Source organism: Pseudoalteromonas sp. HM-SA03 (assembly GCF_002289345.1).
In the GTDB taxonomy this organism is placed as follows: Bacteria; Pseudomonadota; Gammaproteobacteria; order Enterobacterales; family Alteromonadaceae; genus Pseudoalteromonas.
Genome location: NZ_NSDG01000039.1, coordinates 1 through 57,671, shown reverse-complemented (window position 1 = coordinate 57,671; position 57,671 = coordinate 1). Strand labels below are relative to the sequence as shown.

Annotated in this window: 52 protein-coding genes and 1 riboswitch (1 of these 53 running past the window's edge); of the genes, 24 read left to right on the top strand and 28 right to left on the bottom strand. The window is 42.9% G+C overall.

Annotated features, from left to right (window positions below; translation table 11 throughout):
* The 3 genes from CKO50_RS07560 to CKO50_RS07545 form a co-directional block, all read right to left on the bottom strand.
* Positions 1–126 carry the 5' end (the start) of an HAD family hydrolase gene (locus tag CKO50_RS07560; protein ID WP_095727656.1) on the bottom strand. The gene continues 492 nt to the left of window position 1, outside the view, so 126 of the gene's 618 nt are visible here — the first part of the coding sequence; it begins with the start codon at positions 124–126; its stop codon lies off the left edge, out of view.
* A gap of 160 nt (positions 127–286) precedes the next feature.
* Positions 287–2,788, bottom strand: a complete 2,502-nt coding sequence (locus CKO50_RS07550) for an ABC transporter permease (protein WP_095727654.1) — start codon at positions 2,786–2,788, stop codon at positions 287–289.
* Positions 2,778–3,491, bottom strand: coding sequence for an ABC transporter ATP-binding protein (locus tag CKO50_RS07545; protein ID WP_095727653.1), 714 nt, complete (start codon positions 3,489–3,491; stop codon positions 2,778–2,780). The genes CKO50_RS07550 and CKO50_RS07545 overlap by 11 nt, the downstream gene beginning before the upstream one ends.
* Between CKO50_RS07545 and CKO50_RS07540 the strand changes: the two genes are divergently transcribed.
* A complete protein-coding gene (locus CKO50_RS07540; RefSeq protein WP_095727652.1) occupies positions 3,490–4,110 on the top strand; it encodes an arylesterase in 621 nt (206 codons plus the stop codon). The genes CKO50_RS07545 and CKO50_RS07540 overlap by 2 nt on opposite strands.
* A gap of 76 nt (positions 4,111–4,186) precedes the next feature.
* Here the strand turns inward: CKO50_RS07540 and CKO50_RS07535 are convergent, their stop codons facing one another.
* The 6 genes from CKO50_RS07535 to CKO50_RS07510 all read right to left on the bottom strand — a co-directional run bounded on the left by CKO50_RS07535 (position 4,187) and on the right by CKO50_RS07510 (position 11,000).
* A complete protein-coding gene (locus CKO50_RS07535) occupies positions 4,187–4,927 on the bottom strand; it encodes a reprolysin-like metallopeptidase (protein WP_095727651.1) in 741 nt (246 codons plus the stop codon).
* Positions 4,928–4,942: 15 nt separating this feature from the next.
* Positions 4,943–5,644: a hypothetical protein gene (locus CKO50_RS07530; protein ID WP_095727650.1), complete on the bottom strand. Its 702-nt coding sequence runs from the start codon at positions 5,642–5,644 to the stop codon at positions 4,943–4,945.
* Positions 5,645–5,977: 333 nt separating this feature from the next.
* Positions 5,978–6,571 (bottom strand): 1-acyl-sn-glycerol-3-phosphate acyltransferase, encoded by a 594-nt coding sequence (locus tag CKO50_RS07525; protein WP_095727649.1) that lies wholly within the window; start codon positions 6,569–6,571, stop codon positions 5,978–5,980.
* A gap of 532 nt (positions 6,572–7,103) precedes the next feature.
* Positions 7,104–7,991 (bottom strand): hypothetical protein, encoded by an 888-nt coding sequence (locus CKO50_RS07520; protein ID WP_095727648.1) that lies wholly within the window; start codon positions 7,989–7,991, stop codon positions 7,104–7,106.
* Positions 7,992–8,088: 97 nt separating this feature from the next.
* Positions 8,089–8,577 carry a DUF6702 family protein gene (locus tag CKO50_RS07515; RefSeq protein WP_095727647.1) on the bottom strand — a complete coding sequence of 163 codons (489 nt, stop codon included), beginning with the start codon at positions 8,575–8,577 and terminating at the stop codon, positions 8,089–8,091.
* Positions 8,577–11,000: a M1 family metallopeptidase gene (locus CKO50_RS07510; protein ID WP_095727646.1), complete on the bottom strand. Its 2,424-nt coding sequence runs from the start codon at positions 10,998–11,000 to the stop codon at positions 8,577–8,579. Before CKO50_RS07510 ends, CKO50_RS07515 begins: the two co-directional genes overlap by 1 nt.
* A 459-nt stretch (positions 11,001–11,459) precedes the next feature.
* On the opposite strand from CKO50_RS07510, the gene CKO50_RS07505 reads away from it, so the two are divergent.
* The 4 genes from CKO50_RS07505 (at position 11,460) to CKO50_RS07490 (ending at position 17,317) form a co-directional block, all read left to right on the top strand.
* A complete protein-coding gene (locus CKO50_RS07505) occupies positions 11,460–11,699 on the top strand; it encodes a hypothetical protein (RefSeq protein ID WP_088532724.1) in 240 nt (79 codons plus the stop codon).
* A gap of 81 nt (positions 11,700–11,780) precedes the next feature.
* Positions 11,781–12,980, top strand: coding sequence for an exonuclease subunit SbcD (locus tag CKO50_RS07500; protein ID WP_095727645.1), 1,200 nt, complete (start codon positions 11,781–11,783; stop codon positions 12,978–12,980).
* Between the two features lie 4 nt (positions 12,981–12,984).
* Complete coding sequence (locus CKO50_RS07495) at positions 12,985–16,644, top strand: SbcC/MukB-like Walker B domain-containing protein (protein WP_095727644.1); 3,660 nt, start codon at positions 12,985–12,987, stop codon at positions 16,642–16,644.
* 10 nt (positions 16,645–16,654) lie between these two features.
* The gene (locus tag CKO50_RS07490; protein WP_095727643.1) at positions 16,655–17,317 is read left to right on the top strand and encodes a class I SAM-dependent methyltransferase; all 663 of its coding nucleotides are present in this window, start codon (positions 16,655–16,657) and stop codon (positions 17,315–17,317) included.
* Between the two features lie 284 nt (positions 17,318–17,601).
* Here CKO50_RS07490 and CKO50_RS07485 read toward each other — a convergent pair whose 3' ends face one another.
* Positions 17,602–18,144: a hypothetical protein gene (locus tag CKO50_RS07485; RefSeq protein WP_095727642.1), complete on the bottom strand. Its 543-nt coding sequence runs from the start codon at positions 18,142–18,144 to the stop codon at positions 17,602–17,604.
* Between the two features lie 162 nt (positions 18,145–18,306).
* Between CKO50_RS07485 and CKO50_RS07480 the strand changes: the two genes are divergently transcribed.
* The 3 genes from CKO50_RS07480 (at position 18,307) to CKO50_RS07470 (ending at position 22,680) form a co-directional block, all read left to right on the top strand.
* Entirely contained in the window at positions 18,307–18,843 is a 537-nt protein-coding gene (locus tag CKO50_RS07480) for a lipocalin family protein (RefSeq protein WP_095727641.1), read from the top strand.
* Positions 18,844–19,039: 196 nt separating this feature from the next.
* Positions 19,040–20,959 carry an alkaline phosphatase PhoX gene (locus CKO50_RS07475; RefSeq protein ID WP_095727640.1) on the top strand — a complete coding sequence of 640 codons (1,920 nt, stop codon included), beginning with the start codon at positions 19,040–19,042 and terminating at the stop codon, positions 20,957–20,959.
* 65 nt (positions 20,960–21,024) lie between these two features.
* Complete coding sequence (locus CKO50_RS07470; RefSeq protein WP_095727639.1) at positions 21,025–22,680, top strand: hypothetical protein; 1,656 nt, start codon at positions 21,025–21,027, stop codon at positions 22,678–22,680.
* A gap of 496 nt (positions 22,681–23,176) precedes the next feature.
* Here the strand turns inward: CKO50_RS07470 and CKO50_RS07465 are convergent, their stop codons facing one another.
* From CKO50_RS07465 to CKO50_RS07455, 3 genes are read right to left on the bottom strand one after another with little or no spacing between them, the layout of a single operon-like run.
* Positions 23,177–23,509 carry a DUF3325 domain-containing protein gene (locus CKO50_RS07465; RefSeq protein WP_095727638.1) on the bottom strand — a complete coding sequence of 111 codons (333 nt, stop codon included), beginning with the start codon at positions 23,507–23,509 and terminating at the stop codon, positions 23,177–23,179.
* A complete protein-coding gene (locus tag CKO50_RS07460; protein ID WP_095727637.1) occupies positions 23,509–25,092 on the bottom strand; it encodes a PepSY domain-containing protein in 1,584 nt (527 codons plus the stop codon). Before CKO50_RS07460 ends, CKO50_RS07465 begins: the two co-directional genes overlap by 1 nt.
* The gene (locus CKO50_RS07455) at positions 25,089–25,394 is read right to left on the bottom strand and encodes a hypothetical protein (RefSeq protein WP_010605602.1); all 306 of its coding nucleotides are present in this window, start codon (positions 25,392–25,394) and stop codon (positions 25,089–25,091) included. Before CKO50_RS07455 ends, CKO50_RS07460 begins: the two co-directional genes overlap by 4 nt.
* Before the next feature lie 201 nt (positions 25,395–25,595).
* Between CKO50_RS07455 and CKO50_RS07450 the strand changes: the two genes are divergently transcribed.
* On the top strand, positions 25,596–26,162 hold the full coding sequence (locus CKO50_RS07450) for a uracil-DNA glycosylase family protein (RefSeq protein WP_095727636.1): 567 nt from the start codon (positions 25,596–25,598) through the stop codon (positions 26,160–26,162).
* Positions 26,163–26,360: 198 nt separating this feature from the next.
* Positions 26,361–26,717: a hypothetical protein gene (locus CKO50_RS07445; protein ID WP_095727635.1), complete on the top strand. Its 357-nt coding sequence runs from the start codon at positions 26,361–26,363 to the stop codon at positions 26,715–26,717.
* Between the two features lie 52 nt (positions 26,718–26,769).
* On the opposite strand, the gene CKO50_RS07440 is transcribed toward CKO50_RS07445, so the two are convergent.
* Positions 26,770–27,615 carry an NmrA family NAD(P)-binding protein gene (locus tag CKO50_RS07440; protein ID WP_095727634.1) on the bottom strand — a complete coding sequence of 282 codons (846 nt, stop codon included), beginning with the start codon at positions 27,613–27,615 and terminating at the stop codon, positions 26,770–26,772.
* Between the two features lie 103 nt (positions 27,616–27,718).
* On the opposite strand from CKO50_RS07440, the gene CKO50_RS07435 reads away from it, so the two are divergent.
* Together CKO50_RS07435 and CKO50_RS07430 are read left to right on the top strand one after the other, a co-directional pair.
* On the top strand, positions 27,719–28,615 hold the full coding sequence (locus CKO50_RS07435) for a LysR family transcriptional regulator (protein ID WP_095727633.1): 897 nt from the start codon (positions 27,719–27,721) through the stop codon (positions 28,613–28,615).
* A 127-nt stretch (positions 28,616–28,742) separates the two neighbouring features.
* Positions 28,743–29,126, top strand: a complete 384-nt coding sequence (locus tag CKO50_RS07430) for a DoxX family protein (protein WP_095727632.1) — start codon at positions 28,743–28,745, stop codon at positions 29,124–29,126.
* A 51-nt stretch (positions 29,127–29,177) separates the two neighbouring features.
* Here the strand turns inward: CKO50_RS07430 and CKO50_RS07425 are convergent, their stop codons facing one another.
* The 4 genes from CKO50_RS07425 to CKO50_RS07410 all read right to left on the bottom strand — a co-directional run bounded on the left by CKO50_RS07425 (position 29,178) and on the right by CKO50_RS07410 (position 32,092).
* Positions 29,178–29,903, bottom strand: a complete 726-nt coding sequence (locus tag CKO50_RS07425) for an ABC transporter permease (protein WP_095727631.1) — start codon at positions 29,901–29,903, stop codon at positions 29,178–29,180.
* 2 nt (positions 29,904–29,905) lie between these two features.
* The gene (locus tag CKO50_RS07420; protein WP_095727630.1) at positions 29,906–30,793 is read right to left on the bottom strand and encodes an ABC transporter ATP-binding protein; all 888 of its coding nucleotides are present in this window, start codon (positions 30,791–30,793) and stop codon (positions 29,906–29,908) included.
* Positions 30,794–30,941: 148 nt separating this feature from the next.
* Positions 30,942–31,451 (bottom strand): DUF2141 domain-containing protein, encoded by a 510-nt coding sequence (locus CKO50_RS07415; RefSeq protein ID WP_095727629.1) that lies wholly within the window; start codon positions 31,449–31,451, stop codon positions 30,942–30,944.
* Positions 31,452–31,777: 326 nt separating this feature from the next.
* The gene (locus tag CKO50_RS07410) at positions 31,778–32,092 is read right to left on the bottom strand and encodes a hypothetical protein (RefSeq protein ID WP_141240129.1); all 315 of its coding nucleotides are present in this window, start codon (positions 32,090–32,092) and stop codon (positions 31,778–31,780) included.
* Between the two features lie 183 nt (positions 32,093–32,275).
* Between CKO50_RS07410 and CKO50_RS07405 the strand changes: the two genes are divergently transcribed.
* Together CKO50_RS07405 and CKO50_RS25070 are read left to right on the top strand one after the other, a co-directional pair.
* Complete coding sequence (locus CKO50_RS07405) at positions 32,276–32,464, top strand: hypothetical protein (protein ID WP_095727627.1); 189 nt, start codon at positions 32,276–32,278, stop codon at positions 32,462–32,464.
* The gene (locus CKO50_RS25070; RefSeq protein ID WP_095727626.1) at positions 32,461–32,616 is read left to right on the top strand and encodes a sigma factor-like helix-turn-helix DNA-binding protein; all 156 of its coding nucleotides are present in this window, start codon (positions 32,461–32,463) and stop codon (positions 32,614–32,616) included. The genes CKO50_RS07405 and CKO50_RS25070 overlap by 4 nt, the downstream gene beginning before the upstream one ends.
* 69 nt (positions 32,617–32,685) lie before the next feature.
* Here CKO50_RS25070 and CKO50_RS07395 read toward each other — a convergent pair whose 3' ends face one another.
* Positions 32,686–33,858 carry a hypothetical protein gene (locus tag CKO50_RS07395; protein WP_095727625.1) on the bottom strand — a complete coding sequence of 391 codons (1,173 nt, stop codon included), beginning with the start codon at positions 33,856–33,858 and terminating at the stop codon, positions 32,686–32,688.
* 397 nt (positions 33,859–34,255) lie between these two features.
* On the opposite strand from CKO50_RS07395, the gene CKO50_RS07390 reads away from it, so the two are divergent.
* The 5 genes from CKO50_RS07390 (at position 34,256) to CKO50_RS07370 (ending at position 41,075) form a co-directional block, all read left to right on the top strand.
* Entirely contained in the window at positions 34,256–35,065 is an 810-nt protein-coding gene (locus tag CKO50_RS07390) for a hypothetical protein (RefSeq protein WP_095727624.1), read from the top strand.
* A 47-nt stretch (positions 35,066–35,112) separates the two neighbouring features.
* Positions 35,113–35,895 (top strand): hypothetical protein, encoded by a 783-nt coding sequence (locus tag CKO50_RS07385; protein ID WP_095727623.1) that lies wholly within the window; start codon positions 35,113–35,115, stop codon positions 35,893–35,895.
* 377 nt (positions 35,896–36,272) lie between these two features.
* Positions 36,273–36,518 (top strand): pirin-like C-terminal cupin domain-containing protein, encoded by a 246-nt coding sequence (locus tag CKO50_RS07380; protein ID WP_176474625.1) that lies wholly within the window; start codon positions 36,273–36,275, stop codon positions 36,516–36,518.
* Positions 36,519–36,527: 9 nt separating this feature from the next.
* A complete protein-coding gene (locus CKO50_RS07375; RefSeq protein ID WP_095727622.1) occupies positions 36,528–37,511 on the top strand; it encodes a glutathione S-transferase family protein in 984 nt (327 codons plus the stop codon).
* A gap of 165 nt (positions 37,512–37,676) precedes the next feature.
* Positions 37,677–41,075, top strand: coding sequence for an ATP-binding protein (locus CKO50_RS07370; RefSeq protein WP_095727621.1), 3,399 nt, complete (start codon positions 37,677–37,679; stop codon positions 41,073–41,075).
* A gap of 47 nt (positions 41,076–41,122) precedes the next feature.
* Here the strand turns inward: CKO50_RS07370 and CKO50_RS07365 are convergent, their stop codons facing one another.
* Entirely contained in the window at positions 41,123–41,698 is a 576-nt protein-coding gene (locus CKO50_RS07365) for a DJ-1/PfpI family protein (protein ID WP_095727620.1), read from the bottom strand.
* 238 nt (positions 41,699–41,936) lie between these two features.
* Here CKO50_RS07365 and CKO50_RS07360 point away from each other — a divergent pair, with 238 nt between their 5' ends.
* Positions 41,937–44,102 carry a M3 family metallopeptidase gene (locus CKO50_RS07360; RefSeq protein WP_095727619.1) on the top strand — a complete coding sequence of 722 codons (2,166 nt, stop codon included), beginning with the start codon at positions 41,937–41,939 and terminating at the stop codon, positions 44,100–44,102.
* A 69-nt stretch (positions 44,103–44,171) separates the two neighbouring features.
* Here the strand turns inward: CKO50_RS07360 and CKO50_RS07355 are convergent, their stop codons facing one another.
* From CKO50_RS07355 to CKO50_RS07340, 4 genes are all read right to left on the bottom strand, one after another.
* Positions 44,172–44,849, bottom strand: coding sequence for a LiaF domain-containing protein (locus CKO50_RS07355; protein WP_095727618.1), 678 nt, complete (start codon positions 44,847–44,849; stop codon positions 44,172–44,174).
* 444 nt (positions 44,850–45,293) lie between these two features.
* Positions 45,294–45,857 (bottom strand): manganese efflux pump MntP family protein, encoded by a 564-nt coding sequence (locus CKO50_RS07350; protein WP_095727617.1) that lies wholly within the window; start codon positions 45,855–45,857, stop codon positions 45,294–45,296.
* Between the two features lie 43 nt (positions 45,858–45,900).
* Positions 45,901–46,034: riboswitch (yybP-ykoY riboswitch) on the bottom strand.
* 93 nt (positions 46,035–46,127) lie between these two features.
* Positions 46,128–47,429, bottom strand: coding sequence for a PAS domain-containing sensor histidine kinase (locus tag CKO50_RS07345; protein WP_255229457.1), 1,302 nt, complete (start codon positions 47,427–47,429; stop codon positions 46,128–46,130).
* The gene (locus CKO50_RS07340) at positions 47,416–48,792 is read right to left on the bottom strand and encodes a sigma-54 dependent transcriptional regulator (protein ID WP_095727615.1); all 1,377 of its coding nucleotides are present in this window, start codon (positions 48,790–48,792) and stop codon (positions 47,416–47,418) included. Before CKO50_RS07340 ends, CKO50_RS07345 begins: the two co-directional genes overlap by 14 nt.
* A gap of 175 nt (positions 48,793–48,967) precedes the next feature.
* Between CKO50_RS07340 and CKO50_RS07335 the strand changes: the two genes are divergently transcribed.
* Genes CKO50_RS07335 through CKO50_RS07325 form a run of 3 tightly spaced genes read left to right on the top strand, consistent with a single transcriptional unit; the run spans position 48,968 to position 53,346 of the window.
* Complete coding sequence (locus CKO50_RS07335) at positions 48,968–50,215, top strand: efflux RND transporter periplasmic adaptor subunit (RefSeq protein WP_095727614.1); 1,248 nt, start codon at positions 48,968–48,970, stop codon at positions 50,213–50,215.
* A 22-nt stretch (positions 50,216–50,237) separates the two neighbouring features.
* Entirely contained in the window at positions 50,238–50,927 is a 690-nt protein-coding gene (locus tag CKO50_RS07330; RefSeq protein ID WP_095727613.1) for an ABC transporter ATP-binding protein, read from the top strand.
* Complete coding sequence (locus CKO50_RS07325) at positions 50,920–53,346, top strand: ABC transporter permease (protein WP_095727612.1); 2,427 nt, start codon at positions 50,920–50,922, stop codon at positions 53,344–53,346. Before CKO50_RS07330 ends, CKO50_RS07325 begins: the two co-directional genes overlap by 8 nt.
* Positions 53,347–53,390: 44 nt before the next feature.
* Here CKO50_RS07325 and CKO50_RS07320 read toward each other — a convergent pair whose 3' ends face one another.
* A complete protein-coding gene (locus CKO50_RS07320; protein WP_095727611.1) occupies positions 53,391–54,851 on the bottom strand; it encodes a dihydrolipoyl dehydrogenase in 1,461 nt (486 codons plus the stop codon).
* 288 nt (positions 54,852–55,139) lie between these two features.
* Complete coding sequence (locus tag CKO50_RS07315; protein ID WP_095727610.1) at positions 55,140–55,868, bottom strand: glutathione peroxidase; 729 nt, start codon at positions 55,866–55,868, stop codon at positions 55,140–55,142.
* A gap of 186 nt (positions 55,869–56,054) precedes the next feature.
* Here CKO50_RS07315 and CKO50_RS07310 point away from each other — a divergent pair, with 186 nt between their 5' ends.
* Positions 56,055–56,588 carry a DinB family protein gene (locus tag CKO50_RS07310; RefSeq protein ID WP_095727609.1) on the top strand — a complete coding sequence of 178 codons (534 nt, stop codon included), beginning with the start codon at positions 56,055–56,057 and terminating at the stop codon, positions 56,586–56,588.
* A gap of 141 nt (positions 56,589–56,729) precedes the next feature.
* Here the strand turns inward: CKO50_RS07310 and CKO50_RS07305 are convergent, their stop codons facing one another.
* Both CKO50_RS07305 and CKO50_RS07300 read right to left on the bottom strand, forming a co-directional pair.
* Positions 56,730–56,993 (bottom strand): hypothetical protein, encoded by a 264-nt coding sequence (locus CKO50_RS07305; RefSeq protein WP_095727608.1) that lies wholly within the window; start codon positions 56,991–56,993, stop codon positions 56,730–56,732.
* Between the two features lie 7 nt (positions 56,994–57,000).
* Positions 57,001–57,555: a hypothetical protein gene (locus CKO50_RS07300; protein WP_141240128.1), complete on the bottom strand. Its 555-nt coding sequence runs from the start codon at positions 57,553–57,555 to the stop codon at positions 57,001–57,003.
* Positions 57,556–57,671: the final 116 nt, after the last annotated feature.

Here is a 57,671-nt window from a genome sequence, read left to right as displayed (position 1 = left end):
AAAACTGAGTAAGTCTTGCCCTACCGGACAGCCAATCTGTGCCCGAATAAGTGAGAAATCGAGTTCAGATGTCACTAACGTGCCATCTAAGTCAAAAATGATGCCTTTAACCGGTATCCTATCCATTTTTAATATCCTTTGGTTTCGCATGTGTACTGCGTAGCCCTACTTAAAGGTAGGTACGTAATTGAAGTTTGTAAAGATCAAGACGATAGAGTTTTACTTTTGTGGGACGAGTGGCTCATCAAAGGGAGCAGTGAGCCACTGTTTTGGCTTTTCGAGTACTTTATGCGAGTTTGCGTAGTAGCCCTTGCGTGTTTTGTTTCATGGTGTTCGCCACCATAAAGTAACCAATCACGGCAACGAACGTTGCGCCAGTTGCAGGCCCTAATAGCCAAATATAGGGGTGCAAGCGGCCATCCACATCGAATGTTTGAACTTGGATCACCAACAGTGCAATGTCACTGACCACGGCAGCTACCAGTCCTGCTAATCCGCCAAGTAATAAAAATTCATAAAGCGTGGCGAGTTTTATCAAACGACCTTTGGCACCGAGTGTGCGCAAGATAACGATTTCTTGCATACGTTCGGCAAGGCTCGCCTGAACCTGAGAAATGAGCACTAAAGAACCGCTGATAAGTACGATACTCAGTACAAAGCTAATCGCCAGTGAAACTTGAGAGATCATCGACTGTGCCTGTTTGAGCTGGCTCTGAATGTCGATCATGCTAATTGTCGGATACGCTTTTAAAAACTGACTAATAACCTTAGTGTCAGCTATTTCAAGCTTGGCGGCAGTAAAGTAAGTCACTGGGAATTGGCCGGCGATTTTATCGTTAAATATCATCACAAAGTTAGGTTTCAGCGAGCCCCAATTGACACTACGCAAACTCGTCACTTTGGCTTCAATTGTTTGACTATTGATTAGGAAGCTAAGCGTGTCCCCCACTTTTATCCCTACCCGCTCGGCAAGCCCTTGAGCAACGGAAACTTGAAGCGCATCAGAGTCATCAAACCACTCGCCATCGACTACTTCATTACCCGCTGGCAATTCATCTAACCAAGTAAGATTGAGCTCTCGCCCTACCCCATCACGTGCATCTTCGTCTTTTTCTTCACCCTCTTGCAGTGAGACTCGGCGTGCAAACTCTTCGCCATTTAGCGCATTTACACGGCCCAAAAATACAGGATAAAAATGTTCATGCTTGATACCACTTTCATCGAGTTTGCTTTGCATTGGCTGAATTTCTTGCTCCATGATATTGATAAAAAACGCATTGGGTGCGTCTTCTGGAACCTGCATCTGCCAATCTGAGATCATGTCATTTTTCAGCACCACTAAAAACAACATTAGTTTGATGGCAAGGGCAAAGCTAATAAGCTGTACCGCATTTGCATTGGCACGTTTTTGCAGTGTGGCAATGGCAAGAGACCAACTTGATCCCGGACTCAACCCCAGTTTTCTACCTGCTGAAAATAATAATCGTGAGATCGCGTATAGCACGGCCATCAGTAGCAAGGTTGCACCGAATAAAGTCGCGGTGATCTTAATGTCGCGACTAAATAGCCACATTAACCCAAAAATAGTTAATACAGAAAGCGCCATATGAATTCGACTAATCGCGATGGTGTCTCCAAGGTTACGTCTTAGGACGCGCAGCGGCGGGATATCAAATAAATCTAATAGTGGCTTTAAAGAAAACATCATGGCGCACACCACACCCACGGCAATGCTCAACAGCCAAGGCCTAAATCCTGCCTCAGGCAGGGCTGTATCCATAAAGTTAATTAGGTAAGCGGCCCCTATACTTTGCAGTCCATAACCAATTGCAAGACCAACCACAACGGAAAAAAAGGTCACTAAAGAAAGGTGTAAAAGATAAATACGGCGAATGGTTTTGCGACTACCTCCGAGAGTTTTCATCATGGCGACGGGATCATATTGACGTTCACAATAGCGCTTTGCAGATACCGCCATCGCCACAGCAGCGAGCATGATCCCAAATAGTCCAGCAAGGAGCAAAAAACTCTCCGAGCGAGCTAAGTTTTCACCTAAAGGTGATTGCCTGTCTTTTATTCCCTGCCAAGATTGATTGCTTTTGAGTTGTGGCTTGAGCCAAGTGTAGTACTCTCCCAGCTGCTGCTCTGAGCCCGAAAATAATAGTCGGTAGAATACTCGGCTCCCAGGTTGAATGGCTTTAGTCACTGCAATATCATCATGATTAATAAGGACGCGTTTGTTCCCCGCCAGCGAGAAAAAAGGGGCATCAGGCTCGCTAATAAGCACCTTACTCACGGTAAACTGCCCTGCCCCTATTTCTACCTTGTCGCCAATTTTAAGGCCAAGGGAATAAAACAAGCCTTCGCTGAGCCATACATTGCCCTTTTTCGGGGCGGCTTGAACTTGGTAATTCTCGCCATTAAGGCTATCTCTTAAAGTAAGCTCGCCTCTTAGTGGATATGTTTCTGTCACGGCTTTTAGCGCGCCAAGTATTAACTCATCGTTGGCAAATAACATCGAGTCAAAATACACTTGTTTGGCGGTATTTAAGCCAAACTCTCGTGCTGTGGTCAGTACTCGGTCGTCGAAATCATGATTGCTCGAAAGCCGCCTGTCAGCAGCGATAAAATCTGCGGATTTTTGTTCTAAATTCAAACGGATCCGCTCAGTAATGGAAGACAAGCTAAACACCGTCAATACTGCAAGTGCAATTGCAGCTAGAATGATGGTGAGCTCGCCTCGTCTAAATTCCCTAGAGAATAAAGTAAGCGCTAACTTAAACCACATTGACGGCCGCTCCTAGTTTTATTACTTCTAGTTTCCCAGCTTCAATATGAATGATGCGGTCACACTGTTGGGCGAGTTGCTCATCATGGGTAACAAGCACTAAAGTGGTACCATTCTCTTTGTTTAGGTCAAATAATAAACGCTCAATAAGATGACCATTTTTACTGTCTAAATTGGCTGATGGTTCGTCCGCGAATAGGATTTTGGGTTTGCCAACAAAGGCTCTGGCGATGGCCACTCGTTGCTGTTCGCCACCCGAAAGTTGTGAAGGATAATGCGTTAGACGATGAGACAAGCCAACTTTTTCTAATAACTCTGTCGCTTGATTTTTTGCACCTTTGTCCCCAGCTAATTCAGCAGGAAGCATCACATTTTCAAGTGCTGTTAAGCTTTGCACTAACATAAATGACTGAAATACGAAGCCGACTTTTTCTGCTCGCAGTTGAGCTCGAGCTTCTTCATCCATTTTTTGTAATGATTCACCATCTAAATGAACTTCTCCTTTGGATGCGATATCTAATCCGGCAAGCAAACTAAGTAAGGTTGACTTACCTGAGCCTGAAGCGCCAACGATAGCCACGGACTCACCTGACTTGACAGTGAAATCGATATCACTAAGGATAGTGAGATTACCTTCGACGGTAGAGACCTGTTTAGTAAGGCCTTTTACTTGGATCATATTTAACTGAGAAAGCACTGACATGAAGTACTATTTCCTAAAGTTGTTGTTCATACTTGTTATTGTAATGACGCCGTTAAGCGCAAATGCCAAGCAAAAACTCATGATAGTTGGTGATAGCTTAAGCGCCGCTTATGGCCTGAAACAAGATGATGGTTGGGTTAAATTGTTACAAAATAAATACGAAACAGAACAAAATCCGATCGAAATTATCAATGTTAGCGTTAGCGGTCAAACAACAGGTAATGCTATGGCAAAAATAAATCAGCAATTGAAAACGATTTCGCCTACTCATGTATTAATCGAATTGGGTGGTAATGATGGCTTACGCGGCTTCCCTGTAAAAAGGCTAAAGGCAAATCTCACGCAGCTGGTGCAATCTAGCCAACAAGCAGGCGCCAGCGTTGCCGTAATGGAAATCCAAATACCTCCCAACTTGGGTCCGCGTTATACCAGTATGTTTACCGAGAGCTACCAACAAGTGACAGAGCAAACCAGTAGCTATCTAATGCCCTACTTTATGTTAGAAGTGGCCGATAAACCGGAGTTAATGCAAAACGATAACTTACACCCAAACAAAGAAGCGCAATCTCTTATTCGCGACTTTATGTATCAAGAAATAAATCAATGGCTGGCAAAATAAGCATACAAAGCACAAAAAAACCCGCTAAAAGCGCGGGTTTGGGTGTGTTTTAGTTTGAAACTTGAACGTATAGCGATTACTTGAAGTTTGCGATGCTTGTTTTAGTCGCATCTACTGTTTTCCAAGCATATGATTGACCAACTACACCGTAAGGCACACCGCCAAGAGACCAATTTGGGTTAGCGAAGTAGTCGTATTGTGTCGCATTACCAAAAACATGTGGATAAGCCATGATACTAGCGAAGTTGTCTTGTACACCGTGGCCCATGCCATCAACGTATACACCACCGCTGGTGTCACCTTGTTTGCGTGAATGCGCTAGACCTTGGTTGTGACCAAGCTCATGAACAAATGTTGTGGCACCACAATCGATACCTGTAATGCTGAACATACGGTTGCTCATGCTTGAATATAGGTTGCCATTGCTACCTTGACCTACCCAAGCTAGACCACATGTGATGTAGTTACCATTACGCTCACCTGTACCAAGTACCGCAACCATATCTGCACGCCAAGTATTACGAAGGTTAGCTACATAGCTACTGTTAGTCACAGAATCTAACCAAGCACTCGTTGGTGTGATGTTGTAGTTACCTAAGTTTTGTGTACCTGCAAGACGTAGTTGCAGATCGATACCATTTTGGCTGTAAACTTGGTTTGTAAACGCAATCAGCTGATTGATTTTAGTATTAATGTTTGACGTAGCAGCCGCAGATTGATCGGTATAAAGAATGCCGATATCGACGGTGACTGCTGATGCGCTTGCAGATAGAGCGAGTGCCGTTGCCAGCGATGCTACCTTTACTGTTGTATTCATTGTTTTTCCTTTCTTTTAGTTAACGTTACTTTTGGGTTGAAAAATATCTTCCTTCACAGAAACTGAGTGATGTTCTGTTTCGTCATGACTATCATGCGGATGCAGTTCTTCTTCTTTGTGAGAGCGATATAAGTCTCGCTTTGCTGCGATCCAGCCAAATCGGTCTTTTGATTCGAATACATAGTTGCCGCTTGGCGCGGTGAGTTGACCATATACGGCGTCTTTGCCTACCGTCAAAACAGTGGTATGGAAACGACCATCAGCACCAGTGACCTTGCCAAAAACACTCTTATCGCCGTTTTCTGCCAAGGATATGCCTGTCACTTCTGCTATAAACGACTCTTGTGTTTGCGGAATAAGTAATTCAAAGTTATCGCCGCCTTCTAATTTTCTGAGTGTCGGTAAGTCAAACTCAATATAAGCTTCATTGTTTAAGTCTTGTGGTAAAACCTTTGCGGCTGACAGCACGGCTTTTGCTTTACTCGACACCTTATTGACCGCATAGAAGTCGCCGCTTTTTTGTATTGGTGCTGCTGTGGTGATAGCTTGTATAGGACCTCGTTTAAGCGTTTCAAGTTTTGGGGTCGTCTTAGACTCATCTTCTGAGTTGTTTGAAACTTGAATTGCATTTACATGTGAGGGCTGAGCTTCTGGCATCATTTTCCAAAAAGCAATTCCAATAAAACCAACAAGTAATGCAACAATGAGCAATCGCATAATCCACCACGAATACGTTAATAAGTGGTGAAATACTATTCATTTTGAGGGTTCATGATCAACTTTTAATTTACCAGTTGTTTTCATTCTGGTTCATTAATATTAAATATCCTCATGATATATATGTATAAATTCCATTAACAAATCTTTACAATGTGCTGTGGTTAAATATGTTATGCAGTGGAGTTGTCAAACTAATGTAACTAAAGCGTGTTTTTGAAAGTGATTGATTAGATAGGCTTTATTTTTTCAATTCGTGGCATTATTTATCTGTTATTCGTTATCTATTTGATTTATATATTGAAAGTTTACTGCTTTAGTTGATGCATTTATTCATAGCCCTGATGCGTGCTCAGGGTATTTTGCCATTTGTTTTGAAAACAGCTGTTTGACTTGATGAAGTAACTGCTCTGGAGTGAGCTCCATAGTATTGTGAATCGCTGGCATAACAACAAAAGTCTTACTGCGGTAGTCTATTGCCATAGGCACTATGGGGACTTCGGCGGATTGTGCGATGTAGATAAAGCCTTTTTTCCATTCCGAGGTGTATTTACGAGTTCCTTCTGGGGCTAAGCCCAAAATCAATTTGTCGTTGGCATTGAAAATATCGCGAACCTGCGTGACCATACCATGAGGTGTATCTCGCCTAACCGGAATACCGCCCCATTTGCGTAATAGCCAACCAAATGGTGGGATAAAAATAGTGTGCTTGCCTAGAAAACGAATTTCAATATCAAGCGCAAGCTTGACTGCAATGCCAATAAAGAAGTCCCAATTTGACGTATGTGGTGCGACGGCAGCTACAAATTTTTCTTCACTTGGGAAGGTGCCTGCTATCTTCCATCCCATCACCTTAAGCATCAAGCTACCAAGCTTTCGACCAATCGGGCTGTTCGAGCGTGGGATATTGAGTGGTATATTGATCAAGGTAATGGCCTTCTTTGTTTTTGTTATTTATTGGTAGTGAATGTATTTAAGTTGACAGCTCTAGGGCTTGTTGACCTTTGCTGCAAAAACCAACTTGAAAGATAAACAGGCCCTATGTACCAAACGCAGGTATGCAGTACCATCGTATAAAATGAACTACTGATTAACCTGAGGTTTGGATAAGGAATGTTCCAACTCATTGTTGCTAAAGCACAACTTAGCTTTTTTCCTTGTCTAGCCAGTGAGTTTTAGGGAAAACACCGCTTCCGCGTCCTGCTCTCGCTAAGGTACCTACATCCTGTAGGCAAGGCGAATTTACGCACCAATAGCTGGCTATTGGAAGTGAATTCAACGCAGTTAGCGCTAAAACTGGCTGCTAGAAAGGCATTAATTATCCGCAGATCAGGTTGATTAGGCAGAGAAGTCTACAAAAGCACGATTGAACTATTATGCTACCTCCACATCCCAGTCCCAGATTAATTAACCAAAGCTGATAATTCAAGTAGCAATAACTTGTCACGCTGAGCAGGGCCTAGTTGGGTGATATGCACTGGTGAATAGGTTGCCAAGTATATTTGGGGTTAAACAGGATATCCCTTGTGTGGCCACTCAAGTTTGGGTTTTGAAGTTTTAATGCTGTCCTATCCTCAAATTTAGCTTTTGTAATGGCTTCGCGGGTAATTGGATGATTGAAAAACAGTTTATCAAACGAGCCGTCTTCTATTGCTTTGTTGAGGCCATAGGCGAGGCGCTCCTTGAGTCGACTATTATTTTTATTGACGAAAAAGTACATAGCAGTGGGATAACAAAACGCGAACCTAGACTCTACTACTGTGCTATCTATGCTTTGTAACTCCGTCCATGGTTCGTGAAGTGCGCGAGGGAAGAGCTCAAAGCGTTTTTCTTCTAACATCTTTGGTAGCAAAGAAGCCATGCTAGTGACTACAACAAAGCCATTTTTTTCGTAGATTGAAGTATCGGGCCAGTCGATACCACTGCCAAGCGTGAAACTCATTAATTGGGCGGGAGAGTGAAGCAGAGAGAGTCTTTCTTCGGTATCTTTGTGGATGAGAAATAAACGTGCGCCCATCATCCCTTTTAGTAACGGCACATATACCGTCGCTAAACTCTTTTCTCTTTTGATGGATGTCATACTCCAGTGAACATCTAAAAGCTTCCCTTGCTCCAAAATTTCTAAGGTGCGCCCTTGAGGGGTGTGATCGAAAGAGTTTTCACTGAGTTGGTAAGCGCCATATTTATCGCGGCTCTTATTTAGAGCCAGTCTTAATAACGCGATGTAGTAGTCTTGTTTCGGATCGGCAAATTCTTTAGATATGTTATAGCGCACCAGATCGCTTGCACAGATGCTATATGACGTCAGTAATATGAATACAAAGAACAGCTTAATTGAGGTTGTCATTCCTTTTCCTCATCGCGCATTAACAAGTATTCTTTAACTTTAGCGCAGAACGTGAGTTGATAAAGTAAAAAAGACACCGAAGCGCCTTTTTTACAACCTAAAAAGTGACGCTTAGCCAATCGTCATTACCATCAAAGTGCAACGACCTGACTTTTCCTTTGCCTTCAAAGTTCACTAAATTGACTTGTTCTGACCACACATCTCTGAGTGCATTATGGCGCATTTTAAGCTCATTTATTGGTGAGAACAGCGGGGTTTCTTGATATACCCAAAAAAATTGGCCATCTATTTCCGCACCAACCAAATTTAAGGACAGCACTTTACCTGCGCCTGTTTTTAATTCAACGCGCTTACTGACATAATTCGCAAAGCTTACTCTATCAGCAACATTGTTAAATATATCGGCATTGTGACTAAATAGGCTCTCTACCGCATGCTCAGTATCATGGAGATAGAATCTGTGCATGATTTCGATATTACCACTGCGTTCGTTAAATAACACCGTGGTGACCGCTGCTTTTAATTGGTGCGCTTGACAAAGCGGTGAAATCAGCACAAATAAACAGGCTAAGCGCCAGGTTTTCATTAGTTATCCTTTTTCTCTTCAAGTGATTTTAGCTCGGCTTTAACGTCTTGCATGATATCGCGATACACTTTACCTTCACGTTCTTTCTTTTTATAGAGCTCTAGGCGAGATTCTATAATGCGTCTTGGGTAATGGTTATTCTCAATATCAACGTCAGCAGTTTCCCACCGCGGGTCAACGGTCACGGACGCAAGCGGTTTATCTTTATCTGTAATAATTAGCTTGCTGACGTTACGGGCATTGCGACGCCAAATTTCGGCAGGGATAGTCCGCTCTTCTTTGCTACCATCTTGGTACGTGAGCTCAAGTAAGATTGGCATCACGAGTCCACCGACATTACTAAACTTAAGCACATAATAGTTTTTGTCTTCTTTTACCGCGCGCTTAAGAGTACGTTTTTCCCAAGGTTTAAGCTCAGATAAAAACTCACGATACTCATTTCGTTCTTCATTGGTTACCGTAAACTGGTCATTACTATCGTAAAAGTCTGTTATATCTTGGTTTTTATCAATCCAAAGTGCGCGCCCTTGTTCTTGATTGCGTTTGACGAATAGCGACATTGGCTTGTTCTTTTCAAACTCACGTAGGCGGCCAAAGTCGATGTCTGGGTTTTTGGTGTCTAACCGCAATTGATAGATTTTATCTAATGAGATATCGACATGATCTGTGCTGTAAAACCAGCCACGCCAGAACCAATCTAAATCGACCCCAGAAGCTTCCTCCATCGTTCTAAAGAAGTCCGCAGGCGTTGGCCGCTTATATTTCCAGCGTAGGGCATATTCTTTAAATGCAAAATCGAATAGCTCCCGACCTAAAATCACCTCGCGCAGAATGTTAAGCGCCGCAGCAGGTTTCGTGTAGGCATTTGGGCCTAGGTGCAATACGCTGTCTGATTGCGTCATGATTGGAGACTGATCTTCAGATTTCATGTAGGCAGCAACATCTCTTGGCTCAACGCCCCAAGGAATGGTGGGATCCCATTCGCGGCCAGCAACGCCATCTAAAAAGCTATTGAGGCCCTCATCCATCCATGTCCACTGGCGCTCGTCTGAGTTGACTATCATAGGGAAGTAGATGTGCCCTACTTCGTGAATGACAACGCCGATTAAAAAACGTTTCTCGGCCAGTGAATAGGTGCGAGAGCCATCATCTTGCAATTTCGTACGCGGACCATTGAAAGTGATCATCGGATATTCCATCCCACCGACAGGACCATTTACTGATTGCGCGGTTGGATAGGGGTAATCAAACGAGAAGCGTGAATAGACTTCCATGGTATGAATAACGGCTTCGGTGGAGTACTTTTTCCACAAGTCACCACCCTCTTTGGGGAAAAATGACATGGCCATCACGAGAGGCTGCTCGTCACCACCTTGCTGATAGCCTTTGGCATCCCACATAAATTTACGTGATGAAGCCCAAGCAAAATCGCGCACATTTTTGGCCTTAAAGCGCCACGTTTTGGTGTCGTCTGTACCCGCTTTTTCGTTCTCTAGCGCTTCTTCTTCAGTAACGACGAATACCGGTCGTTTCGCTGTTTTTGCTTGCGTTAGTCTGTCACGCTGGGTTTTGCTCAGAACTTGCTTTGGGTTATCTAACTCACCGGTTGCAGAAACGATATGATCGGCCGGCACCGTGATTTCAACGTCGTAGTCACCAAACTCGAGCGTGAATTCACCACTGCCAAGAAACGCCTTGTTGGTCCAAGCTTCATAATCTGTATATGCCGTTAGACGAGGAAACCATTGCGCGAGCAAAAAGATGTCATTACCGTCTTTTTCAAAGTGCTCATAACCCGAACGTGCACCAACGGCATCTTCTTCAACAATATTAAAGGCGAAGTCCATACTAAATTGTAGCTCTTTACCTGATTTGAGCGGTTCGTTTAGGTCAACACGCATCATGGTATCAACAATCGTGACCTTGAGCGGTTTACCGCGACCGTCCTTGACATTATTGATGACAAAACCAAGCTCAGTGTCACCCATAAACTGCTGGCGTCTGAGTTGATTTAGTGAAATTTTTGCATGTTTTGTAACCGGATTACTCTGTAATTCGTTCCCAAAAGTTGCAGTGCGTTCAGCAATTGAATCATTTTTGAAGATATTTTGGTCTAATTGTAGCCACAAATATTTGAGAGTGTGAGGAGAGTTATTTTTGTAATGTATGGTCTGCGTAGCGGTTAATCTTTTGGCTTTTTCGTCTAAGGTTACATCAATATCATAATCCACTTTTTGTTGCCAATAACGCTCTCCGGGCTCACCGGCTGCGCTGCGGTAGATATTTGGGGTCGGTAAAGTCTCATCTAATTGGCGAAACTTATCTTCAAAATGCCCTTTGGTTTGTGAAATGGCGCTGGCGTGAGCGATACCGGATAGCGCGAGTGCAACCAATAAAGGCATCGCTGGTGTTGATATTTTCATTGTTATTTCCTGTTTTATCGTGCCAAGGCATTAACCGATAAAAATTTTATTTCAGTTCTTTGCTCGGAATGAGTAGAGGGGATTTGCACGGTGACAAAGGAAGGCAAATAAAACCTTCTACGCGTCAATAAACTGACAAATAAAAACACATAAATCAAAGTTTTGAGATAAAGTAACAAGATTTGGGCACGACTGAAATTCGACTGTTTTGAGTGTTTTTTAATCTGTTGTTTTTGATAGGAAAAGTGCAGTGGTCTGAAAAATTAATTTGTATGCCAAAAAGGTATTTCTCTGGGTTATTGTCTACATTTTATAAATAAATAAAGAAAACAAAATTAGCTGTTGATATTGACCCAAGTTTGTCTTTAAAATCGCGCACTTTACAATCTCTGGGTAAAACTGGCGTTAGTTTTGCTCTGTACTAAATACCCGTTTAGAGAATCAAATGTGGTGGGCAGTATGGATTTCTACATACTAAAAAAACAAGAGAAGTTTGTTGCAATTCCTGCAGACGAACAAAACTGTAAAGATTACTTAGATGACGGCTATTTTTATGTTGATAAAGTAGCTGCCTGTAACGAGAAATCGGCGATTAAACGCGTGCAAGATAAGCATAGTCGTGTTTTCAAGTTACCAGCTAAATTCTTTTTACTGGCATTACCTGTGATCATTTTTGCTTGGTGGCAGTTGACTCACTAAGCTGTTAAAGCGTCAATATTCACAAGACGAATATTGCTCGACGATGCTATATTAGCGTTTCTATAGGAAAAGGAACGCTAAATGAAGGTTTTACATACGTCTGACTGGCACTTAGGGCAATCGTTTTACGAGCATGATCGCAGTGAAGAGCATCAGCTGTTTTTAGACTGGCTATGCGATGCGCTGGTTGAACAGCAAGTCGATGTACTGTTGATCAGCGGTGATATTTTTCATACCGCAACACCGCCCGCGAGTGCTGAAAAGCAACTGTATACCTTTATCCAGAAAGCATCTCAACGGTGCCCTCAGCTGCACATTATTCTGATTGCTGGCAACCACGATTCCGCTAATCGCATTGAAACCGCAAAACCACTCTTAACCTTATTCAACACCCATGTTATTGGGCGCTTTAACAAACAAGCGCCTGAACAGGTTGTTATCGATTTACCCATCGCAGCGCAGCATATGCATGTTGTGGCAATGCCATTTTTGCGCAGTGCTGATTTACCAAAACCGCTAGATGACGAGTTTGACTATCAAACCGGGGTACAATTAGCTTATCAGCATGCGCTAAGCACGATAGAAGAAGTGAAAGGTCCTATTGTGCTAATGGGGCATCTGCACGCCAAGGGGGGAACGATTTCTGAAGATTCTGAGCGTAACCTCAACATTGGCGGCTTTGATGCGGTGTCTGCCGGCGTGTTTGGCGAGCAGTTTGACTATGTTGCACTAGGCCATTTACATAAAGCGCAAACCGTCGCTAAGCAAAGTGCTATCAGATACTGCGGCACACCTTTGCCGATGTCATTTTCCGAACGCAATTATAAGCATCAAGTATTGCTCGCTGAATTTAATGAACAAGGCCTTGTCGATGTAAACCCCCTTTACGTTCCTCGTTTTAAAGATGTGTTATATATCCCTGAAGATGGTGCAAAGTGCTTGACTGAATTATGCGAAGCTATCGCGGCGCAGGATTTTAGCAAGTTCGATAGCGCTCCTTATGTTCGCTTAAAACTATCTGCAGCAGAAACCAATAGCCGCTTTCGAGCCGAGATTGATGAAGCGCTAAAAGGAAAGGATATTAGGTTTTGTGGTATTGAGCGGGTGTCTAAAGGGGCAGCTACCAGTGAGTGGTTGTTTGAAGATTTGGGCAAAGTTGAATCGTTATCGCCCAACACCTTGTTGGATATTGCCTATCGCGAAATTGAACCTGAGCAGGAAAAAGCACCCGCGACATTGCATGAAAAATTAGCAGAAGTGATCGCGAGCATGGAGGAGTAGTGCAATGAAACTTGAAAAAATATTAATCACCAACCTTGCCTCTATAGAAAGTGCTGAAGTCGACTTTACTGCGGCACCACTCAAAGACACCGGTCTTTATGCCATTACTGGTGATACAGGGGCGGGAAAAAGCACTTTGCTGGATGCGGTTTGCCTTGCATTTTATGGCAAAACCGCACGGTTAAAATCAGACGACAAAGAGAAAGTTGCCTTTAATGGCGATAACATTAAGTTAAACGACCCGCGAAACTTATTGCGTCGGGGCTGTGTTGCAGCATCTGCCAGCGTGGTTTTTATTGCTCAAGATAGCAAACGTTATCAAGCTATTTGGTCGGTAGAGCGCGCTAGAAAAAGCCTTAAAGGTAATTTAAAAACCGCCACTATTGAGTTGTTTAGCCTACCAGATATGACCCTAGTCTGTGAGAAGAAAAAAGAAACAGAACAACGAATCGAACAGCTAGTCGGGCTTAACTTTGAACAGTTTACTCGAGCCGTGCTGCTTGCTCAGCATGAATTCTCCGCGTTTTTGAAGGCAGGGGGAGATGAACGGGCTCAGTTACTAGAATGTCTTACGGGTACTGAAAAGTTCAGTAATATCGGTAAAGCGGTTTTTGAAGCGCACAAGCAAAAGAAAACTGAGCTGCAATCTCAGCAAGATAGGCTAGGTCAAATTGTACTCTTGTCACCAGAGCAGCAAGCCGAACTTGAAGCACAGAAGTTGGGATTGCTTGATACAAGAAATCGACAACAAGAAACAAGTACAAAGCTGCAAGCTCAGCTGCAATGGCTCGCGGATGTCGAGCTAAGAAAGCAAAAAACAGCTGAGGTGGAACACACGCTACAAACGCTTGAGCAGCAAATAGAAGAGGGAAAGCCACAGCAGGAATATGCGCAGCAAGTCTTAAAAGCCAATGAGATGCGTGATAACCGTGAGCAACATGAGCTGGCGGATAAACGCGTTGCGCAGCTATCTCAAGAGCGGCTAGCACTGCAGCAACAAGATTTTGCATCCGCCATTACAACGCTCAAAGCAAAACAGCAGCAACTGGAACAGCAGCTTATTACGCAGCAAGCCAATTTTGTAAAGTTAGAACCAAGCTTTAACACCATTCGTCTATTGGATGAAAAGCTAAGCCTACACAAAGCGCAAGAACGAGAAACTAAGCCTTATCTCGATAAGCACGCCAATCTTATTACGCAACATGAGGCTGCGATACAGAAGTATCAAGTGCAACACGGCGAAATCGATACTGAATTAAAGCAGCTAGAGTATAAGCGAGCGAACTTGCACTCAGTTAGCAATATTGCCGGACAATGGAGCGTGGTTCAGCCTCAATTTGATGATCTGCAAAAGTACCAACAACAACGCAATGATCATGAAGTCCAGTTGCAAAAATTACCGAACGAACAGCAAGCGCTAGGTACACAATTGAGCAAACATGAGGCTGAGGTACAGCAACTACAAAAGATTTACGATACCGAAGCCAGCACACTCTCAGCGTTAAAAGAAGCACTTGTACCCTTGACTCAACAAGACCTAAATCTGGCATTGCAGAACTGGTCTCTATGCGTGCAAGCCTATCGTAGTATCGAAGAAGGGGAGGCCTTGCTGCATCAGTTACGGTCGCAACAAACTCAACATCATATTGGCTTGGAAAGGCTTGAGATACTGATCCGAGATACCAAGCAGCAAGACGAGTTGTCTAAGCAGCGCCTAGCCCTAACTCGTGATAATTTGGAGCAGGTGCAGTTACGTGCAAGTGAGCGGATCAGCGATTTACGTTCTCAACTGCGAGCAGGGCAAGAGTGTATGGTATGTGGCTCAAAAGAACATCCTTATGGTGTAGAGCACATCGATGCCCACTGGGATCAGCTACTATCGGATTTTCGGTCTCAGTATCAAGCTGCTGAGCAAGCTCGTGAACAAGTGTTGCAGCGTTATAATCAACAAGTCGGTGAAAAAGAGCGTGAAAATGCGCTATGGCAGTCAGTCACTCAGGAAATTGCTCACTGCACTAAGCAAATAAATGAGAATCGCGCTCGACTAGACGCGTTGAGCGATGAGTATAAAGTTGGCAGCGCTGAGCAAGCTGAATTGCAACTCATGAGTATTCAGTCACGGCTAAATGAACTATCCAAGTTACGCAATAACATCGACCGCCAGTGGCAATCGGTTCAGCAGGCACAGCAACACCTCGAGCAGGCTAAACATAAAGGACTGGCACTTTTGCAGCAGCACCATGATTTAGGCAATCATATTGCCTTTTTGCGAACCGAATATGGTCAGCTATCACAAACAGTGGCTGCCTTACGCAATCGGCTTGAAGCGTTAATTTCCGATCAGTCGTGGTGGCAAGACTTTGATTCATCTCCTCAAGTTGCCATTAGCCAACTTAAAACAGGAGTGCAAACTTGGCTAAAAACCACCGAGCGTACAGATACGTTAACGGCGAATAAAGTTCAGCTTGAGCATCAATTACATCTTGCCAGTCAACAAAAACAAGATGAGACGCAACGGCTTGAAGAATTAGAACATACACTTTTACAACATCAGCAGAATATTGAACGCCTCAATCGCGAACGTGCCGAATACTTACCACAGCAGCACACCAGCTTGGATGATTGGATTGTAGAGCTTAAGCAGCAAGAACAGCAAAGCCGAGAGCAGATCACACAAACCCAGCTGACGCTGAGCCAAACCGAAGCTCAGCGTGAAAAGACCCAGCACAGTCTGACGCAGCTAGAAAAGCAAATTACCGAGCAAACATCGCGCTTGCAGCAACTTGATGCGCGCTTTGAACAATGGTTGCTCGATCAGCAAGGACAGCTAGACAAAGTAAAAGTACTAGCGTTACTTGAGGTTTCGTTAGATGAAGCGCGAGCGGATCTAGAAAAGTGTGCGCAAGTTCAGCAAGCCTTTCAAAACACTAAGCTGCAGCTTAGTCATCAGCGTGAAGAACTCAATCAACTTGAAAATAAGTATCCTGATGGGGTTGATAGTGAACAAGTTAAGCAAAGTCATGCCGAGACGACGCAAGCACTTGAGCAAACTCAAAATCAGTTGCTACAAGTGCAAAGTGCATTAGAGGTCGATGCTCAGAATAAACAACAATTCTCTTTACAAGCGGCAAGTCTCGCTCAGCTGCAACAAGATTACGAGCAATGGCATTTACTAGATAAGCTATTAGGCGACGCAACAGGCAAAAAGTTGCGTAATTGGGCGCAAACGCAAACGTTAAAAATCTTATTGCAGTATGCTAACCAGCAATTGCATACGCTTTCTAGACGTTATCTGCTTACCAATATTGAGCAGTCTTTAGAAATTGCGGTCATAGATAAAGACATGGCTGACGAACAACGTAGCGTCAACACCTTATCTGGAGGGGAGTCCTTCTTGGTATCTTTATCTTTAGCTCTTGGACTTGCTGCGCTTTCGTCAAATAAAGTGCAAATACATTCATTATTCATTGATGAAGGGTTTGGTACGTTAGACCCCGAGACGCTAGGTGTCGCGATTGATGCGCTCGACGCGTTGCAATCACAGGGCCGCAAGGTTGGAGTGATCTCGCATGTTGCTCAGATGAGCGAGCGGATCGCCACCCGTATCCATGTGAATAAACAGCCGGGAGGCTACTCATCTTTAAATTTAGTACCACAAACATAAGGAAATTTGGATGCCGACTTTCACGGGTGAAGAAGCCCAAAACTACGACTCAAGAATTACAAAACTGGTGCCAGGCTATGCGTTAATTCACCAACTTACCGGGGCACAACTTTTAGCACTTTACCCTGATAGCGCAACCATTTTGGTTGTGGGGGCAGGGACAGGCAAAGAAATTGTAGAGCTTGCTCAGCTAAACCCGAGTTGGCGGTTTATAGCACAAGATGTATCTGCTGATATGTTGGCAATTGCAGATCAGCATTTTACCAAGTTAGGCCTACAGGAACGTGTGCAGATCCATCATGGCGCAATTTCACCACAGGCCTACCAAGCGGATGCAGTACTGTGCTTGCTGGTGATGCACTTTGTAAAAGATAACGGCGATAAAGCAAGCTTGTTTAAACAAATGAGTGAGCAGCTGAAGCCGGATGGGCGTCTTTTTATTGCTGACTTAGAGAAACCTGCGACAAGCTTTGAACGTGAAGCGCAATTAATCGTTTGCAAACAACTTGGGCTGACTGATGTTGGCGAGCAGCGCATGAGGGTGAATTTAGAGCATGAGTTTTACCCCGTGGATAAAATACGCCTTGCAGAGCTGCTAGACACCGCAGGTTTTGGTATTGCTAAACCTTTCTTCAAAGCCCTTGGATTTGCAGGCTTTGTGGTAGATAAATAATAATTTTTTCTAAATAAGCCAGACCATATTCGGGTTTGGCTTTTCCTTTCTTACTTTTTCAAAGTAGCTTGTATTAAGTTAGTAAAATAGTGATCTACATCGAGTCAATTGCTGCTCAGTCACTGACGTCACCGCGCTTTATCTAAACCTCAGGTCATTTACTTCTAAAAAGTTAGTAAAACTCTGATCTCAATGACTAAGATACAGGAAGTAGATCAATATTTTACTTAGTAAAAATTTGATCTCTTCACAACTTGGCATGCAGTTCAGTTGCCGCCTAATATCTAACTTTGTCTTATTATATCCACTAACTTATTGATTTTTATATTACTAAGTTGGCGGTAATCCAAAAATGGCGAAATGATAAGGCGCAAGTTATAGTCAACGGCGAACTCGTCATCCAGCCAAATTAGATTGTTAGTAAAAATCTGATCTCTAAGCAATGATTTCGCGTAGGTGCGTCCTGCAATAATATGCCAATCGTATGTTTTTGCTGAAAAATCAGGCGTTGAAAAGAGCAGGGCTTCTTGACTTGAAGCTTGAAGTAACGCGCTATCACGATATGACTGCCAAGTTGAATAGTTAGTAATATCGTGATCTGGCAGCTTTGCTGTAAATAAAAACTTGGCAAAAACATTGAAAATTTTCCGCCAACCGTTGCCGCAATGCGCATTAATATGTTCGATCTCCCCACTGGCTAACGCACTGATTTGTATCAAATTATTATAAGGTTCAATGATTGGTGGGTGTTCAATATAAAATGCAACTTTACCCGCTGCTACACCCAAACCATGAGTTAGTATTTTTTTGCTCTGTGCTGTATTCATCGTACTTTGCTGCGATCTATTTGTTTGCACGTAAGTTTAAAATAAATAAGGTGAAATTGGCATGGAAAGGGTCTGAATTTAACTAGGTAAAAATTGAACCTATCGCTAATCTTAGCACTTGGTTACTACGTAAGACATAGAGATGGAATTTGGAGAACTTATATGAAAGTACGGCAGTTATTTTTCACGGCGATTTTTGCGCTTGCGGTTTCAGCATGTACGGGGCTTCCTGATGGCATTAAACCAGTTAAAGACTTTAATGTTGAGCGCTATACAGGTATCTGGTATGAAATTGCGCGATTAGATCATTCATTTGAAAGGGGGATGCAGAACGTCACGGCGACTTATAGTCAAAACCCAGATGGTTCAATTAAAGTCGTAAATAAGGGATATGTGACAGAAGAAGGAGAGTGGAAAGAAGCGATTGGCAAAGCCAAGTTTGTTGCAAATGATGAAATAGCACATCTGAAAGTGTCATTTTTTGGTCCGTTTTATGGCAGTTATGTGGTATTCGAGTTAGATGAAGATTACCAGTATGCATTTGTTACTAGCTACAATCGTGATTACCTTTGGTTGCTTTCTAGAGCGCCTAAAGTGTCTGATACCGTGATGAACAAGTTTAAAACCATGTCTGAACAATATGGCTTTAATACCAGTGAACTTATCTATATGAGGCACGAACCCATTCGAAAAGAATAGTGTAAACCCCCTTTACACTGAAGTTCCTTTTATGGGTATTTTAACTTGTCAACAGAAGGGTGGCTGTATGTGAGTTGAGTATAAGTGTCTTATTCCTGTAGGAAATGGTTAATAAATCATTCAGTCAACTGTAACAGGATGACTTCACACTGTTGCACGCTTTACAAAAAATAATACTTAGGAACTGGAGTAACTCATGAAGCGTGTAGCATATTCTCTTATTGCAGCGGCAGTTGCAATGGCACTTACTGCCTGTGATGGTGACGATGGAGCACAAGGTCCTGCGGGTCCTAAAGGTGAGCAGGGCACTGCTGGCCAAGACGGTGCAAACGGTACTAATGGCTCAAATGGTACAAACGGCACAAATGGACAAAATGGTACTGACGGACAGGATGGTCAAAATGGAGCAGACGGCCAAAATGGTCGTGATGGTAGTTACAGCGTACCAGGCCTTGTTCGCATCGCAACCGTCCCTGCTGGTGCTGAAGTAACAGGTCTATTTCTTTCTGAAGGGGGAGACTTGTTCTTCAACGTTCAGCACCCAAATGACACCAACACAGCCACTGATAAGTTCAATAGTAAGCCTTTCAATACGGGGACTGTCGGTGTACTAACCGGCGTGAACTTTAATAATCTACCTGCAAATATTCCAAGTGCGCCAGTTCCAGCTTCGACCATGGAACAACAAACTGTGATTTCTGCGATTGGTCAATATCAAATTCTAGGCCAAACAGGTGATACATTCGAAAACCTTGGCACTAAGGGGTTAGCGGGTGGTTTGGGTGTGCATTACAGCATCTCAACGGGTGAAGAAATTATTAAAAATGATAACCCTGATTTCAATGGCTATATTCCAGTAGATGCAAATACAGGTTACCTATTCACAAACTGGGAAGCGTACCCAGGTGGTGTCAGTCGTTTGAAAATGAGTAAAGCGACAACGGGTAAATGGTCAATCGAAGAAGCGATGATGGTAGACTTCGACGGTGTGAAAGGCACAGCAGCTAACTGCTTTGGCTCCGTATCACCGTGGGGTACACCGCTGACTTCGGAAGAATGGATCGTCTGGTCTGAAGTTGACTCAACGCAAGATCCACAGTGGAACAACCCTGCTGAAACAGGTAATGACACGATGGAAGCGTTAATGGCACCTGATTTCCCTAATCCTTATCGCTACGGTTACATTGCAGAAATCAAAAATCCTACAACCGAAACGCCTGATGTTGTGAAACACTTCACAATTGGTCGTTATGAGCATGAAAACTCAGTTGTGATGCCGGACCGTCGTACAGTTTATTCATCACAAGATGATACCGGTGGCGTACTATTTAAATTTGTTGCAGATCAACCAGAAGACTTAAGTGCTGGCACCCTTTACGCAGCAAAGCTAACTCAAGATGCTGGCCTTACCGATCCGGCTGTAACTGGCTTTGACATTAGCTGGGTTGAGCTGGGTAGCGGCAGTAATGCACAGATAGAAACTTGGGTGGCTGAATATGATGGCATCAATGAAACTGACTACGTTGAAGGCCAAACAAGCTATCTGTCTGTTGCTGATGTAAAAGCGTGGGCAGAAGGTGCTGCTACTTATCCAACAGTTGCAAACGGTGGCGGTAAAGTAACGGCAGGTAAAGCGATGGACAACCGCGCTATCTTCCTAGAGTCTCGTCAGGCTGCACGCCAAAAAGGTGCGACGGCTGAATGGCGTAAGCTTGAAGGCTTAAGCATCAACCATAACCGCGTACTTGAGGCGGTAACTGGTCAAGATGTTGTTGCCGGAGAGGTGGTAGATAAGGCCTATATGTATATTGGTATTTCTGATATCGACAACACCATGATTGATGGCGAAGGTGACATGCAGCTTTCTGCGCGTGTTAAAGATTGTGGCGGTGTATATCGTGCTCATATCGATAACAACTACAACCTAACTCGCATAGAACCAGTTGTCATGGGTGCAACTTACCGCTCTTCACTAACTGGCGCTGAGCGTTGTGACGTCAATCAACTTTCACAGCCTGATAACGTAATCGTTATGCAAGATGGTCGTATTATCATTGGTGAAGATGGCTTCCAAGAAAATAACACGCTTTGGCTATATGACCCTAAAGCAAAATAATTAAGTAGTAGCAGCGCACTTTATGGTGCGCTGCTTTTTTTTAGCAAAATTTTGGAGTCATAAAAATGAAATACGTTAGCCTAACTCTAGTGGCATTGGCGAGCGTAGCCTTGTTTGGTTGTAATGATGAACAGACTCAAGGGCTAACCAATACCACACTTATGTCGGCGCAAACTACAGCACCTTACAAACAGGGTGATGACATTCCTGCGACTGCATTTATGCAACACAATGAAGTCTATAACGCCGAATCAGTGATCCCGCCTCAGTGTTACACCAAAACGGATGGCGTGAATAACCCTTGCTATGCTTGCCATCAATCATATGATGAAAAAAACCGACCAAACATGATGCGCGATGCGAATTTACAAGGTGCCTATGAGTTTTCCGATCTGGGATTTAAAAACCACTGGAAAAACCTGTTTAAAGATCGCTCTGAACTTATCAAAGGTATTTCAGATCAAGATATTACTAACTGGGTCAATCAAGATAATTACACCCCTTTCATCGAAAAGCTAAAAAATAATCCTGACTGGAAAGGTGAGATCACCCCGCTTAACAACTTGGCATATCCTGAAAAAGCGTTCGATGACCAGGGTATAGCAAAAGACGGCAGTGGCTGGGTGGCATTCAATTATAAACCTTTTCCTAGTACTTTTTGGCCAACCAATGGCTCTACAGGGGATGTCATGATCCGCCTTGCTGACGCCTTCAGAGAAAAGGGCGAAACGTATAATCAGGACGTTTACCTTGCCAACTTAAGCCTAGTTGAAATGGCTGTAAAGGGGCTTGACGAAATATCAACGCCAGTGATTTCTGAATCGCGAGTTGGCGTAGATTTAAATGGTGATGGCAAACTCACGCAGATCACTAACATGCTGCGTAGCAAACGTTACCTTGGTGATGCCAATACTATCGAGCTGGCTCATCAGTTATATCCACAAGACACCGAGTTTTTACACACTGTTCGGTATATTGGGGTGGATGATAATGGTCAAGTATTTAATGCGCCAAGAATGAAAGAAGTGCGCTACATGAAGAAGCACAACTTTAAATCCAAGCAGTCACTCGGTGCTGCCTACTACAGAGAAGCAAAAGAAAAATCATTCGAAAATTATCCACAAACGCTTTATTTGGGCGACCAAGGGATCAATAACAACTTCGGTTGGACGATCAACGGATATATAGAGGACAAAAATGGTGCACTTCGTCCGCAACATGAGCAAGAGCTTGCATTTTGTAATGGCTGTCACAAAACCATTGGCTCAACCTATGACCAAACCTTCTCGTTTGCGCGTAAGGTTGAAGGCAAACTGGGTTGGGGTTATATCAATTTAAAAGAGATGCAAGATGTACCTAACAAAGGCGAAGAGCAGGGCGAATTCTTGACCTATATGATGCGTGTTGGTGGCGGTGATGAGTTTAGGCAAAACCAAGAGATGCTTATGCGCTGGTTTAACGAAGATGGCACGGTAAACAGCAAAAAAGTGCAGTCTGCGAAAAACCTTTATGAATTGATCACACCATCAAAACCACGTGCGCTGGCGCTGAATAAAGCCTACTTGACCATTGTCAAAGAGCAAAGTTACCTATTCGGTCGTGACGCCACCATAGTAAAAGCGCGTAACGTGCTTGAACAAGTCGATGATTCTCAGCAGCCTTTAGAGGCAGAGCACCGATATGTATGGGATATGCAGCTGGATTGGAATAAAGCCGAGTAAAATATATTCAGGGTAGGAACACTTCCTGCCCTGAATTGATAAAGGCGCAAAGATAAGGGACTGACATTGATAACCTGCCATCACCCTAAAAGGTCGTTTCAAATTGAAATTGCACGCTAATCTTTTTATCACAGCATAGAGCGCTATAGACCTTGAAGGTAAGATAAAACTTAAGCTCGGAGCAGAGCTGAGTTACTCTTCTTGCTTTCTGGATCAGAATTTAACTAACTAATAGTATTCTTTTAGCACTTAGATCAGGGTTTTACTAAGCTAGTCCGAAAACAAGACTGCCAGATCATATTTTTACCAACTGATTAAGCTAATTGGTTTCATTAGATCACGATTTTACTAACCTCTCTTAGTTTGAGTTAGTAAATTTGCGGTGTATAGCGTGATTATTGCTGATATTTTATGCTAAATGATGTGGTTTCAAAGAGTTAACAAAGAAATGTTAGTAAAATAATGATCTAAAAAGGCGCCATTAGTGGCGCCTTAGTTAAAATATGATCCAATACAGCGTACTGAGCAGTATACCGATAATGACTAGGTAAAATAGTGATCTGAAGTAGCTAGGTTTGGTCGCGAAGATAGCGACAAGTAGTAATACAGCCAAGGTCATATAACCAATAAACTCTAGGCTGCCGTAGGCTCCCTGAGTCTTAAGAGCAAGTGCTAAGCTGCCGCCAAGGCAGAGCCAGCTGGCAATGGTTAATTGGTTTGTTATGTTTCCTTTTGGGCGTGTACCAAATACTTCCTTATAGTGATTGGGTTTTGCTACTGCAAAACCCATAAACGCAAGCAGACAAAGTAAAAACGTTAGCCATTCCATTAGGCATTTACCTCGCGTTTTGCTTGGCGACGTGGTGTCGCTGGTGCTGCTTTGGTATTGCCGAGCTTTTTAGCTTGAACCAAGAAACCGATAGCGATACCGATAGCCATCACATCAAAACCAAATAATACCCACTGACCATTAATTAAGTAGCTCACGAGGTTTCCATCAGTGGTTAACATGTTTACGACAGGCAGTAGGCCCCATACGATTGCATTTACTTTTGCAGATAGCAGCCACGCCAGCCTATCCGACTTAAAGAGAGCGGCTAGAGTGAATACTCCCCACGTAACAAAGAACGCTAAAACTTCTTTGTCTGCACGTCCTACTAATTCTGTTGGAAGCAACCTGTTTGCATAAAAGAACATCGCCGTTGCGGCTGGCAGACCCATGATAGTGCCTAAATTGAGCGACTCCACAAGCCTAAGGCCTACACCCGGCTTGTCATCACCTTTAAGCTTTTGGCGCAGTCTTTTTGCCCACATAACAGCACCCGTTGCAATCATGGCACAACCCGCTAATCCAGCGACAAAGTATAGCCAACGTAATAGTGGCTCTGCTAAACGCCCGGTGTGCAATGCTATCATTCCGCCATAGAGGTTTTCAGCGCCAGACAGCGTCACATTGTGTGTTTTTAACAGCTCACCAGATGCCGCGCTATACATCCAACTGGGCGGATCATCCTGAACAGCGCGTTGAGCATTGGCATAAAGCTTAATCGTTGCACTTGCATCCCCCGGCGATGAGATCACAATGCGGCGAAGCGGTGCGTCGCCAGAGTTAGTAAAATAATGATCTAGCGCTGTATCTAATGCGATACTCTTCAATGGTTGTCCTGTTTCAGGGGTTGCAGCAAGAAATGGATAGCGTTCGGCTCTAAGCGTTTTTGTATCTTCAAAGCGCTGTTCGGCGGGCTGTGGCAGTAACATAAAAATAAGCGTCACTAGGCCGGTGTAAGTGATCATAATATGAAACGGTAATGCCACAACGGAAGAAACATTATGAGCGTCAAGCCAACTTCTCAGCCCTTTCCCGTTTCTAAATTGGAATAGATCTTTGAAAATGCGCTTATGGATCACCACGCCTGAAATAAGCGCAATCAGCATAAACAGAGTCGCAAAACAGACAATCCAACGCGCGGTGATCGCGTTCATGTAATGCAAGTCAAAATGCAGACGGTAGAAAAAGTTACCGCCTCTAGTCTCCCTAAACTCAGGAAGTGCTTCCAGCGTTACTGGGTCGAGATACTCAGAGTGGCGTTTTCCTCGTCTTTCCCCTTCGGCTGGCTTTTCGGAGTACATTAATAGCAGGCTTGGGCGACGCTCTGTTGGCATTTCAACACGCCAAGACTCGGCGTTTGGCGCTATATCTTGAAATCGTTCGATACTCTTTTTGACCGTTTCATTTTGTTGAGTGCTATCGTAATGAGGTAGATGGTGCGTTGCTGGTTGCGCCCACAGGCTGATCTCATGTCTGAAAAAGCTCGCAGTACCGGCAAAAAAGATTAAAAACAACAACCAACAAACGAGTAAACCAACCCAAGTGTGTAGCCAAGTCATACTGCGGAAAAATGACTCTCTCACAGGGAGCCTCCGAAATGCGTCAAAGTACCGTAAAGAATACAAAGTAGTCCGATCATGCCAAGAAATACCTTTTTAAAAGAACGACATCCAAACACCCAAATAAAGACAATGGCGTAAAAGACGATGCCAGTTGTTAATGCATATAACAGCGCATCTAGGCGCGGAGTAGGTAAAGTTAAAGCCAATAAAGATGAAGCTAAAACAGTCACGTAATAGCCGCCGAAAATAGCGATGAAAAAGCGTGCAAGCACTTCAGCTCTGTACAAAATAGCCTTATTATTTGTGTTATCCCGACTAGGCATAGCACCCCTTTAAAAGACAGCAAACGTAATAGAATATTATCCAATAATTTGCATCTAAATGATAGTGATTCGCACTTGTTTTAAGTTGAGTGGAGTCGTTTTAACGACTAAGCACTTTAAGTTTTGTTGGTTAAATGGGGTTTTGAATATGGCTATGCCATAATGACCCTTGGTGTCATTGGGTAAAATAAGTAAGGAAAGATGGATATTTTTGAACGTGTTAGGCAGTGCAAGCTTTGTGATAGAGCGCTTCCCATGGGGGCAAAACCCATCATCCAAGGCAGCGATAAGGCTAAAGTCTTAATTATAGGCCAAGCGCCGGGTTTAAAAGCACATCAAACCTGTCAGCCGTTTAATGATCCAAGTGGAGATAGATTGCGAGACTGGCTCGGTGTCAGTCGAATACAGTTTTATAACCCTGAACTATTTGCCATTATGCCAATGGCGTTTTGTTACCCTGGTAAAGGGAAGTCTGGAGATTTACCACCGCCTAAAATTTGCGCGCCAACATGGCATGCTCAGGTATTAGCGACACTCGGCCAGATATCATTAACGCTACTTATTGGGCAATATGCACAAAAATGCTACTTAACGCAGTATTCATCAGTAACTGAGATGGTAAAAAATGCTGACTTTTCCAGCCAAAGTCATTTGCCATTACCTCACCCCAGCCCCCGTAATCGGATCTGGTTAAAAAAGCACGACTGGTTTGAAAAAGACATTGTACCGCAGTTAAAGACAAGGGTTTTAGCTGCATTATCATCTTGATAATACGGTAATTAAGTTTTTAATTAATGCTTTAGTATTAGGCTTTAAGTCAAAGATAGTCTGATAGGTTTAAAACTAAGAATAAAGGTCATATCAGCCAATATTTATCATCATTTAGTTGCGTAATTACGAGTATTACCTCATACTCCGTCCTGTTTACATAAAAAACACTTTTTAACATTTTCAAAGGACTTGATAATGATATACAAAACTACTGGTTGGGCTGCTGTACTCCTTTCTCTCGTCGCATTTTATCCTAGTATGCAACTTGGTGCGCTATCTGTTATAGGCTTCTACTTATGCCTGTTCTCCCTCATTATCTCAGCATTTGCGAGCCATATGGATGGACCGGTTTATTTTCGCAGCGTGATCATACTGTCTCTTGTTAACATCTTATTCGTGAATGATGGTACTCGTGCAAGTCTTTGGTTCGGTCAAAGCGACTGGGTTTATATGGGCTCTATGTACGGTATCTTTTTAGTCGTGGTGAGTATTTGTGGTTTTCTAGTGAGTCGAGACGTATTGCTATCAGCCTTAGAAGATAAGGTTGAGTAAAAAATAGGTGCACAAGCGAGAGCCTGTGCACTGGAACAGCGGTAAAATATGCTTAATTTTTTGCTATCGACTGGGCTACCGTTGTCGTTGGGCGACCAATCAATTGACTGAGCGTATTACTCTGAGTTGCCAAAAACCCTTGTTGCGCTTGTGCCTCAGCGTCAACCAATAATGCGGCAAAAGCTGCTGGCACGCCGAGAGCAACCAAGTGGGCCAAATATGCTTCGTCAGATACAAACTTTGCTTTTACTTCAACTTGAGTATGCTTTGACACCGCTTGTGCCAAACCTTCAATTGTAAATGCGTTATCGCCAGCCAGCTCATAGACTGAATTATCATGGCCAGCGCTACTTAATATGGTGGCAGCAGCCAATGCGTAGTCTGCACGAGCAGCACTGTTGATCTGAGCTTGCGGCGCGATTGAGGTAATCGCATGATTTGCTGTAAATACAGGTACTAAATCAGTGTAGTTCTCGTTATACCATCCATTTCTCAGCATGCTATAAGCCACGCCGCTTGCTCTCAAATACGCCTCTGTTTCTTTGTGCTCTTTAGCCAGCTCTAGTGGTGAATTGTCCACATTCAAAATGCTGGTATAGGCAATTAAGCGCACTTGGTTTTTCACTGCGGCGTCAATAACTGCTTTGTGTTGAGCTGTTCGGCTTCCGATCTGATTGCCTGAGATCAGCAGCAGTTTTTCAACACCTGTAAGTGCTGCGTCAAGTGTGTGCGGTTTGTCGTAATCAGCTTGCCTTACGGTGACTCCTAAATTGGTGAGTGCCTTTCCTTTATCGAGATCTCTGACTAGAGCCACAATGTGTTTGGCTGGTATCTTTTGTGCCAAAAACTCGATAACTAATTGACCTAATTTGCCTGTTGCGCCTGTGATTGCGATCATGATGTATACCTCTTTTGAAAATGAGAATGTATTGGATGTGGCTATTATGCGTGGTAATTTTTGTTATCATAAGTGGGTTAATTCGATATGGTGAGTTCTGAAATTGAGTACAATAGACTTAAATGCATTAAAACTATTAGCAATATTTGCAACGGTTGTGGATGCGGGAAGCTTTGCTCAAGCTGCGCGAAAGCTCGCGACTAGCCGTTCTAGAGTGAGTGAACAAGTGTCCCAGTTAGAGACCATGCTGGGTGTTCGACTACTGCAGCGTAGCACGAGGCAACTCACGCTAACGCGAGAGGGGCGTGACATTTTGGCTCAAGCGCATTCATTGCACGCTATTTTGGATGATGTTGAGGTATTGCTCGATAACAAAGAGCCTCATGGTATGGTCTCAATAACCATGACACACGACACCGCACATAAGTTTCTGTTACCAAAACTTTCTGAGCTCACGGCGCGATATCCGAAGATCCAATTAAATATCATCGTTGATGATGACAAGCGCGATATTATTAACGACCAAATAGATCTCGCCATCAGGGTTGGCTTTCCTAAAGACAGCGCACTGATTGCAAGGCAATTACATCAAGAATGTTTTAAGCTCTATGCAAGTCCTAAACTGATAGCATTGCATGGTTTACCAAGCAAAGACACACAGCTAAACCAGCTACCTTGGTTACTGTTAGAGCAGGCTAAATCAACGGGGATGACGCAGTTTTATCGCAGTGGTGAAGCCGTAAACTTTACACCAACTCAAGTGCATTGGTGCAATTCCCCTATGCTGTTACAACAAATGACAGTATCAGGGTTAGGAGTTGCGCAGTTATTGCCTTCTACTGTGAAGCAAGAAGTTGAACGCGGGGAGTTACAAATGATCTGTCCAGAGCTAAGTAGCGAGCAACTGGTGTTTTCTCTCGTTTATCCATCACGTAAACAAATTCCGCCTAGAACACGGGCGGTGATTGACTACCTATTGGAAGCGAACCTGTTTGGATAGCTTTGGTTCTTTTTAATAGAATGATGTGTGATATTTTTACTAACTTAATTTGAGTTTAAAAATAGCCAGTTAGAACATCCCTTATCCAAACCTCAGGCTAATTAACATCATTAAACCGAACAGTACAATGGCATCAGTATTATCTTTATTTGGCCGAGTAGGGCTATCAGCCATTTTTATACTGGCTGTGATTAATAAAATCCAATACTTCGAAGGTAATGCTGCTTACATGGCTTCAAGTGGATTACCAAGCGAGCTGCTGCCATTGGTTATAGCCTTTGAATTGATAGGAGGGCTTTTCATTCTTGCGGGAGCATTTACTCAGCTGACAGCAATTGTATTTGCAGGGTTTAGTATTGTTAGTGCGTTGCTGTTTCACTTTGATCTGGCCGACCAAATGCAGTTCTTAATGTTTTTTAAAAATATTGCAATGGCTGGTGGCTTTCTCGCACTTGCCGCGTCAGGTGCTGGTAAATTCAGTATTGATAGTAAGCTCGTAGAGAGTAAGTAATTACAAAATAAAAGCGCACAAGGTTGGGACCGTGCGCTTTTAGTTGTCCTGTTAAGCCTGCTTAAATTTAATTTGCGCGACAAAAAATAATGCGAGCGTTTGTGTAATTAGGACGGCCGCATGGAGGTAAACTGGAAAACCCAAGGCGGCATCCATGGTCGAAAGTGCCAACTGGGAAATATGGAAAGTGGGTAACAGCCAAGCAAACCATTGCATTGCTTCAGGAAATAGCGTGATAGGCAGCCACAGGCCAGAAAGCAACGAAAGTGGTAGGTAAATTAAGTTAACCACCGCAGGTGCCGCTTTTGCTGACACTGACAGCCCAACTAACAGCCCTAACATACACAAAGGTAAGGTGCCGAGCAGGGCAATGGCAATCACGAGTAACCATTGAGCTAAGCTTAAAGACACGCCAGAAAATAATGCCAGCAAGCTCATTAGGCAAGCTACGAGCAATGAAAAAGCCGTCGCACTCACACATTTTGCGAGCAGATACTGATAGGGAGAAACGGGAGAAAGCTGCTTGAGTATCAACCAACCATTTTGCTTTTCAAGGGCGACGTTAACGCCAAAGGAGAATAGCGCAGGTCCTATCATGCCAAATATCAGATAATTGATATACATATAGTTATGGGTGTCATGATGACTGAACACCACGCCGAAGAAAAGATAAAACAAGCAAGGAAATAGTGTGGCTGGGATCACAAAACCCTTACTTCTAAATGTGCTCAAAAGTTCAGTTTTGCTTTCAAGTATAAAGGATGCAGTGTTTATCATGGCTAAGCGCTCCTAGCATTCATTAAGGCTAAATAAGCTTCTTCGAGGCTCATTGGGGCTACATACAAATTGCGGATAGAGAATTTTTCTAATACCTGCTGCACAATATGGTTTGGCTCATCCGTCAAGATGGTGAATTGCTCGCCTTTAACTTGCAGATCTATCATAGGAAATGCGTTAACCAGTGCAGCAGCAGGCAGGTCGCTGGTGAACTTGATTTGTGAGCGACGATAGGTGTTGGCAAGCTCAGGTATGTCGTTAAGCTTGGTACATTTTCCTTCTTTTAACACTAACAATTCATCCGCTAATGCTTCTGCCTCGTGAAGATAGTGTGTGGTAAGAAGTACCGTTTTATTTTGCTGTTTTAATGTGCGTATGGCCTGCCACAGTTGTTGTCTTGACTCTACATCCATACCAACACTGGGTTCATCCAAAAAAACAATGTCGGGATTGCCTGCTAGCGCAATGGCCATAAACAGCCGTTGCTTTTGGCCTCCAGATAACGTGTCGAAAGTTTGTTCTAAAAATGGCGCTAATTGGCAGAGTGAAATTAACCGATCCAATGAAATTGGGGTTTGATGGTAACTTGCAAATAACGCCAGAAACTCCCTCACCTTGGTTTGCAGAGGTAGCCCGCCTAACTGCATCATGGCACCTACGCGCTGGCGACAAAAGTCAGACTCTGGCTGATGACCAAGAACAGAGACTCGTCCTGATGTGGGTCTTAGTCTGCCAAGCATTATATTGATCAGGGTGGTTTTTCCTGCGCCATTTGGACCAAGAATGGAATAAACCTTACCCTGTTCAAGCGTAAGATTTAGGTCTGCTAATATTGGCTTCGTATTGTTGTATGCAAAACTGATATTTGATAACTCAATGGCGTTGCTCACCGTCTTTGCTCCTACTGAACTGTACGATTTGCAGTATGCGCAGCTTTAAGGTGAAGCGTGAGTGAGGGTTGTCAGGAAATAAAATGACAAATGTCAGAACTTAAAGAGAGAACTCACAGGCGTAGCAACACCTGTGAGTATTCAAGTACTACAGCCCCGTCATTTTTGATAAATGGGTAGAAAGGGCAAGTTGGATTTTAGTGTCAGGGGCCTTTACAGTAAACAAAGCTTCTTCAAAATCGCCTTTTGAAAAGCTATCGTGAATGTTATTCGACAGTGCATAAGGCTCACTTGGCATGCCGGCAAATGGGAAGATCATTCGATCCATGCCGCCATCACCGTCCTCGTCATGGATCACGTGGATCGCATACTGGCCTGCTGGCACACCTTCAAAAGTGACCGTCGTGGTAGGAGTTTGCGGTGTGGCAATTAGCTTGCGAAAAAAGTGAGCGTCTGGATCATTCACATTTTTATCGCTGTGGTAGTCAGCGCTGTTGTCAAATAACAGTACTAGCATTTGACCATCGGTATTGGTCACATCAGTGATCTCAACCGTAAGATTCGTTGGGGGACCTGCAACCGTGTTTACGCTTACCGGACTAGTTGAACTACACGCCGCAAGTAGTGCCAGCGCAAACAATAAAATTAGGGACCTCATCCTTTGCTCCTATTAAGGGTTAAACTGTAGCTCCACAAGCTTGTCAGATAATTATGTAAATACTGTTAAAAATTGTTAGATTCGAGCGATGTTGAAGACTGTTCTGACCAGTATGGCCACGCGCTGTAATAGAACGGAACAATCATTAGATGTAGTAGGATGAAATAGCCAAATTTGGCTAACTTTATTCTCGCGTAGGTTTGGTAGGCTATCCATTAACTAATTGCGCTGAACTGACTTCGCTTTCAGGTGAAGCTAATTGTCGATTTAAAGCTTCTTTAATTCCCGACAGATTAAGTGTTGAAATCGAATTGAATACTTTATCTCTAAGCTTCATGATGACCTCCAAAATAATCAGCGCCACGAATGTTTTGGTGGGCGACATTTACTGAAGGAAGCTCATCCAAGCCGTCGGCATCGTTACGCGCAGTAATGATTGCGATATCGCTAGGAGTCGTAAGGCCATGTAGATTAGCGTATTCACACGCGTCAGCGAGAACGTCCTCACCATTTTTTGTGGAGAGTTTCATCAATGCCATACAAGGCTTACCTATGGCACGAGATTTAGCATTAGCTGTTTTGCTGTACCACTTAGCGACCAATTTTTCGACGGATTCACCAGTATTTTTAGCCCACTTCAAATTGGCATCTTTATCCATACTTTTATAGTCAGCATGCCCCCATCAGCTCGTCTTTCACAACGTGCGTAGCAATGAGTGTACCGTTTACAAAACCATAACTGCTCCATTAAATGAGACTGTACAGATGGAAAATCCCGTGTTCCGGGACCATTCAACATTTAAAAATGGAACAATGAGTGACAAATGAATGAACCACTTAATGCGAAGGTGACACTTGGAAGCTCTGATTATCGTGCGTTTCTTAGATCACTTAAAGAGTGGTCAGAAATATCACAAGCTTTGGCGAATAAAGATGCAGACATTGAGCGGTTGAACAGTTTGGTAGAGGATTTAAAAACCGAAATTATAAAAAAGACAAATCACTTCAAATGATTAAAGGTTTGAGACCGAAGGAGCACGCAATTTTTCTTCGCAATGAATACAAAGATATGCCTTTGAAGCAAATTGCTAAAATAGTAGGGGTTAGTAGGCAGGCGGCTGTTTCAAAAATACATAAAGGAGCACAGTTAAATACGCTCCTTTAGCTGTACGATGCTGTTTTGCGTGAGCATCGTTATTTAATGTTTTTAAGGCCTTAGTATACGCGGATATCTTCAATCATCGCTATCTCCAGACAATGCTTTACTCATAAGAGTAGCATTATTTCTTAGGTTGTCTAAGTCACTATCTTCCCTAACACCATCTCTAATTGATGGGGAAAGTTCTATAGCTTTAGCTAAATACTTAGCTGCGCTAGATAGTACATCGATTAAACTATAGTAACAAGCCTTATTATAGTATACAAGCGACAGCTGCTTGTTGCTGTCACACACTTTCTCCGCATCTGTAAGCAGCTCTATTGCCCTTGAAGGGTTCTCAAGGTCTTTAGTCACTAGGGATTGAATTAGTAAATTTCTAAAAATATGCTCTTTAATCGTTTTTTTAAGCTCTGGTTTTACGCCATTGAAGAGGGGTTTTTCTAATAGGTCTAAGTGCTCTTCTAGCTTCTTTCGGATCCCGATTAACTGGTTTAAGCCATCTTTCAGCCTCTTCTTAAGTTTAGTGTCATTGGCTTGACGATAATCTGTAATTAAAAAATTTATGGAATTTAGTTTACTCTCAGAATTAACAAGAATTGCTAAATCCAAATCAATTGCAACACTGAGGGCTTCAAAACGTTCCACTGTTTTTTGGCTTTCATCCATCTCTTTTTTAAATGAATCGACTTCACTCCTAAAGCGGCTAATATCTTCAAGTTTAGCTTTAGCTGAGTCAGCAGCTACTTTAATTGACTGAAACGCTAGATCTGCGCTTTCTTGAGCTCTTCGCGAAATAACGAATGCAATAATACCTATTAATATAGATACCGAGCCAAGCCCACCCCCGAGCCAACTGATAATCGTATTATTCCAATCCTTCTGTTCGTTGTAGAGTGTTTGTGTTGATAAAAGAAGCAAGGCATTTTTTTTCGCTAGTTTATCTAGTTCATCAATTCGTTTTTCAAGTTTAATTAGTTTATTGCTATTGGCTGGTGGTTTCTCTGTGTTAGTTATTTCGTTAGAAGTGCCTGGGTTTAGGATGATGTTTATGTCTGAATCAGAGTTTGCCGAAGGAGTAGATAAAGCGACTGGATTTAAGTCAGTGATTATTGCTACATCATTTCTAGGTGGTTGTATATTATCGACGTGTTTAACCTCCGAGATGTTATTAATTAACCCTACAGTAGATGCGAAGCTTATCTGAGCAAAGCAGTGTGCTACAACTATAATTTTAATTATGTTTTTCATATTGCTTCAAATTGTTTTTTCTTAATATATCACAATGAATTAATGATGATAGAACATCTAATCTGTATGTGTTGATATTCTGTAAATTTAAAGCGGCTCAGTCCGCAATGACTCTTAATCAGACTGTATGCTGTTCGTTTTCAAACTTTGAAGTAATGGTCTTGGTTTAACATCCTGCATGATGGATAGCCAATTTATAAAATACCTTGAGTGCTTAATTATGATTTATTATGTTTTTCATTCTTCCAAATGCCACGTAGCACTTATCTGATTGATATATTTGTACTTTATGTATATTATCAGCAGTCAAATTTGGGGCATACACAAGAAGTTGTTTTTCATATTTTAAGGTTTAATTTGATTAGCAACGAATTTCTTAGCAGTAAAAGGATGAAATATGACCATGAAGCAAGCGTTGGTTTTTGACAGTTTTGTAGATGGTGTCAGCATTGAAGATGGAAGGGCTGTTATTAAGAAAGCTTTTAAAGCTAGCCCAGAGCAAGTTACCGCATTCTTTAATCAACAACCCATATTCAGAGCTGCACCACAACGAGTTAAAAGCTTTCAGTATATTTTAAGAGAAAAAGGTATTAACACTAAAGTTATAACGCCTGAGGTTTCACCAAGTTCAGCTACAATTGAACATGTGTACCAACTCATGCTGGATTTGAAGCGAAGTCAAGAAGTTATAGAGCAAAAACTTGAAAAACAAAATTCAATAATTTCTGAAATGCAACAAAGCGACTCCAGCTACATTAAAAAAAGCTTAAACCTCAAACTGCCTTTAGATTCTATTAAAGCCCCTGACTCAAGTGCTTTGAGTGAAAAAATAAAAGATACACTTTCTAGCTCGAATGATATTGCGAATAAGCTTAAAGATTCGATTCCAGATGTGATGGTTTCGTCAAAGAATGAAAGCTTTGCTCCTGAAGAAAAGCCAACTGGTTTTTCTTGGTGGGGGCTTTTAGGTGGGGCGCACTATGTCAGTGGATATGGTGATTTAAGAAAGGGATTAATACTAGCAGTGATATCGGGGTTATTGCCTTTATTTGCTATCATTGTTGCGATTTACACTGGCGCAACAGCTAACTCTAACCTGCAAGTAAAGCAAATCCCATTTAGCTGGAAAAATGCTTCTATAAGCCTTTTGACGACTACATTTGTAGGGATAATGTCTTATTCTTCGATCCAGTTTTTTGTTAATTAATGATGTTTTAACAAACAGGCCTCACCGTTAAATAATAGGAGTTAATTTTGTCTTGTTCGGTTGTTTCTTTTTTGCTATTCGGTCTACTAAACTGTGAAGAATCTAACATTTTCAGCAGTGATCAAGTTGCTAGAAATCATCACATATCCGTTGACAAAGTCACGTCGTACTTTCAGGAACTTAATACGGAATTAAAACAGGTACCAAATATCCAATTCTTGGAAGAAGATAAAAAGCGTCAAATTGTTGCTGATGTCCTTATATCAACTCAGAACAGAAATGATGTATCTATTGGAACATCGCTGGCGACAGTAAAGTCCTCACAATGCACAAGGTATTCAAACCCAGACTATGAACTACACTATAAAGTTACAGTTGGCTTTATCAATATGGGTTTGTTCACCTTTAAGCAAGCACACGAATATGGGGTTATAGACTCCGCTTCGTATAAATTACTCGAAGCGATAGAAAGCGGAGAGTGTGAAAATAAGTATTCTGAATTAGCTAAATTAAACGAGGTTGTATCAGCTTTGGGGGAACACTTTACATTAATGAACACCACTATGTCTGATAACTCTATAACATCTAGGGAAGACGAAAAGATCGGAACAGGGAAATGGCGGGAATTAATGGAAGGTTTAACAAAGGCTAAAAAAAATAAACTGATACGAGTAAAAGCTAATACTGAAAAGAAGCATAGGTTTTACTGGGATGAATATTTTGATAAAGAGTATAGTTTCGACATTCAAGTAACTGAAAAATATTCAGAGGTGATGCAGAAAGTGGGGCCAACTGTTAAAGCAGTAGAAAATTACTGGGGAAGTATTTAGCATCACTTACCAGAAAAAGTCGGTTGGCAGAGGTACTACGGTTGAAGGACAGATTGAACTAAATAGTAATGAAGTCTTTAGCATATCTTCAAGTACTAACAATAGTGACATTACTGAGCTTGCTGCTGATGAAACTGTCGTATCAAAGGGGAGGTCAGTAGAGGATATCGATGTAAAAACTGCATTTGGTTCACAAAAAGCGACAGGGATAGCCGACGGTATCCTCACTCAAATAGACAGTCGCAGAGCTGCTCTAAGTGCTGAACAGAGTAGCTCAAGTTCAACAATTTCCAATGTAAGCGTTGCTTAAACTTCACCTAGCAACTGAATCCGCTCGATTTATAAAGTACAGCTCTGATCTCAATTCGGAGCTGAACATGCCTAAACATAAAACAGTATTTATTCGGGCAGACTTGAAAATGATGAAGAGCAAACGTTGCATGAGCTTGACCCAAGCCAAGACCTTGATCTCTTCGACAGATGATGTAGGCTTTTTGGTCCTTGCCGGACAGTCAATTAATGAAAAAATAGCGCATATGGGGACATTTGTGATGAATACTCAAGAGGCGCTTCACCAAGCGGTAAGAGATTATCAACAAGGGTGCTTTGGCGATAGTGTATAGGGGGTTTACATGGGATTATTAATCGAAGGTCAATGGCACGATAAGTGGTATGACACAAAAAATAGCCAAGGCAAGTTTGAGCGTGAGTCTGCAAAACTCAGAAATTGGGTAACGGAAGACGGCAGTGCGGGACCAACGGGTAAAGCGGGTTTTAAAGCAGAGTCCGGACGCTACCATTTGTATGTTTCCCTTGCATGTCCTTGGGCTCATAGAACGCTCATTTTCCGACAGCTTAAACAACTAGAGGTGCATATTGATGTGTCGATTGTTGACCCCGATATGTTAGACCAGGGTTGGCGCTTTACAAGTCAGCGCCCAGAAGTCGGTGATCGTCTGTACCAGCTCAATTTTATGCATCAACTGTATACTAAAAACGACCCAAGTTATTCGGGCCGAGTCACGGTGCCTGTCCTTTGGGATAAACAAACGGAGCAAATTGTGAGCAACGAATCGAGTGAAATCATTCGTATGTTTAATCGTGCGTTTAATCAGATAACGGGAAACGAGACCGATTATTACCCAGAGGCACTACAGCATGAAATCAATGAAATAAACCAATTTGTTTATAAAAACATCAATAATGGCGTGTATAAAGCTGGATTTGCGACAACACAAGATGCTTATCACAATGCGGTAAGCGCGTTATTTAAGGCGCTAGATAAGCTTGAAGCAAGACTCGCTGCGCAACGTTTTCTTGTGAAAGGACAATTAACGGAAGCCGACTGGCGATTATTTACGACTCTCATCCGTTTCGACAGCGTGTACCATGGCCACTTCAAGTGCAACATTAAGCAAATCGAAGATTACCCCAATATTGCTGCGTATGTGCGTGACTTATATCAACATCAAGGTATTGCAGATACGGTTGATTTCTACCATATTAAAAGGCACTACTACTTTAGCCATACGATGATCAATCCAACCCAAGTGGTGCCAGAAGGGCCAAGCATTGATTACCACCGTTTTCATAACCGTAAAGGCATCACGTTGTAAATAATCTTAATACCTATCCTGAGTTTAGGTTAAGTAATCTTTGTCTTTGTTTCTATTTGGACTAGATTTAATAATGTGTTTGCTTGTAGTTGCCTTTTGTGCTTAAGTGCGAATGCATTTTAGGTCTTTATGCCTAACAGTCAGGCCACTGTCCAAGGAGAAAATGTGTCTTCTTCCAATATTGCTAAGGGCGCTATTGTACTACTGCTCGCTGTGATGGTGAGCGCCATCTTATATTTTGAAAATAGTATCCATCGCGACCTTAACGAGAACTTTTACCAGCGGTTAGAGCAGGTTCATTCGGCACAAAACAATATTTATTTGGGAGAGATCGACGATAACCGCCGGTTTCTTTATTTTCTGCTAGATACCCCCCCAATTCAGGGGATCGCCAGAGCTGAAAAAAACGATGGTATCGACCCTCAAGAAAACACTCAACTTGATGTTTGGCGGGCACGGTTAAGTACGATTTTTAGGTCAATGTTATATTCGTATGATGGCCTTAACCAAATCCGCCTACTTGACGCTCATACAGGAGTTGAGGTGGTTAGAGTTGAGCGACAGCTAGGGCAGGTTATTGCTGTACCCGATAGCAAACTACAAGATAAGAGCGAAAGTGATTACTTTATCCAAGCACTGCAACTGCCAGAACGCACTATCTATTCCACAACAATCAACCTAAATCGCGAGCACGGACAGCTCGTCACGCCTTTTCAACCAACCAAACGCTTTACTCTACCAACTTACGATATAGATAACGACTTGTTTGGTATATTGGTAATCAATACCAATGCTGAAAAGATGATAGAAAGGATTGTCTCTCAAGCACCTGGTATGCAAAAAGTGATGCTTTTAGGTGCAGATGACTCATTTATTTATCACCCAGAGTTTTCGCTACGATACAGCAAAGACGTAAACCCCGAAGTCAACTTTCAAACATTATATCGCGTGACGCCATGGTCTAATAAGATCCAGCTGGTGGAAGAAAAACAGACGGGGGAGCAGTTTTTAGCGCTTATTAACAAGGTTGAAGGGGCTAACTTTAATAACTTAGAAGTTAAGCTCGTTAATCTTATCCCTTTTGCTGCTTATCAGCAGAGCCTCAATGAAAAACGGTTAACCACCTATATTTTACTCGCGATTGCCTGCGGTGTATTTGCTCTAGTCTTTTTTGCATTTTGGCAATATACCCATAGTTTACGTGCGCTCGATTCAACGCGAGCAGAGTTTAAGGCGATTTTGGATGGCGCATCAGATGGCGTGCTTGGTTTTGATAGCAACTTAAAGCTCACCAGCTTTAATGAGTCGGCACAGCGCTTCTTTAAGCAGCTGAATAACAGTCGTTTAGGTAACAACTCACAGTTTTTGCCAGAGGCTGTGCATGAGTTTTTATTTCACTATGCCAATATGGTTTTACAGGGCGAAGTGGTGGAGTCTAAGTCGTTACAACTAGACTTGAATGCCCATGAAAACATCTGGCTTTCACTTAGTTTGTCTCCGATCTACGCGGGAAATGGACGCATTCAGGGGGTCGCACTATTTGTTGAAGACATCACTGTGAAAAAAGAAGCGGAAGCACAGTTAGTTGGTGCAAATGAACGACTAGAGCAAGAGGTGAAGGAGCGCACCAAAGAGCTGGTGGACGCTCGGGATAAAGCAGCGAAAGCGTCAGAAGTGAAAAGTGCATTTATTTCCACTATCAGCCATGAAATGAGGACGCCCCTCAATGGTATTTTAGGGTCACTAAATTTGGTGAGGAAAGAACCAGTTACTAAGCACCAACATAAGTACCTAGAAATGATGGAAACGAGCTCGACTACGCTCTTGTCGTTAATTAACGACGTACTGGACCTGTCGAAGATTGAGGCAGGTAAGCTAGACATTGATAATGAACCATTCAACCCGCTCTCTGTAATTGAACATGTCGCGCTTTCTATGTTGGCTAAAACCAAGGAAAAAGGGATAACTTATATTTTGGACCAAACTGGTTTAGCGCATATTGAGCTATGTGGTGATGCGGCGCGCGTTAAACAAATAATTTATAACCTCCTTAGCAACGCGATTAAATTCACTAAAAAAGGTCATGTGAAGTTGACTGTCATCACAGAACAATTAGACGACACGGTATGGCTTAAAGTCACAGTGGAAGATACTGGGGTTGGAATTGAAAAGGCGAATCATAACAAGCTATTTCAATCGTTTAGTCAAGAATCTGCTAATACCTCAAACGAGTTTGGTGGTACTGGCCTTGGACTCTCCATTTGCAAGCAACTAGTCGAAAAAATGTGCGGCCATATTCATTTTGAAAGTGAAAAGCTTAAAGGTAGTAAGTTTTGGTTTGAATTACCGTTTTCTAGTGCGCAAACTAAGCCCATCAACGTGCCTGAAATATTGGCAGGCAAAACAGTCTCTGTGTTCAGCAAAACAAAACTGGAGTCAGATACTATCGCTAAGCTTATCGTTAAATGTGGTGGTAAGTACCTTGATAAAAAGACACAGAGTGATATATGCATCATTACAAATGAGCAAGATTATATTCAAATGAAGTCGGCTCCAAATCACTTTGAAAAACTCATTTTAGTGGGGGATGAGTTCCAAAATGTTAGCGATTCCGACAATATTTTGCACATATCCGATCCTCTGCGAATTGGAGAATTTGTCGCGCTATTCGACTTAAACAAAGCAATTCGATTACAACCTAGCTTGAAAAAGTCAGGTGAGGCAGTCGCGTTAAGTGGCAACTTGGTCGCGGGCTGTCACTTCTTGGTGGTAGACGACAATCAAATCAATAGGATTGTGGCAAAAGGTATTTTGGAAGGACAGGGGGCTAAGGTGAGTTTCGCCGTTGATGGTCAAGATGCTGTGAATAAATTACTGTTATTTGAGCATCAAGAGATTGATTTTGATGCCATCTTTATGGATTGCAATATGCCAGTAATGGATGGTTATCAAGCTACAAGAGCGATCCGTCAAGGTCAAGGTGGTGATAAATACAAAGATGCAATTGTTATTGCGATGACTGCCAGCGCCCTCGCTGGTGAAAAAGAGCGTTGTCTTAATGCGGGAATGGATGAGTTTGTGACAAAACCTGTGGTCGTCGAACAGCTATTTGACGTACTAGATGCACTAGGTGTACATGCGAAGGATGATGATTCTGTGCTTATTCAACCGTTTGAGAGCGTGGCAGAAGAACAAGCAAGCCTGCCGATAAATGAAGCTATCGTACTTGAGCGCCTCTCTGGAGATAGAGAATTACTTAAAAAAGTGTACACCTTATTCTTGAACGACTCTGAAAATCAAATGCAACAGCTTAGATTGAGTATAAAAAATGGTAATTGCGACGCATCAGCAACGTACAGCCATGCACTTAAGGGTCAAGCTGGTGATTTAGCCGCAGAAACACTCTTTGACTTACTCGATAAAATAGAGGTTTATGCGTGTGAACACCAAACGGGACAGTGTGAATCACATTTCGAGCAGGCGCAAAGTGAATACGATAAAGTCGTCGTATTTGCGAAAAAACGCGTGAGTGAGCTAGAGCTCGTAGATATCAACAATGGTTAAAGTGAGTGAAGCCTAGAAGTTAATAATGGTGAGGCGACTCACCATTATTAACTTCTAGGCCAGTCGTAATCCATTTGGGTTGCGGTTTTTCTTGCAATAGATTGCCCAAAGCGTTTTTTCACCAGCTCTAAACTCATATCGATACCTGCCGAAATACCCGCTGAGCTAGTAAAATTCTGATCCATGATAAACCTTACGTCCTCAACGACTTCTAATGAGGGATATTGCTCTCTCAAATCGTCGATATCCTGCCAGTGGGTGGTGACTCTCTTGCCATCAATAAGGCCTGCTTCGGCATATAAAAATACACCGGTACAAACAGATGCGCACTGAGAGGTATGGTTTGCTGTTTCTGCTAGCCAATTAAGTACGTTGTGATCCCCACAAATTTGATGGTGAAGTCCGCCGACAACGATGAGCAAATCAAACTTTGGATGCGAGTAGATACTGTAATGGGGGTTTACACTCATGCCGCCACGCGAGGTAACAGGAATATGACTTGGCGCGACAAGGCTGACATTAATCGGCGTTTCGATAAATCGCTTTGCAGTGTTGAACACTTCAAGCGGGCCGCAAAAATCTAAACACTCCGCACCGTCATAGATAAAAATACCAACTTCCATTATTTCTTTCCACAGATCAGTTTTTTACTAACTTGGCTGATTTTAGTTAAATTTTCAAGGTAAATTGTAACAACCCATGAAAAAACTCCACCCACTGTAGTTTTAGTGTCTTTAAGCTACTATGAACTCTAGCTTTTCTGCTCCATCGCAGAGAATCTTGTTTCTCCCGCAAAGCGATTGCACTTTTAGAGACGATCCGTAATATCTTACCCACGATAACAACAAGCGATGAAACAATATGTTCAAACCTTCCATCACATTATTAAGTGCAGCCGTATGTTTAGCCCTTGCGGGTTGTGCGGGCACAGCAGACCAAACTCAAGAACCAGCAAAATCACTGCAAAGTAAGCAATACGATAACGTGCTTTTGCAGGAGTTTTCAGGTCCTTATCAAGGCGTTCCTCATTTTGACAAAATGAAGCTTGAAGATTTAGAAGCTGCGCTTGAAATTGGTATGGCTGATAATTTGAAAGAAATCGAAGCAATAGCCAACAATCCAGCTAAGCCAACTTTTGAGAACACAATTGTTGCACTAGAAAGAGCAGGTGCTGCTCTGGATCGCGTTTTTACCTACTATGGTCTTTGGAGTTCAAACATTTCAAGCTCAGAGTTTAGAGAAATCCAATCGCGAGTTGTTCCTAAGTTTTCAGAGTTCAGCTCTAAAATCACCCAAAATCAAGCGCTTTTTGAACGTGTAAAAGCAGTCTATGAAGGTGCTGAATATAAAAAGCTAACGGCAGAAGAGCAGCGTATTACTTGGATGCGCTATAACGGCTTTGCTCGCAATGGTGCGACGCTAAAAGGTGAAGATGCTAAGCGTTACGCAGACATTAATCTTGAGCTATCAAAGCTACATACTAAATTTGCAAACAACGTCCTTGCTGATGAAGAAAACTACGTGGTTTACCTCACTAAAGACCAGTTATCAGGTTTGCCTGAGTCGTTTGTTGCATCTGCAGCGGCTGCTGCAAAAGCGCGCGGTAAGGCGGATATGTACGCGATTACCAACTCTCGCTCTTCGATGGATCCATTTTTAACCTACTCAACAGAGCGTGAGTTACGCGAGAAAGTATGGAACAACTACTATAACCGCGGCAACAATGGTGGTGAGTACGACAACAAAGCGATTATCTCTGACATCTTAACGCTTAGACATGAGCGCGTTAACTTACTTGGTTACGATAATTATGCGCAGTGGCGTCTTGAAGATCGCATGGCGAAAAAGCCTGAAAATGCGATGGCGCTGATGAAAAAAGTGTGGCCAGCTGCAATAGCACGCGTGAAAGAAGAAGTTGCTGATATGCAAGCGATCGCCAACAAAGAAGGCGCTGATATCACCATCAAGCCATGGGATTACCGTTTCTACGCTGAGAAGGTTCGCCAAGCTAAGTATCAATTGGATTCAAACGAAGTTAAAGCCTATTTACAGCTAGATAATTTGCGTGAAGCGATGTTCTATGTAGCAGGCCGTCTGTTTAACTTTGAATTTACCGAAGTGCCAAAGGGCTCGGTGCCTGTATTCCACCCTGACGTTCGTGTATGGGAAGTAACAGACAAAACCACTGGTGATAATGTCGGCCTTTGGTATTTAGACCCGTTCGCACGTAAAGGTAAACGCTCAGGTGCGTGGGCCTTGTCATATCGTAGCCATACAACATTTGATGGTAAAACAAATGTGCTTAGCTCAAACAACTCGAACTTTGTGAAAGCACCAGAAGGTGAAGCGACCTTAATTTCTTGGTCAGATGCAGAAACCTATTTCCACGAGTTTGGTCACGCGCTGCATGCGCTTTCATCAAACGTGAAGTATCCAAGTTCAAACTCTGGCGTGCGCGACTACACTGAGTTCCAATCTCAGTTATTGGAGCGTTGGTTGGCGACGGACGAAGTGATCAATCGTTACTTAGTTCACTATAAAACAGGCAAACCTATGCCTAAAGCGCTAATCGAGAAAATCAAGAAGTCAGCAACCTTTAACCAAGGTTTCGCGACGACGGAATACCTTGGCTCGGCTATCATGGATATGCTTTTCCATACCACAGATCCTGACAAGATTGGTGACCCTGTTGCATTCGAAAAGTCTCAGTTAGGTGCGCTCGGCATGCCGGACGAGGTCGTGATGCGTCATCGTACGACTCACTTTGGTCACGTATTCTCAGGGGAAGGTTATTCAGCGGGTTATTACGGTTACCTGTGGGCTGAGGTATTAACTTCTGATGCTGCAGAAGCGTTTGCTGAAGCGCCAGGTGGCTTCTACGATAAAGACGTTGCACAGCGTTTAGTGGATTACCTATTCTCAGTTCGCAACTCAATGGATCCAGCGCAAGCGTATCGCAAGTTTAGAGGTCGTGACGCTGAAGTTGAAGCGCTGATGCGTGATAGAGGCTTTCCTGTAGAGAAGTAAAAAGTTTACTCTGCTATTTGGATAATAAAAAACCCCTTTGTATCAAGCCAAGGGGTTTTTTATCAAGCTTTAGCTTTTGGATTTCGTGCCGTCACCAAATAGGGATTTAAGGCCGTCGGCAAATTGCTTTATTTGCGCTTTCATCGAGCGCTTTACACTAACTTCAATGCTACCCAAAATCATTCTGCCGTGAATATAAATTCGTGGACGCTGTTTCACCTGTCCTGCAGATGCAAGTGTATTTCTTGTGTTTTCTACTGAACCCATAATATTACGAATATCGGTGACGACATCGACCGTGTCTGGTACAAAAATTTCGTCACTGCCTAAAATGCAATCTATATAAATATGTACTTCAGGGTGACTAAAAATTGCGTTGCTAAAATCTAGTTCCAAGCTGCCAAGGTAATTTTTTAGGTGGATCTCTTTAGGTACAACCCACTCGCCACTGCGATGGTTGGAACTAAGTATAGAGGTAATGTTTATTGCCTCAGCATCATCTACGCTTGAGGTAAACTTTGGACCCATACGAGCGGCTTTTTCGCTGTGGTATCTTGCATCCGATTTGAGCGGTAAATCAGCACTAAGCGCTGCAATTTGTTCTTGCTCGTTCAGGTCGTATGCTTGATCTAATCGTCTCTCGAATGCATCAGCTGAAAGCTCACCGTGGCTGTAATTTAGAATTAACTGGTCAATCACCTCTTCCCTGACGGATTCGAGAGGTCTATCTTTTAATGGTACAGACATATGGTTGGTTCCGTTCTCTTGATTTATGCTTATAGAAGCAACAACTAAGCCAATATTAAATCATATATAAAACAAATGATTAGTATTTTACTATATCGAATTGGTCTATTTATTTACTAACATTTAGCTGCAAAAAATAGTATTTGGTCAAAATTACCACTCGTAGACGGAGAGTAACGCAGTAGTCCAAGTGTAGTTTGATATTGTCAGCCACTTTGCTATGGTAGTAGGTGTTCGCAAAACAACCAAAGGAGATTAGTTATGGCGAAGAAAAGCGATGTTAAAGCGCTTAAAAAAGAGCTGAAAGCGCGTAAAGCAAAGATTGAAAAGCATGAAGCAAAAATCAAAAAGCTGAAAAAAGCGATTAAAAAGGCTTAAAAGCCAATTAGCCCTAACGTAAAGGGTATAAGTAAACGAGCGGTAAATATACCGCTCTTTTTGCGATTAAATCGAAAGATGACTATATAGTAACCAAGTTCCCACACAGATTAAGGTCACCCCACCAAAGGTTTCAGCTCGACTACCAAGAAACTTTCCAGCCGAATGCCCAATCATCACACCAATTGTTACCATCATGGTGGTGGCAAGGCCAATGAGCGCAGCGGCGAGCCATATATTTACATCAACAAATGCGAGACTGACACCGACAGCCATTGCATCAATGCTAGTGCCAAACGCTGTGATGATGGTTTTTAACCAAGGCTGCTTTGCGTGTTGCGTTGGTGCATCGTCATCACCCTTAAGACTCTCATAAATCATATGAGCACCAAGTCCTAACAGTAAGATAAAGGCAATCCAGTGATCCCAAGCTTCGACATAGCCTGCAGCAGATTGCCCTATTAACCAACCAATTAGCGGCGTACCGGCTTCAATAACGCCAAAAATGAGGCCGATTTTTATGGCTTCGGTAAGCCGAGGTGATTTTAGGCTGGCGCCTTTACCAATTGCCGCGGCAAACGCATCGGTAGACATGGCGTATGCTAACAGTAACAGGGTGACGAAATTCATTACATTGCTCCGGTCGGGCTATTTGAGTCCACGATATATCCACACGCCCGACCACAGGCATGGGTATATCGATGGTCTCGCCAACCGAGAGGTGTCCGCACCATGGCATTTTGGCCAATTATGTTGATACGAACTCTTCCGAGTATTGGAAGCAGGCTACTCCCCAACGAGCTTTGATAATATCAAGAATCGTTCTAAATAGAAATCTAAGTTTATAACTAGCTCTACACGATATGGTGCATGAGTTGGCTCCATTTTTAGTTATTTATCTTACAGTAAGACACTAAAGCAGCTCCCTTTTCCTACTTCAGAGGTCGCGCTGATCCGCCCTTTGTGGCGATGGATAATTTGTTGGCTGAGTGCAAGTCCAATTCCTGAGCCATGAGGTTTTGTGGTAAAAAATGGTACGAATATTTTCTCAAGTGCGCTGGGCTCTATTCCTTCCCCGTTATCAGCAACTTTGATCTCACATTTGCCGTAGCGATTAATCGTTGCTGATATAGTCACTATTTTTTCTTGGCTGTTATGTTTCATGGCATCTTTGGCGTTATTTAGTAGATTGAGCAGCACTTGCTCTATCATCTTTCTATCAACATTAATGCTCAGCGCAGCGGGCGTCACGTCAAAGTGTAGAGTGATATCGGCGTCACTAAAGTCGCTTTTTATCAGTGGTGTAATGTCGTCAAATAAAGTCTGTACCGCAAGCGGTTGGAGGACAAGTTCAGGAATATGTGTGAGCTTTCTGTAGTTATCAATAAAGCCAAGTAAAGATTGGCTTCTAATACCAATCGCTTGCAGGCTTTGTAGGTAGTCGTCAACAAGTTCTTGGTCTGTCACCGCTTCGGCTAATTGGCTATTGGTGATATTAACGAGCGTATTTGAGAGCGAATAAATCGGTGCGACGGAGTTTCCTATTTCATGGATAAGCACGCGGATCAGCTTTTGCCAAGACTCGATTTGGGTACTCTCTAGCTGCTCTGAAATCGCGGTGAAAAGCCAAAGTTGGTACTGATTACCTTGATTGGAAAACGTAAAATATTTAAATAGTAAGTCTTTGGCGATGTGGCTACCTACTTTGGCTTGTTCAAGCTCTGGGTGTGCTGCAAGTAATGAGTGTCCAGACTCTGCGCCGCGAATATCCAACAATTGCTTTGCGCTGTTATTACAAATCAAAATGGTGTGGCCATTTTTGATAAGGATCAGACCTGCTTCTATGTGTTGTAGCATGGTTTCGTAAGTGGTGACGAGCTCTGCCTGCTTGGTTTTATCTTGCTGAGCTTTCTGAATAAGCTCGTTACAGGTTGTAAGTGCTTGCTTACTTATTGGGTGCTTATTATCAATTCTAAAGCTGCCATCTTGATACTTGAGCGCAGTAAACACCTCTTCGAATTGTTGTTTTTGTTTTTTCAGTGTGGCAATAGACAGCACTGTGAATAGCACTGCAATCGCAATGGATAACCCACTAAACAAAAAGACGTAGCTGTGGAGAAAGCCCAATACACCAAGCGTGGCGAATACAATGGCCGCGAGTTGAAAAATGGCCATACGAGCGAGGCTATTATTCCACATCATACTTCTCCATTTTACGGTACAGTGACGCTCGGGTGATCCCAAGCGCTTTAGCTGCATGGCTGATATTCCCTTTAAAGTCACGGACCGCCCGCTCTATGGTGTGCTGCTCTATTTTTGCGAGGTTATAGGTGTCAATAAAGCCCGCACTCTCCTCAGAGCTTGCCGCTGGACTGGCGAGCTGAAACTGCAATTGGGTTGAGTCAGATAAAATAACTGCGCGTTCAACCAAGTGTTGTAATTCTCGGATGTTACCGGGCCATTGATACTTGACTAAATCAGCCATCATTTTGTCGCTGACCGTTTTGCACTGTAGCTTGTACTTTTTGCTGTATAGATCAGCGTAAAACTCAATAAGTAGTGGAATATCTTGAGGTCTATCTCGTAGTGCTGGAAGTGTGATCTCTACGGTATTAATGCGGTATAACAAGTCCTGACGAAAACTGCCTTCGCGCACCATGTCATACAAATTCATATTGGTTGCGGTGATAAGGCGAAGATCAACCTCTATTTGTTTGCTGCCACCTACTGGCGTAACCACTCGATTTTGAATAGCTGTAAGTAACTTCCCCTGTAACTCGAGCGGAATATTGGCTATTTCATCCAAAAATAAAGTACCGGATTCCGCAAGTTCAAAGCGACCAGGCTTATTGGCTTTCGCATCTGTAAATGCGCCTTTCATATGGCCGAACAATTCACTTTCGAACAAAGAGCTGGCTATCGTGCCCATATCGACAGACATGAAGGTATTGTCTTTTCGTAAAGACTGTTTATGTAGCTCTCTGGCAACGACTTCTTTACCAGTGCCGCTTTCGCCTAAGATTAAGACGTTGGCGTCGGTTTTAGCGGCCTTTTCTATGGTTTGAAAAACTTGCTCCATTGCTGGACTCGATGCAATTAAATGCTCGAATGGTTTGTTTTGCGCTGCCATTGAGATTTGTGCGATTTGCGTAAGTTTCTTGGACTTTTTCCGTTGTTCACTCAACTCGATGCAGTTGGCAACCGTTGCGAGTAGCTTTTCATTTTGCCAAGGCTTGAGGACAAAATCGTTGGCGCCAAGTTTGATGGCATCCACCGCCATCGTTAGGTCGCCATAGGCGGTGAAGAGTACAACCACGGCATCTTCATCCAAGGCTTTTATTTGTTTTAGCCAGTAGAATCCTTCGGCGCCGGAGGTTGATTCTCGAGTAAAGTTCATGTCGAGCAATATCAGTGCAAAGTCCTGTTCCGACATTGTTTTAGCGATATCGTGGGGGTTCTCTAGCGTCACCACTGTTTTGTAATATTGTTTGAGCAACATTCTCGTGGCGACGAGAATTTCGCTGTTGTCATCGACAACTAAAATTGCCTTATCGCTGATAGTCATTACATTTCCTTCCCTCATCAAACTGTACGATATCGTACACTAGGTGTTTAATTTTTTTACACTCTTTTGTTCCATTATTCTATAGAATTATTTTATGTTTTTGATTTTTATTTGTTTTTTAGTTTGGCATGCAATTTGAGTTATTAGGCTAACCTAAACGCAAGAGAGTGACAAAATGGATAGAAAAATCACATCGAACAAAAGATTTCAGCTGTGGTGGCTGGCGCTACCTGTCATCGTGGTAGCGTATTTTGCATTTGATAGTGCCGCGAGTAGCAGCGGGGATCGTGTTAATTTGGCGGTGGATAAAGTCAAGATAAGCACAGTGACAAAGGGTGAGTTTCATGATCTTATTCCGCTTAGAGGCAGCATCATGCCGAGTAAGTCTGTGTATCTAGATGCCATCGAAGGTGGGCGAGTCGAAGCGCGCTTCGTCGAAGAAGGTGCGATGGTTAAAAAGGGTGACAAACTGCTCGCACTGAGCAACACCAGCTTACAGCTGGATGTGATCTCCCGAGAGGCGCAGATCTCAGAGCAGCTAAATAACCTACATAATACCCGCTTAGCGATAGATCAAAACCGTTTAAACTTAAAACGAAACCTATTAGAGCTAGATTTTCAGGTAAGTCAAAGTGAGCGAAAGCTTGCACAGTTCAAGCGCCTTGGTAGTGGTAATTTAGTTTCAAAAGATGAGCTACAAGCGGCCGAAGATGAAACTGAGTATCTAAAAAACCGCCGCAAGTTAATTATTGAGCAGCAGCAACAAGATGAAAAAATCCGTACGGCACAAATTGCACAGCTAGAAGATAGCGTCGAGCAGCTCAATAAAAACTTGAGCTTTGCGCGTAAAAATCTTGAAAATCTAATTATCAAAGCGCCTATGGATGGTCAATTGACTGCGCTAGACGCAGAATTAGGTGCGTCAAAGGCGAGAGGATCACGTTTAGGGCAAGTGGATATTGTGTCTGAATATAAAGTGTCGGCCCAAATTGATGAGTTTTACCTAGGCCGCGTGTATGCAGGACAAACCGCAAGGTTAACGCTGCAAAGAAAGCCTTATGAGCTAACGCTCGCAAAGGTCTATGCCGAAGTGTCAAATGGTCGCTTTGAAGTGGATTTAACTTTTAATGCTGCGCTGCCCAGCGACATTCGTAGAGGTCAAAGTTTGCAGTTGGAGTTGTTATTAGCAGATGCGAAAGCCGCGACTTTAATACCAAATGGTGGATTTTATCAAGATACCGGCGGCAAGTGGGTATTTGTACTAGAGCAGGGCAGCCAAGTGGCGGTGAAGAAATCGGTGACGTTTGGCGAGCGTAACAACAAATATATTGAAGTACTTGATGGGTTGACGGTCGGCGACCGAGTGATCACCTCAAGTTACAGCAGCTTTAAAGACATGCGGTCGGTCAGTTTGACTCGTTAAGAAAATTAAAAGGCAAAAGAATATGTTAAATCTAACTAAAATAAATAAAGTTTTTCGTACTGAGCTGGTTGAGACTTACGCCCTTGAGGATGTCACGGTGACTGTAGAGCGTGGCGAGTTCGTTGCTATCATGGGGCAGTCGGGTTCCGGTAAGTCTACCTTACTCAATATCATCGGCATGCTAGACCATATTGATGGTGGCGAGTATGTTTTTGATGGCAAAAACATCAGCCATTTAAGTGAAGGTCAGCTTGCAGATATTCGTAAAGACAATATTGGCTTTATCTTTCAAAGTTTTAACCTTATTGATGAGCTCACTGTGTATGAGAACGTTGAGCTTCCGCTTATTTATCAGGGTATCGCTAAAGCCGAGCGAGCACAGCGTGTGACAGCCGTGCTTGAAAAAGTGAATATTGCGCATCGCAAAGATCATTACCCACAGCAGCTTTCAGGTGGTCAACAGCAAAGGGTTGCAGTTGGGCGTGCTATTGTTGCAAAGCCAAAAATGATTCTAGCGGATGAGCCAACCGGTAATCTTGACTCAAAAAATGGTGAAGAAGTCATGGGGCTGTTAGCACAGCTTAATCAAGAAGGGGTAACGATAGTCATGGTGACACACTCAGATCACCATGCAAATTACGCGCATCGCACGATCCATGTTTTGGATGGCCATATTGTTTCGAGTCAAATGCAGGAGGTTCGTTGTGCTTAAAAATTACTTGTTAATCGCGTATCGCAGCTTACTGCAACAAAAGCTCTACTCAACAATCAATATTTTGGGTTTGGCGATTGGTTTAGCTATTTGTATCAGTATGGCCATCTTTGTTGAGTCTGAGTTGGGTTATGACAAGTTTATTAAGGGTCACGAGCAAATCTATCGCTCGTCTGTAAAATGGATGCCGCCAAGTGCGCCTGAACAATACTATGCGCAAGGGCAAGTATTTAACGCTGAAAACTATCAAGCACATTTTGAAGAAGTGATTGATGCTACTCGCTTTCGGGAAGTGAGTGTCGCGCTTGGACACGGCAAGGAAAGTTTTCTTCATGATGGTGTATTCCTCGCTGATCCCAACTTTGTCGATTTTTTCTCCTTAGGTGTAATTGACGGAGAGCGTCAGTCGGCACTTGAGGCTCCCAACACCATTGTTTTAACTCAAGCAGCTGCAATGCTCTATTTTGGTCGCACGAATGTTGTTGGAGAATCTTTACTTGGTGCAGGAAAACTACCGTTGAAGGTAAGCGCCGTGATAAAAGACTTGCCACTGCGCACCCATTTAAACGTTTTTGCGCTCATCAGTATGGCAACGGCCACCACTTATTATGGTGATAACAGCTGGCAGCGTGACCCAAGCTTTAACTATTTCACTTACGTTAAATTAGCGGATGGGGTAACCGGTGAAGATGTTGAAGCAAAAATTCCAAGTTATTTAGAAAATCATTATGGTCCGGGAACTAGCGACACTCTTGGCTTTGAATTAATGCCTGTCACCGATATTTACCTTCACTCACATCAGTATGGTGAAATGAAAGAAAATGGTGATATCAATACCGTTTATTCGTTTAGTGTTATTTCAGCGCTTATTCTTTTTATTGCGTGTGTTAACTTTATGAACTTGTCGACTGCCACAGCAACCAAGCGCGCAAAGGAAGTGGGAGTACGCAAGACGTTAGGTGCTAAACAGCAGCATTTAGTTGTGCAGTTTGTGGTTGAGGCGATGATGTTGAGTTATATCGCGTTGATCATTGCTGTAGCGCTGGTTGAGGCTGGTTTGCCTTTGTTTGCGAGCTTTATCGGCAAGCCGCTCAGTTTTGACTTCTATTCAGAGCCGTTAGTGTTGACTACGCTGTTGCTGTTGGGGTTATTCGTTGGCTTAATCTCAGGCGCATACCCTGCCTTTTATCTAAGTCGCTTTAAACCTGCTAAAGTGCTTAAAGGGGAAGTGACACAGGGTAAATCTGGCGCGCTGCTGCGTAAAGGGTTGGTGGTATTTCAATTTAGTGTCGCCGTGGTGCTTATTATCGCCACCACGGTATCTAATCAGCAACTAAAGTACGCCAGAGCTATAGAGCTCGGTTATGACAAAGACAATACTTTTGTGCTGAGCCGTCTTTATACAGACATCGCCAGTCAACAGCGTAGCGCATTAAAAACACAACTGCTCTCTCACCCAAATATTGTCAGCGTGACAGCAAGTTCAGCAGTACCAACAGAGACCATTGTCGATGCTTTTGGGATGGTTAATCCAAAAACACAATTGTCACAAACCATGCCGACATTGGCAGTAGATGAAGATTATTTTAGCAGCTACAACATTAAGTTACTGAGTGGCCGAGGGTTTAGTCGCGATTTTCCCGCAGATAAGTTTGCGATGCCGAATGCGGCTGAGCCAAATCCGCGTTTTTCGGTTGTGATTAATGAAAAGGCGGCGCAGAGTTTAGGATTTAGTGCTGATGAAGCAGTTGGTAAAACATTTGAAGTGCGATTAACTCGTCATTCAAGTGCTATGGCGACTATCATTGGGGTGACGCAAAACTACTATTTTTCTTCACTTAAAACAGAGATAAGCCCAACGTATCACTTGCTAAGAGAGAATGAAGGCAATTCGATGGCGATTAAATTTAAAGGTGATACAGCGCAAACTCGCGACTTTATAGAGGCCACTTGGCGCAAGCTAGTACCAGAACAAGAAATGGAACTGACTTATCTACAAACTAAATTTGAGCAGATGTATCGCCAAGAAGACAAAGAAATCATTGTGTTTAATCTGTTCTCTATGCTGGCGATTTTCATTGCGTGTTTAGGCTTATTTGGTCTTGCCTCTTTTACCACAAAAAGGCGCACCAAAGAGATTGGGGTGCGTAAAGTGCTTGGTGCTTCGGTGATGGATATCGTGATATTGATCAACAAGGAATTCTCAAAGCAAGTGCTGATCGCAAACCTGATAGCGTGGCCGCTTGCGTACTTTGTGATGCTGCAGTGGCTAAACAACTTTGTCTATCGTATTGACCTTTCAATCGTGCCATTTTTGATTGCAGCAAGTTTAGCGTTTGCAATTGCTTGGCTAACGGTCGGCTCGTTGACGCTAGTTGCCGCACAAGCGCGGCCTGTAAAATCATTAAGATATGAGTAGTTGTAACAAAGCAGGCCTCACAATGAGGCCTGAACTGAGATAAGTTAAGCGCCAGGACCACACTCCAAGCAGTGCTTGATAATATCTGGGCCAAACTTCAAGTTTGCATTTAGATTTCGCAGTGCCGTTCTTAGACCTTCTTCTATCACTGGGTGGTAGAAAGGCATGTCGAGCATTTGCGGCACGGTCATCTTGTTTTGTAGCGCCCAAGCAAGTAAATGCGCCATATGCTCAGCAGCTGGGCCGACAAATTCGGCACCTAAGAATAATCCGGTGCCTTGCTCAGCGTAGACTCGCATATGGCCTTTATTTTTTAACATCACGCGGCTGCGGCCTTGGTTTTCAAAGCTTACCTCTCCGATGGCAAAACAGCCGCAATTGCCATATTGCTTTTCCAGCTCTTTATAACTTGCTCCAACCATAGCAATTTGTGGGTCGCTAAATACCGCCGCAAGCTTTGCACGGCGCAGTCCCACTCTCACATCAGGGAAGCGACCGGCATTTTCACCTGCAATCGTGCCTTGATCTGCGGCTTCATGTAGAAGCGGGATCTGGTTGCTGGCATCACCTGCAATAAAAATCGGGGCGTTACCTGAGCCATCAAGACATTGCATGGTATGTGGGTCGGCTAGCGGTACGCCTCGGTCATCAAGCTCAAGCGTGGTATTTTCTAGCCCTAAGTTGTCAACATTGGGCACACGACCTGTGGCTGCCAACACATAGTCAAACTGCTCGGTTTGCGGTTTCCCTTGTTTGTCAATGTAGGTAAGCTCGGCTTTGTCACCGACCTGTTTCATATCTGATACTTTGGCATCTGTGTCGAGGTAAAACTCATCGCTAAACACAGTGGTGGCATAGTCTTTGACGATTGGATCGGTTAGTGGTCCAAGGCCACCGCCGACACCAAATACTTTGACCTTTACGCCAAGTCGGTGTAGCGCTTGACCTAGTTCTAAGCCAATTACGCCGGGGCCAAATACGGCCACTGAGTCGGGTAAATCGTCCCAGTCAAAAACGTTATCGTTAATGACTAAGCGGTTGCCAAAATTATTAAAGACACTGGGGTAGCTAGGTCTTGAACCTGTAGCGATAACAAAACGTTTGGCTGTGATCTGGGTGTGGTCGTCCAACTGCACCGTATGGCTGTTGATAAATTTTGCACTGCCGCGTAGTTTATCCTGCAGAGGTAATTCGTCGACCGCTTCGACGACAAAGCCAACGAAGCGATCTCGCTCATGTTTTACTCTCGCCATAACCGCTTTACCGTCAATTTCAGCGGGTTTTACATTAATACCAAATTTAGGTGCGACTTCAATTTGATGTGCGGCTTCAGCTGCGGCAATCAGTAACTTGCTCGGCATGCAGCCAACCCGTGCGCACGTTGTGCCGTATACGCCAGACTCAATCATCAGTACTTCTGAGGTATATTTTTTGGCATTTCTATAGGCGCTGAGACCCGCTGTTCCCGCACCAATCACGACTACGTCGGTGTTTATCTTTTTCATTTTTTGCTCCGAAATCAGAAAGTGTGATACCAATTTACTTAATTAAGAGGTCTATTTGAGGCGAGAAAATCTTGTCGATAACCAGGCAAAAATTTTGCTATTTAGTTGTTCTAAATGAGAAATTTTTAACACAGTTAGCGTCAGATTTGCTCCTTCAAATTGAGCAAGTATTAAGATAAATTGGTATACTCCCCCCATGACAGCGTCACTAGCCATTGTGTTGTGTTGAGGGGGAACATTTTGACTTGGTGAGCAAATTCACCAAGTCATGTTGTGGGGGATGAATGATTAAGCGAAATATTCAGCTAAATCGTCTGAGCCACCGATGTGTTTACCACCGATAAATACTTGCGGCACGGTTTCGCGACCAGACAGCGCTTTAAGACTGGTTAGCGATGCTTGTTGACCAAGTACCAGCTCTTCATATGCCAGTCCTTTTTCTTTTAGCAAGGCTTTGGCTTTTTCACAGAATGGACAGCCAATCTTGCTAATTATGGTAACCGGCTCAGGTTTGATTTGGCGCGGGTTAATGTACTCCAACATAGTATCTGCGTCTGATATTTCAAACGGGTCGCCAGGCTTTTCTGGTTCGATAAACATTTTGTCAATCACACCATCTTTTACCAGCATTGAATAACGCCAGCTGCGTTTGCCAAAACCTAAATCGTTTTTATCAACTAACATGCCCATGCCGTCAGTGAATTCGCCGTTACCGTCAGGTAGTAGTGTAATATTCTGCGCTTCTTGGTACTGTGCCCATGCGTTCATTACAAACGTATCATTAACGGATAAACACACGATTTCGTCGACACCATTTTGTTTAAATACGCTAGCAAGCTCGTTATAGCGCGGTAAGTGTGTTGACGAACAAGTTGGTGTAAAGGCACCAGGTAAAGAAAATACAACCACAGTTTTGCCTTTAAAAATTTCATCGGTGGTGACGTGCTTCCACTCTTCATTTTCTCTAATTGGGAATGTAACCTGTGGTACGCGTTGACCTTCAATATTCTTTAACATTTTGCTTTCCTTCTTAAGTTGATGTAGCCATTATGCCGCGCGCATTTTGATTTGTATAATTGATAGTTAAGATTAAAGTGTTCAATAAAATAGATTGGTTGCAACTTCTAGTATTTGTATTTTTTAACCTAGCCAATGCCGCTAAGTTGAGGTTAGTCAATTTTTACGGGAACAGGGAATAATTAGATGAAAGCAAACTTTGAATTAATGGCGGATTACAATCGCTGGATGAACGAAAGATTATATGAAGCTGTTTCGGGATTGAGCGTCACGGAATTACACCAAGATCGAGGGGCTTTTTTTGGCTCCATCATGGGATCGTTAAACCATATTCTTGTTGCCGATATTATTTGGCTTAAGCGCTATACAGAGCATAGCCATCATGTTGAAGCACTGAATGCTGTAGCAACGATGCCGCTGCCGACAAAACTTGATGCGATGTTGTATGAAGATTTTGCAGCGTTGAGACAGGCAAGGGCGGAAATGGATAAGGTGATTATTGAGTTTGCGAATGAAGTCACTGAGGAGGCACTTGCAGCCGATTTACACTACAAAAACACACAAGGTCAAACCTTTTCTCGCAAGTTTGGTTTTTTAGTGCATCATTTATTTAATCATCAGACGCACCATAGAGGGCAAATAACGACATTACTCAGCCAGATTGGTATTGATATGGGAGAAACCGATCTATTAGCTCGGATCCCCACATCATTTGGTTAGCGCTTTGGCTGGTTTTACCGCTTCAGTTATGTCTAGTGTTATCAGCAATGAGAAGGGTTATAAAGCTAGACATTAGCTCTACAGGTCTATTCAAAACCGTGTTCGGTAAAGCCTGCTAATAAGAATTTCACTCGCTCACTTTCACAATAACTCTGAATAGAGCTCCTCTAGCCATTCATGAAGGTCCTCTATGGAGTCAAAATCTTCGTCTGTTAGTTCTTCATACTCTGTTAGTGAAATAAGATTTAAGTCTATAGCCTCCCGAAGTTGGGCTCTGACTTTAATCAAGTCATAAGGGTAGTCTTCTCCAATGCCGACAGCTCTTCTCAAAATACTGGGGTCATAGCTTTCGACATGACAATAAGTTTTTAAAATGGTTCTTAAAGGATCTTCAAGTTTATTCATCGTATATTTACTTCTTTAGTTCAGGATATAATGTGTGCAATTTAATGTTACCATCTTCTATTAGATATATAGCTTTGGCGTTTCCGTTTGAAAAATCTGTAACCTCGTATCCAGTGGGGTTTTTCTTGGAACCTAGTCTAGTTATTCCCCGTACAGCACTTCTGTAGTTAGAGCCAAAAATATCTTCAAGTGGTATTTGTATCTCAACAAATGGTTCTTTATTAACTTTTGCTTTCTTTGTCAATAAATTAAATGATTTAGTGCTTTTAATATAACTATCGGCACGAATGAGTGCTTCGTCTGAAGAAAATGCTGAGGCGCTCCTTCCTACTCTGTGCAGTGCTGGAGACCCATCTGGATTCTTTCGGTAAGCATCATATATAGTGCCAGAGGCAGGATCTTTACCTCGTAGAGCTCTGTCTACTAATTGTTTTTTCGTGACTCTATTTGGTCCTCCATGCCTTACAGATGCATGTCCCTCCGTATCAAGACGCTTTATTTGTTCAGAAACCAACTGACTATTAACTGTCCCAGGCAACTCATTCCCTTTTGGTGGTTCCAACTCATCGGCTTTGGCTTTGGTGGGCTTGTCGGTAACGCCTCTAATGTAAGCGTCGCCTGAACCCCACCTAGCTACTGAATACGCTCAGCCTATAAAGTACAGCTCTGACCTCAATT

Bases quoted from the DNA above. Each gene is read 5' to 3' on its own strand.
- CKO50_RS07350 (WP_095727617.1), bottom strand. From the start codon at position 45,857: ATGAATTTCGTCACCCTGTTACTGTTAGCATACGCCATGTCTACCGAT.
- CKO50_RS07550 (WP_095727654.1), bottom strand. From the start codon at position 2,788: ATGTGGTTTAAGTTAGCGCTTACTTTATTCTCTAGGGAATTTAGACGA.
- CKO50_RS07365 (WP_095727620.1), bottom strand. From the start codon at position 41,698: ATGGAAGTTGGTATTTTTATCTATGACGGTGCGGAGTGTTTAGATTTT.
- CKO50_RS07455 (WP_010605602.1), bottom strand. From the start codon at position 25,394: ATGCCTAGTCGGGATAACACAAATAATAAGGCTATTTTGTACAGAGCT.
- CKO50_RS07475 (WP_095727640.1), top strand. From the start codon at position 19,040: ATGAAGCGTGTAGCATATTCTCTTATTGCAGCGGCAGTTGCAATGGCA.
- CKO50_RS07425 (WP_095727631.1), bottom strand. From the start codon at position 29,903: ATGATAAACACTGCATCCTTTATACTTGAAAGCAAAACTGAACTTTTG.
- CKO50_RS07430 (WP_095727632.1), top strand. From the start codon at position 28,743: ATGGCATCAGTATTATCTTTATTTGGCCGAGTAGGGCTATCAGCCATT.
- CKO50_RS07500 (WP_095727645.1), top strand. From the start codon at position 11,781: ATGAAGGTTTTACATACGTCTGACTGGCACTTAGGGCAATCGTTTTAC.
- CKO50_RS07395 (WP_095727625.1), bottom strand. From the start codon at position 33,858: ATGAAAAACATAATTAAAATTATAGTTGTAGCACACTGCTTTGCTCAG.
- CKO50_RS07545 (WP_095727653.1), bottom strand. From the start codon at position 3,491: ATGTCAGTGCTTTCTCAGTTAAATATGATCCAAGTAAAAGGCCTTACT.
- CKO50_RS07515 (WP_095727647.1), bottom strand. From the start codon at position 8,577: ATGAAAACCTGGCGCTTAGCCTGTTTATTTGTGCTGATTTCACCGCTT.
- CKO50_RS07355 (WP_095727618.1), bottom strand. From the start codon at position 44,849: ATGTCTGTACCATTAAAAGATAGACCTCTCGAATCCGTCAGGGAAGAG.
- CKO50_RS07335 (WP_095727614.1), top strand. From the start codon at position 48,968: ATGGATAGAAAAATCACATCGAACAAAAGATTTCAGCTGTGGTGGCTG.
- CKO50_RS07360 (WP_095727619.1), top strand. From the start codon at position 41,937: ATGTTCAAACCTTCCATCACATTATTAAGTGCAGCCGTATGTTTAGCC.
- CKO50_RS07465 (WP_095727638.1), bottom strand. From the start codon at position 23,509: ATGGAATGGCTAACGTTTTTACTTTGTCTGCTTGCGTTTATGGGTTTT.
- CKO50_RS07530 (WP_095727650.1), bottom strand. From the start codon at position 5,644: ATGCGATTGCTCATTGTTGCATTACTTGTTGGTTTTATTGGAATTGCT.
- CKO50_RS25070 (WP_095727626.1), top strand. From the start codon at position 32,461: ATGATTAAAGGTTTGAGACCGAAGGAGCACGCAATTTTTCTTCGCAAT.
- CKO50_RS07405 (WP_095727627.1), top strand. From the start codon at position 32,276: ATGAATGAACCACTTAATGCGAAGGTGACACTTGGAAGCTCTGATTAT.
- CKO50_RS07330 (WP_095727613.1), top strand. From the start codon at position 50,238: ATGTTAAATCTAACTAAAATAAATAAAGTTTTTCGTACTGAGCTGGTT.
- CKO50_RS07540 (WP_095727652.1), top strand. From the start codon at position 3,490: ATGAAGTACTATTTCCTAAAGTTGTTGTTCATACTTGTTATTGTAATG.
- CKO50_RS07520 (WP_095727648.1), bottom strand. From the start codon at position 7,991: ATGACAACCTCAATTAAGCTGTTCTTTGTATTCATATTACTGACGTCA.
- CKO50_RS07380 (WP_176474625.1), top strand. From the start codon at position 36,273: ATGCCTAAACATAAAACAGTATTTATTCGGGCAGACTTGAAAATGATG.
- CKO50_RS07490 (WP_095727643.1), top strand. From the start codon at position 16,655: ATGCCGACTTTCACGGGTGAAGAAGCCCAAAACTACGACTCAAGAATT.
- CKO50_RS07450 (WP_095727636.1), top strand. From the start codon at position 25,596: ATGGATATTTTTGAACGTGTTAGGCAGTGCAAGCTTTGTGATAGAGCG.
- CKO50_RS07315 (WP_095727610.1), bottom strand. From the start codon at position 55,868: ATGTTAAAGAATATTGAAGGTCAACGCGTACCACAGGTTACATTCCCA.
- CKO50_RS07440 (WP_095727634.1), bottom strand. From the start codon at position 27,615: ATGATCGCAATCACAGGCGCAACAGGCAAATTAGGTCAATTAGTTATC.
- CKO50_RS07485 (WP_095727642.1), bottom strand. From the start codon at position 18,144: ATGAATACAGCACAGAGCAAAAAAATACTAACTCATGGTTTGGGTGTA.
- CKO50_RS07310 (WP_095727609.1), top strand. From the start codon at position 56,055: ATGAAAGCAAACTTTGAATTAATGGCGGATTACAATCGCTGGATGAAC.
- CKO50_RS07415 (WP_095727629.1), bottom strand. From the start codon at position 31,451: ATGAGGTCCCTAATTTTATTGTTTGCGCTGGCACTACTTGCGGCGTGT.
- CKO50_RS07345 (WP_255229457.1), bottom strand. From the start codon at position 47,429: ATGATGTGGAATAATAGCCTCGCTCGTATGGCCATTTTTCAACTCGCG.
- CKO50_RS07480 (WP_095727641.1), top strand. From the start codon at position 18,307: ATGAAAGTACGGCAGTTATTTTTCACGGCGATTTTTGCGCTTGCGGTT.
- CKO50_RS07495 (WP_095727644.1), top strand. From the start codon at position 12,985: ATGAAACTTGAAAAAATATTAATCACCAACCTTGCCTCTATAGAAAGT.
- CKO50_RS07510 (WP_095727646.1), bottom strand. From the start codon at position 11,000: ATGAAAATATCAACACCAGCGATGCCTTTATTGGTTGCACTCGCGCTA.
- CKO50_RS07505 (WP_088532724.1), top strand. From the start codon at position 11,460: ATGGATTTCTACATACTAAAAAAACAAGAGAAGTTTGTTGCAATTCCT.
- CKO50_RS07340 (WP_095727615.1), bottom strand. From the start codon at position 48,792: ATGACTATCAGCGATAAGGCAATTTTAGTTGTCGATGACAACAGCGAA.
- CKO50_RS07445 (WP_095727635.1), top strand. From the start codon at position 26,361: ATGATATACAAAACTACTGGTTGGGCTGCTGTACTCCTTTCTCTCGTC.
- CKO50_RS07320 (WP_095727611.1), bottom strand. From the start codon at position 54,851: ATGAAAAAGATAAACACCGACGTAGTCGTGATTGGTGCGGGAACAGCG.
- CKO50_RS07535 (WP_095727651.1), bottom strand. From the start codon at position 4,927: ATGAATACAACAGTAAAGGTAGCATCGCTGGCAACGGCACTCGCTCTA.
- CKO50_RS07470 (WP_095727639.1), top strand. From the start codon at position 21,025: ATGAAATACGTTAGCCTAACTCTAGTGGCATTGGCGAGCGTAGCCTTG.
- CKO50_RS07390 (WP_095727624.1), top strand. From the start codon at position 34,256: ATGACCATGAAGCAAGCGTTGGTTTTTGACAGTTTTGTAGATGGTGTC.
- CKO50_RS07375 (WP_095727622.1), top strand. From the start codon at position 36,528: ATGGGATTATTAATCGAAGGTCAATGGCACGATAAGTGGTATGACACA.
- CKO50_RS07305 (WP_095727608.1), bottom strand. From the start codon at position 56,993: ATGAATAAACTTGAAGATCCTTTAAGAACCATTTTAAAAACTTATTGT.